Annotated in this window: 43 protein-coding genes and 1 riboswitch (2 of these 44 running past the window's edge); of the genes, 20 read left to right on the plus strand and 23 right to left on the minus strand. The window is 63.4% G+C overall.

The features are described from left to right. The 6 genes from rplC to creB form a co-directional block, all read right to left on the minus strand. Positions 1–94, minus strand: the start of a protein-coding gene (gene rplC / locus O0880_RS16965; RefSeq protein WP_010394393.1) for a 50S ribosomal protein L3. It extends 563 nt beyond the left edge of the window; only the first 94 of its 657 coding nucleotides appear in the window; its start codon is at positions 92–94; the stop codon falls past the left edge of the window. Between the two features lie 365 nt (positions 95–459). Further along, entirely contained in the window at positions 460–648 is a 189-nt protein-coding gene (locus tag O0880_RS16970) for a hypothetical protein (protein WP_289887686.1), read from the minus strand. 85 nt (positions 649–733) lie between these two features. Beyond that, a complete protein-coding gene (locus O0880_RS16975) occupies positions 734–922 on the minus strand; it encodes a hypothetical protein (RefSeq protein ID WP_289887687.1) in 189 nt (62 codons plus the stop codon). A gap of 275 nt (positions 923–1,197) precedes the next feature. After that, a complete protein-coding gene (gene creD, locus O0880_RS16980; protein WP_289887688.1) occupies positions 1,198–2,595 on the minus strand; it encodes a cell envelope integrity protein CreD in 1,398 nt (465 codons plus the stop codon). Between the two features lie 91 nt (positions 2,596–2,686). Then, positions 2,687–4,108, minus strand: a complete 1,422-nt coding sequence (creC, locus tag O0880_RS16985; RefSeq protein ID WP_289887690.1) for a two-component system sensor histidine kinase CreC — start codon at positions 4,106–4,108, stop codon at positions 2,687–2,689. Continuing rightward, the gene (creB, locus tag O0880_RS16990; protein ID WP_289887691.1) at positions 4,105–4,842 is read right to left on the minus strand and encodes a two-component system response regulator CreB; all 738 of its coding nucleotides are present in this window, start codon (positions 4,840–4,842) and stop codon (positions 4,105–4,107) included. The genes creC and creB overlap by 4 nt, the downstream gene beginning before the upstream one ends. 174 nt (positions 4,843–5,016) lie before the next feature. On the opposite strand from creB, the gene O0880_RS16995 reads away from it, so the two are divergent. Next, positions 5,017–5,565: a tetratricopeptide repeat protein gene (locus O0880_RS16995; RefSeq protein WP_071325668.1), complete on the plus strand. Its 549-nt coding sequence runs from the start codon at positions 5,017–5,019 to the stop codon at positions 5,563–5,565. A gap of 132 nt (positions 5,566–5,697) precedes the next feature. Here the strand turns inward: O0880_RS16995 and O0880_RS17000 are convergent, their stop codons facing one another. From O0880_RS17000 to rpsL, 7 genes are all read right to left on the minus strand, one after another. Further along, complete coding sequence (locus O0880_RS17000) at positions 5,698–6,543, minus strand: DUF817 domain-containing protein (RefSeq protein ID WP_071325669.1); 846 nt, start codon at positions 6,541–6,543, stop codon at positions 5,698–5,700. Between the two features lie 145 nt (positions 6,544–6,688). Then, positions 6,689–9,424 (minus strand): TonB-dependent receptor, encoded by a 2,736-nt coding sequence (locus O0880_RS17005; RefSeq protein WP_289887694.1) that lies wholly within the window; start codon positions 9,422–9,424, stop codon positions 6,689–6,691. A 516-nt stretch (positions 9,425–9,940) separates the two neighbouring features. Further along, on the minus strand, positions 9,941–10,258 hold the full coding sequence (gene rpsJ, locus O0880_RS17010; protein ID WP_010394389.1) for a 30S ribosomal protein S10: 318 nt from the start codon (positions 10,256–10,258) through the stop codon (positions 9,941–9,943). Between the two features lie 179 nt (positions 10,259–10,437). Beyond that, positions 10,438–11,628 (minus strand): elongation factor Tu, encoded by a 1,191-nt coding sequence (tuf, locus tag O0880_RS17015; RefSeq protein ID WP_034753125.1) that lies wholly within the window; start codon positions 11,626–11,628, stop codon positions 10,438–10,440. Between the two features lie 72 nt (positions 11,629–11,700). Then, positions 11,701–13,806: an elongation factor G gene (gene fusA / locus O0880_RS17020; RefSeq protein ID WP_071325671.1), complete on the minus strand. Its 2,106-nt coding sequence runs from the start codon at positions 13,804–13,806 to the stop codon at positions 11,701–11,703. Positions 13,807–13,914: 108 nt separating this feature from the next. Continuing rightward, complete coding sequence (gene rpsG, locus O0880_RS17025; protein ID WP_010394377.1) at positions 13,915–14,385, minus strand: 30S ribosomal protein S7; 471 nt, start codon at positions 14,383–14,385, stop codon at positions 13,915–13,917. A gap of 152 nt (positions 14,386–14,537) precedes the next feature. Then, the gene (gene rpsL, locus O0880_RS17030) at positions 14,538–14,921 is read right to left on the minus strand and encodes a 30S ribosomal protein S12 (RefSeq protein ID WP_010394376.1); all 384 of its coding nucleotides are present in this window, start codon (positions 14,919–14,921) and stop codon (positions 14,538–14,540) included. Between the two features lie 425 nt (positions 14,922–15,346). Here rpsL and O0880_RS17035 point away from each other — a divergent pair, with 425 nt between their 5' ends. The 9 genes from O0880_RS17035 (at position 15,347) to O0880_RS17075 (ending at position 26,425) form a co-directional block, all read left to right on the plus strand. Beyond that, a complete protein-coding gene (locus O0880_RS17035; protein ID WP_289887702.1) occupies positions 15,347–17,272 on the plus strand; it encodes a phosphoethanolamine transferase in 1,926 nt (641 codons plus the stop codon). Positions 17,273–17,467: 195 nt separating this feature from the next. Then, a complete protein-coding gene (locus tag O0880_RS17040; RefSeq protein WP_289887703.1) occupies positions 17,468–18,733 on the plus strand; it encodes an efflux RND transporter periplasmic adaptor subunit in 1,266 nt (421 codons plus the stop codon). A 27-nt stretch (positions 18,734–18,760) separates the two neighbouring features. After that, positions 18,761–19,474, plus strand: coding sequence for an ABC transporter ATP-binding protein (locus tag O0880_RS17045; protein WP_071325673.1), 714 nt, complete (start codon positions 18,761–18,763; stop codon positions 19,472–19,474). A gap of 8 nt (positions 19,475–19,482) precedes the next feature. Continuing rightward, on the plus strand, positions 19,483–20,805 hold the full coding sequence (locus O0880_RS17050; protein ID WP_289887705.1) for an ABC transporter permease: 1,323 nt from the start codon (positions 19,483–19,485) through the stop codon (positions 20,803–20,805). 28 nt (positions 20,806–20,833) lie between these two features. Further along, positions 20,834–22,072 carry an FtsX-like permease family protein gene (locus O0880_RS17055; protein ID WP_289887706.1) on the plus strand — a complete coding sequence of 413 codons (1,239 nt, stop codon included), beginning with the start codon at positions 20,834–20,836 and terminating at the stop codon, positions 22,070–22,072. Positions 22,073–22,118: 46 nt separating this feature from the next. After that, on the plus strand, positions 22,119–23,471 hold the full coding sequence (locus tag O0880_RS17060) for a sigma-54 dependent transcriptional regulator (RefSeq protein WP_289887707.1): 1,353 nt from the start codon (positions 22,119–22,121) through the stop codon (positions 23,469–23,471). Then, positions 23,471–24,826 (plus strand): PAS domain-containing sensor histidine kinase, encoded by a 1,356-nt coding sequence (locus tag O0880_RS17065; RefSeq protein WP_289887708.1) that lies wholly within the window; start codon positions 23,471–23,473, stop codon positions 24,824–24,826. Before O0880_RS17060 ends, O0880_RS17065 begins: the two co-directional genes overlap by 1 nt. Positions 24,827–25,062: 236 nt before the next feature. After that, positions 25,063–25,587, plus strand: a complete 525-nt coding sequence (locus O0880_RS17070; protein WP_289887709.1) for an FxDxF family PEP-CTERM protein — start codon at positions 25,063–25,065, stop codon at positions 25,585–25,587. A gap of 58 nt (positions 25,588–25,645) precedes the next feature. After that, a complete protein-coding gene (locus tag O0880_RS17075) occupies positions 25,646–26,425 on the plus strand; it encodes a spermidine synthase (protein ID WP_289887710.1) in 780 nt (259 codons plus the stop codon). 13 nt (positions 26,426–26,438) lie between these two features. Here O0880_RS17075 and O0880_RS17080 read toward each other — a convergent pair whose 3' ends face one another. After that, the gene (locus tag O0880_RS17080) at positions 26,439–27,911 is read right to left on the minus strand and encodes a PLP-dependent aminotransferase family protein (RefSeq protein ID WP_289887712.1); all 1,473 of its coding nucleotides are present in this window, start codon (positions 27,909–27,911) and stop codon (positions 26,439–26,441) included. Between the two features lie 114 nt (positions 27,912–28,025). Between O0880_RS17080 and O0880_RS17085 the strand changes: the two genes are divergently transcribed. Together O0880_RS17085 and O0880_RS17090 are read left to right on the plus strand one after the other, a co-directional pair. After that, positions 28,026–28,685, plus strand: a complete 660-nt coding sequence (locus O0880_RS17085) for a pyridoxamine 5'-phosphate oxidase family protein (protein ID WP_289887714.1) — start codon at positions 28,026–28,028, stop codon at positions 28,683–28,685. A gap of 88 nt (positions 28,686–28,773) precedes the next feature. Next, positions 28,774–29,601, plus strand: a complete 828-nt coding sequence (locus O0880_RS17090; protein ID WP_289888140.1) for a methyltransferase — start codon at positions 28,774–28,776, stop codon at positions 29,599–29,601. Between the two features lie 69 nt (positions 29,602–29,670). On the opposite strand, the gene O0880_RS17095 is transcribed toward O0880_RS17090, so the two are convergent. From O0880_RS17095 to O0880_RS17115, 5 genes are all read right to left on the minus strand, one after another. Beyond that, entirely contained in the window at positions 29,671–29,910 is a 240-nt protein-coding gene (locus tag O0880_RS17095) for a hypothetical protein (protein WP_289887717.1), read from the minus strand. A gap of 62 nt (positions 29,911–29,972) precedes the next feature. Then, on the minus strand, positions 29,973–30,167 hold the full coding sequence (locus O0880_RS17100; RefSeq protein ID WP_071325682.1) for a hypothetical protein: 195 nt from the start codon (positions 30,165–30,167) through the stop codon (positions 29,973–29,975). 269 nt (positions 30,168–30,436) lie between these two features. Further along, positions 30,437–32,080, minus strand: coding sequence for a serine hydrolase (locus O0880_RS17105; RefSeq protein ID WP_289887719.1), 1,644 nt, complete (start codon positions 32,078–32,080; stop codon positions 30,437–30,439). 47 nt (positions 32,081–32,127) lie between these two features. Continuing rightward, positions 32,128–33,987 carry a M1 family metallopeptidase gene (locus O0880_RS17110; protein WP_289887720.1) on the minus strand — a complete coding sequence of 620 codons (1,860 nt, stop codon included), beginning with the start codon at positions 33,985–33,987 and terminating at the stop codon, positions 32,128–32,130. A gap of 117 nt (positions 33,988–34,104) precedes the next feature. Next, positions 34,105–36,516: a M1 family metallopeptidase gene (locus O0880_RS17115; RefSeq protein ID WP_289887721.1), complete on the minus strand. Its 2,412-nt coding sequence runs from the start codon at positions 36,514–36,516 to the stop codon at positions 34,105–34,107. A gap of 146 nt (positions 36,517–36,662) precedes the next feature. Beyond that, a riboswitch (yybP-ykoY riboswitch) is annotated at positions 36,663–36,844 on the plus strand. A gap of 9 nt (positions 36,845–36,853) precedes the next feature. Here O0880_RS17115 and O0880_RS17120 point away from each other — a divergent pair. Continuing rightward, positions 36,854–37,429, plus strand: coding sequence for a TMEM165/GDT1 family protein (locus O0880_RS17120; protein ID WP_071325686.1), 576 nt, complete (start codon positions 36,854–36,856; stop codon positions 37,427–37,429). A 111-nt stretch (positions 37,430–37,540) separates the two neighbouring features. Beyond that, positions 37,541–37,777 (plus strand): hypothetical protein, encoded by a 237-nt coding sequence (locus O0880_RS17125; protein WP_289887723.1) that lies wholly within the window; start codon positions 37,541–37,543, stop codon positions 37,775–37,777. Here the strand turns inward: O0880_RS17125 and O0880_RS17130 are convergent. Together O0880_RS17130 and O0880_RS17135 are read right to left on the minus strand one after the other, a co-directional pair. Then, on the minus strand, positions 37,763–46,462 hold the full coding sequence (locus tag O0880_RS17130; RefSeq protein WP_354669894.1) for a glucoamylase family protein: 8,700 nt from the start codon (positions 46,460–46,462) through the stop codon (positions 37,763–37,765). The genes O0880_RS17125 and O0880_RS17130 overlap by 15 nt on opposite strands. A gap of 331 nt (positions 46,463–46,793) precedes the next feature. Next, entirely contained in the window at positions 46,794–48,821 is a 2,028-nt protein-coding gene (locus tag O0880_RS17135) for an aminotransferase class V-fold PLP-dependent enzyme (protein WP_289887724.1), read from the minus strand. A gap of 154 nt (positions 48,822–48,975) precedes the next feature. Here O0880_RS17135 and O0880_RS17140 point away from each other — a divergent pair, with 154 nt between their 5' ends. Further along, the gene (locus O0880_RS17140) at positions 48,976–49,473 is read left to right on the plus strand and encodes an Lrp/AsnC family transcriptional regulator (RefSeq protein ID WP_071325689.1); all 498 of its coding nucleotides are present in this window, start codon (positions 48,976–48,978) and stop codon (positions 49,471–49,473) included. A 188-nt stretch (positions 49,474–49,661) separates the two neighbouring features. Then, positions 49,662–51,668 (plus strand): methyl-accepting chemotaxis protein, encoded by a 2,007-nt coding sequence (locus O0880_RS17145; protein ID WP_289887727.1) that lies wholly within the window; start codon positions 49,662–49,664, stop codon positions 51,666–51,668. 5 nt (positions 51,669–51,673) lie between these two features. Here the strand turns inward: O0880_RS17145 and O0880_RS17150 are convergent, their stop codons facing one another. Continuing rightward, complete coding sequence (locus tag O0880_RS17150; protein WP_289887729.1) at positions 51,674–52,177, minus strand: thioredoxin family protein; 504 nt, start codon at positions 52,175–52,177, stop codon at positions 51,674–51,676. Between the two features lie 150 nt (positions 52,178–52,327). On the opposite strand from O0880_RS17150, the gene O0880_RS17155 reads away from it, so the two are divergent. The 4 genes from O0880_RS17155 to O0880_RS17170 all read left to right on the plus strand — a co-directional run bounded on the left by O0880_RS17155 (position 52,328) and on the right by O0880_RS17170 (position 56,955). After that, entirely contained in the window at positions 52,328–52,627 is a 300-nt protein-coding gene (locus tag O0880_RS17155) for a DUF3349 domain-containing protein (RefSeq protein WP_289887730.1), read from the plus strand. Between the two features lie 79 nt (positions 52,628–52,706). After that, entirely contained in the window at positions 52,707–53,873 is a 1,167-nt protein-coding gene (locus O0880_RS17160; RefSeq protein ID WP_071325692.1) for an HPP family protein, read from the plus strand. Further along, a complete protein-coding gene (locus O0880_RS17165; protein WP_289887732.1) occupies positions 53,870–54,973 on the plus strand; it encodes a M48 family metallopeptidase in 1,104 nt (367 codons plus the stop codon). Before O0880_RS17160 ends, O0880_RS17165 begins: the two co-directional genes overlap by 4 nt. Positions 54,974–55,134: 161 nt before the next feature. Beyond that, complete coding sequence (locus O0880_RS17170) at positions 55,135–56,955, plus strand: DUF885 domain-containing protein (protein ID WP_289887733.1); 1,821 nt, start codon at positions 55,135–55,137, stop codon at positions 56,953–56,955. 71 nt (positions 56,956–57,026) lie between these two features. Here the strand turns inward: O0880_RS17170 and O0880_RS17175 are convergent, their stop codons facing one another. Beyond that, positions 57,027–57,671, minus strand: partial view of an HDOD domain-containing protein gene (locus tag O0880_RS17175; protein WP_071325695.1) — the 3' portion only. 195 nt of this gene lie beyond the right edge of the window; 645 of the gene's 840 nt are visible here — the last part of the coding sequence; the start codon falls outside the window, past its right edge — the gene reads right to left on this strand; its stop codon occupies positions 57,027–57,029.

Below are 57,671 nucleotides of genomic sequence, written 5' to 3' on the forward strand. Positions count from 1 at the left end.
TCGATACGTCCAACACGGTGACCGGGATCGAATCCCCTTCATCCGTGAAAATGCGCATCATACCAACCTTGCGACCGAGAAGGCCTAGGCTCATTTTTTCTCCATTCCCACCTGCGATTGGGCGGGGCTTGTTTAACTACAAAGTAACGTAGGACTCAAAAAAGACGAATCCATACCGAAGCCGGCTAGTATATAGCACAAAAACCCTTGACGCAACAAGTTAACACGAGGTATGTCAAAGTGTTGCGCGACGCCCCTGCGGGAGTTGTCGGCGCGCCTGAAAAACGCTGCTGCAAGGCAAGCTAACCGGCGCAAAGCACGGCGGCATGCGGCCTGGGACGCCGGGCGCCGTCAGCAGCATGCACTGGCGACCGTAGAAACAACGAGGGCGCGTACACCGCGTACGCGCCCTCTTGTCCTCATCAATCAGGATTGACGCCCCCTTGGGCGTAGCTCAGTTCAGACCTTGCATTGCTCGATGCAATGCTTGTAGATCATCTCGCAGATGGGACTCGAGGCCGAGCCAGGCATGCCGCCCGAACACGCATTGGCCCGGATGGCACACTCCAGCGTGCAATCATTGCCGGCCATCGCATACGAGGCGCTGCAACCGATGGCAAACAGGAATACCGCGATTTTCTTGTACATACATGTCTCCAATTGTGTTTTCAGGAATGAAAGCTCATCGGCGCCACCCCGCGCGCAGCAAAGCAGGTCGCCAGGAGCATGGGGCTTACTTTTGGCAATTGACCAGACAATGCTCGTACAGGTCTTCGCAGATGGGGCTGCCACCGAGGTGCGCCCGGCAATTGGCCACTTTTTGCCCGCACTCGCTATAGCACTGCGCTACGTCGCCGGCGGCAAACGCATAGGATGCGCTCAGGCCGAGCGCAAACAGGAAGGCTGAGGTTTTCTTGATCATGGTATGTCTCCGCTTGGTTGATATACGACTACGATGAAAGAACCACTGGGGCCGCAGCGCCATCACCGCCTCGCCCCCGGCAGGCCGTGCGAGACCCTCCATTACCAAAAAAGTAACACCAATAGAATACCGTAAACAATACCAACCAAACACCAATTTATTGAAGAATCAGATAAGTTTATGCGTTCCGCATTTTTGCGTCAGAACTGCCGCCGGCCGGTCCGGGAAGATGCCGGAACCGGCCATCGGCCTGGCAATCATTTGCGCACAAGCACCTATTCTGGCGCCGTCCCTTTGCCAATCTGATACCAGTTCACCTTGCGCGTCGCCACCATGATGGCCGCCAGCACGGCGAACAACAGGATGCTGCCCATCACCAGCGCATTGTTTTCCGAACTCAGCAACCCGTACAAAGCGCCATACAGCACGGTCAGTGCGACGCCGAAACCGATGCCGCGCCACACGTTGTGCAGCACGTGCACCAGATAAAAGCTGGTCAGCGCGATGCAGGCGGCGCTGGCGGTCAGATAGGCGGCGAGGAAAGCGATATGCTCGGCCAGGCCTACCAGCAGCAGGAAGAAGATCACCAGCGACAGCCCCACCAGCAAGTACTGCACCGGGTGGATCGGCAGGTTTTTCAGGATTTCAAAGATGAAAAAGGCGGCAAAGGTCAGCGCCACGAACAGCAGGCCATACTTGGTGGCGCGATCCGATTGCGAATACACGTTCACCGGCTCGATGAAGCCGACGCTGAAGCGGTCCACCTGGCCCAGCGGCGCACTGTCGGGCACCTTGAATTCGCCCTCGATGGTGCTCAGCTGCGTTTGCGCATTCGTGGCCAGGGACGAAATGTTCCAGCCCACGCTGAAGCCCTGGGCGTCGATCTGGCGGTTTTTCGGCGACGGCAGGAAGCGGCCGCCAAACTGCGGATGCGGCCAGTTCGATTTGATGTGGATCTGGCTGTTCTTCGCCACCGGCACGAAATGCTGGCGTTCGATGCCATCGAGGCCCAGGTCAAAGCTGAAACGCACCTGCCGCGGCGCCGCCAGCGGCAAGCTGCCCAGCGGCGCGTGCAGGCCGCTGCGGAAGGCAAACAGGTCGGTCCCCTGCTCGAATTCGATCTGCTGGCCGCCCCAGTCGATCTTCGGGATATTGCGGATGCCGCGCACGTCTTCGATCGACAGGGCGACGAAGGGCTCGCCCACGGTCACGCGCGAGTCGGGCGACTTGCGCGGCAGCTGGGCGCTGCCCGGCACGGTAAAGTCGCCCTTGAACGCATGCTGGCCGCTGTAGACCAGCACCTGGTGGATGCCCCGGTAGCGGCGGTCCGTCTCGATGCTGCCATTGATCTGCAACTCGTTCGGATACACGAGCAGGCGGCGCTGCACCGTACGGCGCAGCAGCTCCGTGCGCACCGGCAATTTCACTTCCTGCGTCTTGTCATCGCCCTTGGCCACCTCCACGCGCTCTTCGTATTGCTCCGTGTAGGGAATCACCAGGATGGGGCCGATGATGGTTTGTTCGCGCACCGAATCGGCGGCGATGCTGTTGACGGCTTCCTGGCGGAACTCCATCCGCTCCTTGATCGTTTCCTGAATCATCAGCAGCGGCAGGCCGATCAGCAGCATCAGGCCGAAGACGATCAATGCCTTGATTAATAGCGTTTTTTGCATGGCGCATCCTTAAAGTAAGGGTGCCAGTGTAAAAAAGCCATGTGCGCTGACGATGCGCTGCGTGTGAAGTGCGGAAATAAATTCCGGCCAACTACACCAGGGGCAGACACAGGCGCGCGCAAGCGCCGCCATCCGGATGGTTGGCCACCTCCACCCTGCCGCCATGCAGCAAGGCCACCTCGCGCACGAAGGGCAAGCCCAGGCCCGTGCTCTTGCCGGCCTCAGGGCGCGGCAGCGAATAGAAGCGTTCGAAGACGCGCTCCTGCGCATACGCGGGGATGCCCGCGCCGCGGTCGCGCACGCTGATTTCCACTTGCGTCGCCTGGCGCTGCGCCGTCAGGTCGATGCGGCTGCCAGGCGGCGCGAAGCCGGCGGCATTGTCGAGCAGGTTGCCCAGCGCCTGGCGCAGCAACAGGGCGTCGCCAGCCACGCTCAGCTCGTCGCACTGTATCTGCAGGCGCACGCCGCGCACGGCCAGCGTGGCAGCCGCGTCCTGCGCCACTTGCGCCAGCAGGGGCGCCAGCGCGATGCGCTCCGGATGGTCGAGGCGCTGCTGCTTTTCCACGCGCACCAGGGCCAGCAGCTTGTCGATCAGCTGCCGCTGGCGCGCGTTCTGCTCCAGGATGCTGGCCAGGAACTGGCGGCGCTCGGCCGGCGGCATGTCTTCCTGCAGCAGCTCGGCCGACGCCTGGATGGCGGCGATCGGGCTTTTCAATTCATGCGCCAGCGTATGCATCAATTGCTCCACATACTCCTTGCCTTCCAGCCGGGTGCGCATCGCCTCCAGCGCCCGCCCCAGGGTGCCGATCTCGTTCCTGCCCAGCGCCGGCAGGGCCACCTTGCGCCCCGCCTCCACGTCGCCGATATAGCGCATCAGCTTGCCCAACGCATGGTGCAACCACCAGGCGAACGCCAGGCCAATCAGCAGCGACAACAGCAGCAGCACGGCGCCGCGCTGCAGGATCTTGCGCTGGCTGCGTTCGACAAACGCCTGCACGCTGGCATTCGGCTTGGCCACCGTCAGCACGCCGATGACCTCGTTGCCGTCGCGAATCGGCGCGGCCACGTGCATCACCGTCGACATCTCGTCATCGGGCTGGCTGCGCGTGCTGCGCGCGCCATACTTGCCCTGCAGGGTGAGGTAGACATCGTTCCAGCGCGAGTAATCGCGCCCCACGTCGCGCCCGCTGGAATCGAACAGCACGATGCCGCGCCGGTCCGTGACATAGATGCGGTAGTCGAGGCTTTGCTTGCGCACGCCATTGATGTTGACGTCCACGCCGTGCTGCGCGTAATTCTGCATGCGCGCCGCCACCGGCGAGTTCGCCAGGCTGCCCGCCTTCAGATCGGGCGCCACCAGGCTGGCCAGCAGTTGCGAGGTATCGACCAGCGTATCTTCCAGGGTCGAACGCACGCCCGGCTTGACCTGCTCCATGAAGACATTCAGCAGGAACCACGCCGCCAGCCCCACGATCAGGAAGTAGCCCAGCAGGATGCGCAGGCCGATTCTCATGCGCCAGCCAGGCTGTAGCCGAGGCCACGGTGGGTCTGGATGGGTTCCTGCTGCGCGTCGATGGCGCGCAGCTTGGCACGCAGGGATTTCACGTGCGCATCGACGGTGCGCTCGAGCGTGTCGGGCGCGCCGCTCCACACGCGCTCCATCAGCTGCGCGCGCGACAGCACGTGGCCCGGATGCTCAAGCAGGGTCTTCAGCAACAGGTATTCGTAGCGGGTCAGGTCCAGCGGCTGGCCATGGAACAGCACCCTCGCCTCGAGCGCGCGCAATTCGAAACGCGCCGGCGCCACGCTGGCCATCCTGGCGGTGGCGGCTATCGTCATGCCAGCCTCGCGCGGCACCTGTGTGGCGCCCGCGCGACGCAGGATGACGCGGATGCGCGCCACCAGTTCGCGCGGCGAAAACGGTTTCGTGACGTAATCGTCGGCGCCGATTTCCAGGCCGACGATGCGGTCGATTTCGTCGCTGCGCGCCGTCAGGAAGATCACCGGCACCTCGGAAAACTGGCGCAGGCGGCGGCAGACTTCGAGCCCGCTCATGTCGGGCAGTCCCACGTCGAGCACCACGAGAACGGGCATTTCCGCGGCTTCGCCGGCAGCCGGGCGCAAGGCGGCCAGCGCCTGCGCGCCCAGCATCACATGGCGCGGCGCGAAACCGTCCGTGCGCAAGGCATAGGCGATGCCGTCGGCGATCGCCTGTTCATCTTCCACGATCAGGATAGTCTTGGACATGGCGGCGGCGCGCAGTGAAGGAGAGACCCGGAGTATCCCTGAAGCGGGCAAGCGGCGTCAATCGCGCGCGTCCGCACGTGCCGGCAAAAAGCCGCCCACGATGAAAAACTGATGGTATATTCATCACAGCTTGACTCCACCGATATGCAGTGCCCCAACCTGTACGAGGAGACCATGAAGAAACATACCATCAGCCTGCTATGCAGCGTCAGCCTGCTGGCCGCCTGCGCGACGCCGGCCACGCTCACCACTTCCAACGCACAACACGACGCTTGCAACGCGGCCGAGATCAAAGGCCAGCTTGGCGAAGCGGAACTGGCTTGCGTGCAGGCGCTGCGCAGCGCCGAGCAAGCCGGGGCGAGCGCGGAAATCCTGTCGCAACGCCAGTACAACCTGGGCCGCATCAAGCGCCTGCAAGGCAAGAATGCGGAAGCGGAAGCGCTGTACCGGCAAGCGCTGGCCACGGAAGAAACGGCACAGCCGCGCAGCGACGCACGCGTCGGCCGGCGCCTGGTGGAGCTGGCGTCGGCACTGTCGGCGCAAGGCAAGTGGCAGGAGGGCACGGCCTACCTGGAACGCGTGCTGCCCCTGCTGCCGAAACTGTCGTCCGCTTCGCGCACATATACAGCGGAAGTGCTGCGCCAGTACGCCAGGCAGCTGCAGGGCGGACCGCAGGCGGCGCTCGGCAACCGCTTCGATGCGGTGGCGGCCAGCCTGCAGTAAGGGGGGCGCCCCATCGGCCACGACGGGCTTCTGGCGCTCCGCGGCAGGCGACGGTCCCCAGGCCCGCATCCCCGGTGCGCCGCCGGCACTGCCTGTGCCGGCGGCGGCATGGAAGCCCCACCGGGGCCGGGCTTAATGCTGGGCGACGTGGATGCTGGCCTTGATGTGCTTGAGGTGGGCCACGATGGTGAAGGTCATCACCACCAGCAGCGACCATGAGCTCCATTTGCTCACATGCACGACCGACCAGGCGCCAAGCTGGTTCGGATAGCGCCACACGCCCCAGAAGGTGCTGATGTTTTCAGCCAGCCAGATAAAGAAGCCGACCAGCACGAAACCCAGCAGCAAGGGCATGCTGCGGTCGCGGTCGAGCGGGCGGAACACCACGGTAGTGCGCGCGTACAAGCCCAGCGCGCAGGCCGCCAGATACCAGCGATAGTCGCCGATGTAGTGATGGGTGAAGAAGTTGGCGTAGATCAGCAGCGCGATCAGCACCGCCATCCAGTACGGCGGATGGTGGCGGATCCGCATATCGAGCAGGCGCCAGGTCTGGATGATGTAGCTGCCGACGGCCGCATACATGAAGCCGGAGAACAGGGGGACGCCGAACACCTTGGTATAGGCGAAGTCGGGATAGCTCCACGACTGGATCGCCCCCGACACCTTGAACACCTCCAGCGCGAAGCCGACCAGATGAAACAGGCAGATGGCCTTCAACTCATCCCACGTTTCCAGTCCGCTCCAGACCATCGCGCCCTGGATCGCCAGCGCCACCAGCAGCAGCACGTCATAGCGCGGCAAGCCGAACAGGCCGGCGCGCGGCACCAGGAACACGGCGGCAAAAAACAGACCGACGAACAGGCATGACCTCGCCTCCTTGATGCCGAAATACAGGAATTCGGTCAGGAAGCGCGGCCAGCCGCGCAAGCGGCTACGGGGCGCGGCATTTAACAGGTGAGCATCGAGAGCATTAAGCATGCGGCAACTTTATCTTCCAGCCGTGGCACTGTAAAGCGATATCCCCCCGCGCATCGATGGCAGGGCAAAAAAAAACCAGGCGCAAGGCCTGGTTTTTGCTACGTCCGGCATCGCTGCCGGACGGTAGTGTGTCAACTGACGACGATCAGAGGAAGGTGTAGCTGGCCGATACGCCGATACGACGGAACTGGAACGATTCAGCGTAGCCTCTGCGCCACTGCACCGGTGCAGCCTTGTCGAACAGATTGTCGATATACAGGCTCAGACGGGTATTTTTGATACCGCTGTACGACAGGTTGTAGTCGACCGTGGTGTTGCTGCCTACGCGCGAGCAAGCATCCATGTTCGCAGCCGAAACCTTGTTGGTAACGCAGTAGGTCGACGAAGTCTGGTTGTTGTTGCTAAAGCCGCTGGCGTAGTTCAACGTCATGCCGTGGTCGAACGAGCCGGCCTTCAGGCTGGCGCGCAGCTTGGTTTTCAGACGCGAACCCAGGTCATAGTTACCTGCCAGATTGGTGGCATAGGCATTGTCGGTCACGCTGAACTCCTGGTATTTCCACAGGTAGCTACCTTCCAGTTTCAAGCGAACCTGGCCGATACTGGTGTTGAAACGGCCACCCGCATCAAAGTCGAAGCCCGAAGCACGGGTCTTGCCGCTGTTGACGTATGGGTTGTACAGCAGGCCGATCGCGCCAACGCCACCGAAGTTGACGGTATTTCCTGGAGCGTATTTCTTGACCAGTGCCAGGAACTGCGCGTCCGACGCCGAGTTATCGACACGCACCAGCTGTCCGGCTGGCAGGCCAGCTTCGCCGCGCAGGATGTCGGCCACGTCACGGGTACCGATTTCGTCCTTGCGTTCGATATGGTAGTAGTCCAGTGCCACGGTCCAGTTCTTGACCGGTTCGAAAACGAAGCCAGCGGTAATCGAACGCGAGGTTTCCGGTTTCAGGTCCTTGTTCGCCGACACGAAGCTAGGCACGCCGCCTTTGCAATCGCTGTTCTGGAAGGTGTTGCCCTGAGCCTTGTCGACGCTGGTGGCTGCTGGATTATTCTGCACCAGGTTGTTCAGGGTGCTGGCAGTGGCGCAGCGACGTGGGTCGCTGACATCGGTGGCAAACGAGCTGCGGCCCAGGCCGTTACCTGTTTCAACGATGTTCGGCGCGCGGAAGCCGCCAGCGGCCGTAGCGCGCAGCAACAGGGTGTCGGTGGCGTTGACGCGCAAGCCCAGCTTCGGCGAGAAGTGCACGTCGCTGTTGGTGGACTTGTCGGCACGTACCGCGGCGCTCACTTCGACACGCTTGACCACCGGAATGGTCGCTTCGGCGAACAGCGCGTAGTGATCCATGGTGTCTTTGACTTGCAGCCCGGCAATACCGACCAGGTCGCCACGCAGCACGTTGTCCGAGCTGGCCATTTCATACTTTTCGCGACGGATGTCGGTACCGAACGCCACATTCAACGGGCCGGCCGGCAATTTCGCCACTTCACCGGACACGGTTGCGTCGATGAAGGTGATCTTCGACTCGCCCTTGGTGGTACGTACAGGGAACATCGACTCCAGCAGCGCGGTATCGTTTTGCTGGCCGAACTTGTAGGTGCCGTTGACGATGGCATTGGTGTAGCCGGTGGCGCTCACGGCACGGGTGGCCTTGTTGGCTTTCGAGTTCATGTAGCCGACCGCGGATTTCCAGTCGAAATTGCCGATGTCGCCGTTCAGGCTCAGCATGACACGCGTCTGGTCGGATTCGGTGCGGTTGAAGTTGAAGCCGTTGCCGGTGTCCATCATGCGGGCGCGGTATTCCACCGGCGTCGCATACGGGTTCATCGCGTGGCCAACTGGCAGCTTAGGATAGAAGAACGGGCCGACCATCTTGCCGTTGATCGCATCGTACCAGGTGCTCGACGACGTGGTGGCGCTACCGTTGCTGACGTTGAATGGGGCGACGATGTAGTCGTTGCTGGCGCCGGCATTGGTGATCTCGAAGTTGGCGTCGATATCCTTGCCAATCTTGAAATGCGTGTTACTGGCCAGTGCATAGCGCTTGGCATTGGTGGTCAGGCCGGTGTACGGCAGGATATCCATCTTGCACAGCTTGTCCTTGGCATCGATCTTGTCGGCCGGGCAGCCTGGCGCGGCGACAATGTTCGTGCTGTTCAGGAAGTAGTTGCCGGTTGGCGAGAACGAGCTCAGGGCGTCCCAGGTCGAACGGCCCGGGGTCTGGCGGTGCCATTCAGGGTAGTGGCCGCGCAGGTCGCCAGCGGTGTAACCGTCGTTCTTGTAAGCTTCGTACGTCAGGTAGGTGTTGAAACCATCCTTGTCGATATCGCCGTAACCGACAATGCCGGAAACGTTGCGGCTGCGCTGGTCTTTGAAACGGTCCGTTTCCTTGTAGTTGCCGGTGATCTTGGCGCCTTCGAAGTTCTTCAGCAGGATGATGTTGATCACGCCAGCGATGGCATCGGAACCATAGATTGCCGATGCGCCATCTTTCAGGATCTCGATGCGCTCGATGGCAGCAGCCGGGATCGCGTCCAGGTTGGTAAAGTTTTGTTGCGCGCCATCGGCCAGGCCGTATTGTGCAATGCGACGGCCATTGACCAGCACCAGGGTCGCCACCTTGCCCAGGCCGCGCATGCCTACGCCCGAGGAGCCCGTGGCGAAGCTGCCGGAGCTGCTGCTCGACGAGTCGATCGAAGTACTGATCGCAGCGGAGGAATTCAGGATGCCCAGCGCCGTGGTCTGGCCGGTACGCTCGATATCGTCGCGTGTCAGCACCTGGAGCGAACCGGCTGTTTCAGCTTCGGTACGCTTGATGCTACTACCGGTGACTTCGACGCGTTGCAGTTTTTCTGCTGGTGCGACAGCTTCTTGTGCCACAGCATATTGGGAGAAGGCCAGTGTCAATGCTATTGCAAGAGTGCTTTTCTTCAAACCTGGTGTATTGCTCATCACTATACTTTTCAAGACTACTCCTCAGATATTATTCTCGTTTTATAAATCGATACGTTGTACTGATCATTTTTGTAAAACAATCACACATTCTCACGTATGTTACAAATTTCTCACATTTAGCGTCCGCAGGAAAGAGAGGAATTAACAATTGTTGTTTTAACCCCACTTTATAAGCCAGGTTATTACTTTATGGGATAGCCATGGCGCGCATGAAACTGCTTGGCAGCCTCGCTGAGAAGAGGCGAAAAGAAGAATGAGGGATGGATGGAACGAAGGACGAGAGGCGGCCGCAGCAAAAGGCACGGCGCCAAAGCAATGGGGCCGGGCGCATTCACGATTGTGAACAGGCCCGGCCCCATCATCAGGCAGCGGGACACCCCGCCAGCCTGGAACAGCTGACAACACCTGGTGCTACGGTGTTGTCAGCCGCCCTTGAAACTCTTATTGCAGTTTGATTTCAACATCAACACCAGCTGGCAGGTCCAGCTTCATCAGCGCGTCAACGGTTTTGTCCGTTGGGTCAACGATGTCCATCAGGCGTTGGTGCGTACGGATCTCGAACTGATCGCGCGAAGTTTTGTTGACGTGCGGGGAACGCAGCACATCGAAACGCTGAATACGGGTAGGCAGTGGTACTGGGCCTTTGACGACAGCGCCGGTGCGCTTCGCGGTTTCAACGATTTCCAGAGCGGACTGGTCGATCAGTTTGTAATCGAAAGCCTTCAGGCGGATACGGATTTTTTGGTTTGGTGCCGACATGATATTTCCTTAAAAGAACGAACCGCGCGGTCTGCACGGCAATGAGGTCATACGGGAATTTCTGACGCAACAACCGTCAGGGTCGACATGATAGCACCAAAATGCTTGCCAACCCCGGCAGTTGAATAAAAAGAGGGGCGCCGGGCGACGACGCTTCCTCTTTTTTGCAGGCTTAAGAATTAAGCCAGGATTTTTGCAACCACGCCGGCGCCGACGGTACGACCGCCTTCACGGATAGCGAAGCGCAGACCTTCTTCCATCGCGATCGGGTTGATCAGCTTGACGGTGATCGACACGTTATCGCCTGGCATAACCATTTCTTTGTCTGCTGGCAACTCGATCGAACCAGTTACGTCCGTCGTGCGGAAGTAGAACTGTGGACGGTAGTTGTTGAAGAATGGCGTATGACGGCCGCCTTCGTCTTTCGACAGAACATAGATCTCGCCGGTGAAGTGAGCATGCGGCTTGATCGAGCCTGGCTTGGCCAGAACTTGACCACGTTGCACGTCTTCACGCTTGGTGCCGCGCAGCAGCAGACCAACGTTGTCGCCTGCTTGACCTTGGTCCAGCAGTTTGCGGAACATTTCCACGCCGGTGCAAGTCGTTTTGACGGTATCGGTGATACCAACGATTTCGATCTCTTCGCCGACTTTAACAATGCCGCGCTCGATACGACCGGTAACCACGGTACCGCGACCCGAGATCGAGAACACGTCTTCCACTGGCATCAGGAACGCACCGTCAACAGCGCGCTCTGGCGTTGGGATGTAAGCATCCAGCGCATCGGCCAGACGCAGCACTGCGTCAACGCCCATTTCGCCTTCTTTGCCTTCCAGCGCCATACGTGCCGAACCTTTGATGATTGGCAGGTCGTCGCCTGGGAATTCGTACTTCGACAACAGCTCGCGCACTTCCATTTCAACCAGTTCCAGCAGCTCTGCGTCGTCGACCAGGTCGCACTTGTTCAGGAACACGATGATGTATGGAACGCCAACTTGGCGGGCCAGCAGGATGTGTTCGCGGGTCTGTGGCATTGGGCCGTCAGCTGCGGAGCACACCAGGATCGCGCCGTCCATCTGCGCGGCACCGGTAATCATGTTTTTGATGTAGTCGGCGTGGCCTGGGCAGTCAACGTGCGCGTAGTGACGCGTTTCCGTTTCGTACTCGACGTGGGCGGTGTTAATCGTGATACCGCGCGCTTTTTCTTCTGGAGCCGCATCGATCTGGTCGTATGCTTTAGCTTCGCCGCCGAATTTCTTCGACAGAACCGTTGCGATTGCAGCGGTCAGCGTGGTTTTACCGTGGTCGACGTGGCCGATGGTGCCGACGTTGACGTGCGGCTTGGTCCGTTCGAATTTACCTTTTGCCATTTTATTCTTCCTTAGAACAATGATTTAAATGTAGGGACCGGCATTCTCGTGAAAGCCGGCCCGGAACTTCTATTACTTAGCTTTCGAGCTTACGATTGCTTCAGTCACATGCTTAGGTGCTTCAGCATAGTGCTTGAATTCCATCGTGTAAGTCGCACGACCTTGGGTCGACGAACGCAACGACGTAGCGTAACCGAACATTTCCGACAGAGGTACTTCGGCCTTGATGATCTTGCCGCCACCGCCAGCAATTTCATCCATACCTTGCACCATGCCGCGACGCGACGACAGATCGCCCATCACGGTACCGGCGTAGTCTTCCGGCGTTTCCACTTCCACGGCCATCATCGGCTCCAGGATGACTGGCGATGCTTTGCGGCAGCCATCTTTGAATGCCATCGAAGCGGCCATGCGGAATGCATTTTCGTTCGAGTCAACATCATGGTACGAACCGAAGAACAGCGTGACTTTAACGTCAACGACCGGGTAGCCAGCCATCACGCCCGAAGTCAGCGTGTCGCGCACACCTTTTTCAACTGCAGGGATGTATTCGCGAGGAACGGTACCGCCCTTGATCGCGTCAACGAATTCGAAGCCCTTGCCCGGTTCTTGCGGTTCGATCTTCAGAACCACGTGACCGTATTGACCACGACCACCCGATTGCTTGACGAATTTGCCTTCCGACTCTTCGCACACTTTACGGATCGTTTCGCGGTAAGCCACTTGTGGCTTGCCGACGGTCGCTTCAACGTTGAATTCACGCTTCATACGATCGACGATGATGTCCAGATGCAACTCGCCCATACCGGCGATGATGGTCTGACCCGATTCTTCGTCGGTACGCACGCGGAACGATGGATCTTCTGCAGCCAGACGGTTCAGCGCCAGGCCCATTTTTTCCTGGTCGGCCTTGGTTTTTGGCTCGACTGCCTGCGAAATCACCGGCTCAGGGAAGACCATGCGCTCCAGAACGACGCTTGCCTTTTCGTCGCAAAGCGTATCGCCAGTGGTGGTGTCTTTCAGACCCACGACCGCAGCGATGTCGCCAGCGCGCATTTCCTTGATTTCTTCGCGTTCGTTCGCTTGCATCTGCACGATACGGCCGATACGCTCTTTCTTCTGCTTCACGGAGTTCAACACCGAGTCGCCCGAATTCAGGGTACCCGAGTAGCAACGGATGAAGCACAACTGACCCACGAACGGATCGGTTGCGATCTTGAACGCCAATGCCGAGAACTTCTCATTGTCGTCAGCTGCGCGCTCGACTGGCTGCTCGTCCTCGTCCAGACCTGGGACAGGTGGAATGTCGATTGGCGATGGCAGGTACTCAATGACCGCGTCCAACATTGCCTGTACGCCCTTGTTTTTAAAGGCGGTACCGCACAACATTGGAACGATTTCGCTGGCGATGGTACGCTGACGCAGGGCAGCCTTGATCTCGTCTTCCGACAGGTCGCCTTCTTCCAGGTACTTGTTCATCAGTTCTTCGGACGCTTCAGCAGCGGCCTCGACCATATTTTCGCGCCACTTGGCAGCTTCAGCCGCCAGGTTCGCTGGAATGTCGCCGTATTCAAACTTCATGCCTTGCGAAGCGTCGTCCCAGATGACCGCTTTCATCTTGACCAGATCGATAACACCGGTGAAGACGTCTTCAGCGCCGATAGGCATCTGAATAGGTACTGGGTTGGCTTTCAGACGCGAACGCATCTGATCGTAGACCTTGAAGAAGTTGGCGCCGGTACGGTCCATCTTGTTCACGAAGGCCAGACGTGGCACTTTGTATTTGTTAGCCTGACGCCATACCGTTTCCGATTGTGGCTGCACGCCGCCGACTGCACAGTAAACCATGCAAGCGCCATCCAACACGCGCATCGAACGCTCAACTTCAATGGTGAAGTCAACGTGGCCTGGGGTGTCGATGATGTTGATGTGGTGAGCTGGGAAGTTGTTTGCCATGCCTTTCCAGAAGCACGTAACAGCAGCCGAGGTAATCGTGATGCCGCGCTCTTGCTCCTGCGCCATCCAGTCGGTGGTAGCTGCGCCATCATGGACTTCGCCCAGCTTGTGGTTCACGCCGGTGTAGAACAGGACGCGCTCGGTAGTGGTCGTCTTACCTGCATCGATGTGAGCGGAGATACCGATATTACGATAGCGCTCAATGGGGGTCTTGCGGGCCATAATTAATCCTAAATGAATGGACAAAACCGAGCAGCATTTTTTTGCAAAAATGAGCCCGGCCTCGAACAACAGATGCTTGACAGCCGCCTTGCGGTAGCTGGCTTTATATTAGAAGCGGAAATGCGAGAACGCTTTGTTCGCTTCAGCCATACGATGGACTTCGTCGCGTTTTTTCATCGCGCCGCCGCGGCTTTCAGCCGCTTCCATCAGCTCACCGCCGAGGCGTTGTGGCATCGATTTTTCGCTGCGCTTGTTAGCAGCTTCACGCAACCAACGCATGGACAGAGCCATACGACGGACTGGGCGAACTTCGACCGGCACCTGGTAGTTTGCACCACCGACGCGACGGGATTTCACCTCAACCAATGGCTTGGCGTTGTTGATTGCGGTAGCAAAAACTTCGAGCGGATCTTTGCCCGATTTTGCTGCGATGTGCTCGAAAGCACCGTAGATGATGTTTTCTGCAACCGATTTTTTACCGGACAGCATCAGCACGTTTACAAATTTAGCGACATCAGTGTTGCCGAATTTTGGATCTGGCAAAATTTCGCGCTTGGGTACTTCACGACGACGTGGCATATCAATTCCTTTCAATCTTCAGTTGAGCGCGCGTTCTTCGCACACTCGCGGACGACCATCATAGTCCTCCACTTACTCGACCAGATGCGGTCGACTACATTCACTTAGCTAGTTGCCACTGAGCGAAACTTGGGTTTGCTGCGTACAACTTATTACTTCTTGCCTGCTTTAGCGCGCTTGGTACCGTACTTCGAACGCGATTGCTTACGGTCTTTAACGCCTTGGGTATCCAGGGCACCGCGAACCATGTGGTAACGCACACCCGGCAAATCCTTAACGCGACCGCCGCGCAGCAGCACAACACTATGCTCTTGCAGGTTATGGCCTTCACCGCCAATGTACGAAATGACTTCGAAACCATTGGTCAGACGAACTTTAGCGACTTTACGCAGAGCCGAGTTAGGCTTCTTTGGAGTCGTGGTGTAAACACGTGTGCAGACGCCACGCTTTTGCGGGCTGTTTTCCAGCGCCGGCGATTTGCTCTTCACGGTCAAAGCGACGCGTGGATTGCGAATCAATTGATTGATGGTTGGCATCGTTATAAATCCAACAAAAAAATACGATTAATAACCCGGGCAAGATGCCCGGCGACTAAAACCTCGTCCCGCTTCTATCTGCTGCGCACCGGAGGCACCCGCAGCCACTCGATAAGGAGCGGCCAAGAAATACCAAGTAACACGTAAACGATGTGCAGAATAAAATCGAGAACTCGCTAGTTTAGACCTTGTGTTACAGGGGGTCAATCAGTTTACGGCTTTTTGCTATAAAAAAAGGCAAAAAACGGCGCCGTTCGTGGCATTTTGGCTAATGATTTCCGTATTCTGCCGCATATCCCCGGCACGAAGAGATTGACTATTCGGCATTCTTTCCCTGCACCCAAGCATCTGACGAGGCCGCTCTTGTATGACCGCAAGATGACAAAAGGATTGATAATAGCGGACATTTTTTGCTGCCTTCCCTTATGCGCCCCTTGCTTCGCCCCGCCAACCTGTTCCTGCTCCTGAGCTATGCCTTGCTGACGGCCGTGCCCTTCATCCCGGTGCTGCTGGGCCGCCCGCTCGAGCATCCGTGGCAGATGCTCACGTTCGAGCTGCTCGCCTGGCTGGCCGTGTGGGGCGTGTTCAAGCGTCCCGCGTATTTCCACTGGCTGCTGCTGCCCGCCTTTCTCGCCCTGCCGACGGAAATCTACCTGTTCATCTTCTATGGCCAGGGCATTTCCACGCATCACCTGGGTATCATCGTCGAGACCAGTCCCAAGGAAGCGATGGAATTCCTCGGGCAAAAAGTGTGGCTGATGGGCGCCGTCATGCTGGGCGTGATCGCCTGGTGCGCCTTGAGCTGGTACGCGGCCACGCGCACGCGCGACCTCGACTGGCGCGGCAAGACGCGCCCGGTCGCCTGCCTGCTGCTGCTCGCGCTGGCCGCCTTCTGGGCCTATGGCCATGAATTCGGCTTCGACGCCAAGGTCCTGCACAGCGCCGCCGCGTCCGCCAAGGCCAGCCAGCCGGCGGCCAGCGGCAAGGCGGGCGCGTCCGGCTTCGGCGACGCCAGCGCCACGGACGACGAGACGGCCGAGGAAGACGAGGAAAGCAGCAAGCCCGAGAACGCCAGCATCGCCGGCGCCGACGAGACGGGACTGGGCTGGCCCAGCCTGCCCCACTGGGCACGCCTGCCCTACACCTTCGACACCATCAGCAATTCCTGGCCCTTCGGCCTGATGGCGCGCGGCCTCGATTTTTACAAGGAACGCAAATACCTGGCCGAACTGGGGCAGAAAAGCAGCAGCTTCCGCTTCGGCGCGCACCAGCAAAACCCCGATCCCCATCCGGAAGTGGTGGTGATGGTGATCGGCGAATCGTCGCGCTATGACCGCTGGAGCCTGAACGGCTACGAACGCGACACCAATCCCCTGCTGAAACAGGAAAGCAACCTGGTGCCGCTGGCCGACGTCATCACGGCCGTTTCCGCCACGCGCCTGTCCGTGCCCGTCATCATCTCGCGCAAGCCGGCCACGCAGAGCCTCAAGGACGGGTTTTCGGAAAAATCCTTCCTGACAGCCTACAAAGAAGCCGGCTTCAAGACCTACTGGCTGTCGAACCAGATCTCGTTCGGCCAGTTCGACACGCCCGTCTCCGTCTTTGCCAAGGAAGCGGACGTGGTGCAGTTCCTGAACCTGGGCGGCTTTACCAACAGCTCGAACTTCGACCAGATCCTGTTCGACCCGTTCAAAAATGCGCTGGCCGACCCAGCGCCGAAAAAGCTCATCGTGCTGCACACCCTGGGCAGCCACTGGAACTACAGCCAGCGCTATCCCAAGCAATTCGACAAATGGCAACCCTCGCTGTTCGGCGTCGACAAGCCCGTCTACACGGATACGGCCATCAAGCCACAGCTGAACAACAGCTACGACAGCTCCATCCTGTACACGGACTGGTTCCTGTCCAGCGTGATCGGCATGCTGAAGGACGATGGCCAGCGCACCGCCCTGCGCAGCTCCCTCGTCTACGTGGCCGACCATGGCCAGACCCTGTACGACGGCACTTGCCGCCTGGCCTTCCACGGGCATAACACGCAGTTCGAATTCCACGTGCCCGCCTTCGTCTGGTACTCGCCGCAATTCCAGCAGCATTATCCGGACAAGGTGACGCAGCTGCGGCGCCATCAAAAGGCGCGGCTGTCGACGGAAAACATGTTCCACACCCTGCTCGACCTCGGCGACATCCGCTTTGCCGGCGAACAGCCCGAATGGAGCATCGCCAGCCCCCGCTTCAAGCAGCACAAGCGCTATGTCGACAGCTACGGCTGGACCAATTACGACAACGCCATCATCCGCGGCGACTGCCGCGAAGTGATCGACAAGAGCACGCCGGAAAAGCAGGACAAGTAGAGCGCCCCCGGCACGCCGGCGCCGGCTGGGACTCGGCGCCGCATCAACGCCTGCCGACGGCTGCAGGCGGACAGGCCTGGACAGCGCGGACACGGCGGACAGCCGGACAGCGGGAATTTTTCCCTTGCAAATCAATAGCTTGAATCTGGCATGGAACGTGCATACAGGATGTGCATTGTCCACGAAACGTCCGCCATGATCCGCGATACCTCCTCCCAAGACGCCGTGCTGTCCGCCCCGCCTGGCCAGCGCCACAAGCAACGCGCCCTGCTGCTGGGCGGCGCCGTCCTCGTCATCGGCGCCGCCATCGCCGCCTTTTCCGGCTGGCGCGCCAGCGAGCATTCCGTCAATGCCAGCCGCCTGCGCATCGCCGACGTCACGCGCGGCACCCTGATCCGCGACGCCGCCGTCAGCGGCCGCGTCGTCGCCGCCATCAGCCCGACCCTGTACTCGACCACCGTGGCCACCGTCACCCTGAAGGCCAAGGCCGGCGACACGGTCAAAAAAGGCGACATCCTCGCCGTGCTGGAATCTCCGGACCTGTCGGACGCCCTGAAACGCGAGCAATCGAGCGTGCAGCAGCTGGAAGCGGAAGTGGCGCGCCAGCAGATCCTGGCCAAGAAACAGAAACTGCTGGCGCGGCGCGAAGCCGATACGGCCGAGATCGAACGCCTGTCCGCGCAGCGCACGCTGGAGCGCTATGAAAGCGTGGCGCAGGTGGGCATCATCGCCAAGATCGATTACCAGAAGGCCAAGGATGCGCTCAACTCGGCCGAGATCCGCAGCAAGCACGCCTCGCAGGCGGCCGGACTGGAAAGCGAGGACGTGACCCTGGCCCTGAAAACCAAGGCCAATGAACTGGAGCGCCAGCGCCTGAGCCGTGACAACGCCCAGCGCCGCGTCGATGAACTGACCGTGCGCGCGCCCGTCAACGGTTTCATCGGCACCCTGTCAGTGGCGAACCGCAGCGTGGTGCAGGCCAATACGGCACTGATGACCCTGGTCGACCTGTCGCAGCTGGAAGTCGAGCTGGAAGTACCGGAAACGTATGTGGCCGATATCGGCCTGGGCATGAGCGCGGAAATCGAGACGGGCGCCATCCGCGCCACCGGCAAGCTGTCGGCCCTGTCGCCCGAAGTGGTGAAGAACCAGGTGCTGGCGCGCGTGCGCTTCAATGGCGCCCAGCCGGCCGGCCTGCGCCAGAACCAGCGCGTTTCGGCACGCCTGCTGATCGACGAGCGGCCCAATGTGCTGATGCTGGCGCGCGGCTCCTTTGTCGAAGCCGAAGGCGGACGCTTTGCCTATGTCGTGCGCGACGGCGTCGCCATCCGCACACCGATCAAGCTGGGCGCCACCAGCGTCGCTTCCGTCGAAATTCTCGATGGCCTGAAGCTGGGCGACAAGGTGGTCGTCGCCGGCACGGAAAACTTCGCGAACGCGGCCCGCGTCTCGCTCAACTAACGCCATTCATCCAACCAGGAGCCCTCCATGCTGCGCATGCAAAACCTGAGCAAAGTCTACCGCACCCACATGATCGAAACGCACGCGCTGCGCGGCTTCGAAATCCACGTCCGCCAGGGCGAATTCGTCACCGTCACGGGGCCGTCCGGTTCCGGCAAGACGAGTTTCCTGAACATCGCCGGCCTGCTGGAAGAATTCACCGATGGCGAATACATCCTCGACGGCGTCAACGTGAAAGGCATGGACGACAATGCCCGTTCGCGCCTGCGCAATGAAAAGCTGGGCTTCATCTTCCAGGGCTTCAATCTGATCCCCGACCTGTCGCTGTTCGACAATGTCGACGTGCCGCTGCGCTACCGGGGCTTCAACAGCGCCGAACGCCGCGAACGCATCGAGGATGCGCTGGCCAAGGTGGGCCTGGCCTCGCGCATGAAGCATTATCCGGCCGAGCTGTCGGGCGGACAGCAGCAGCGCGTGGCCATCGCGCGCGCGCTGGCCGGTTCGCCGAAACTGCTGCTGGCCGATGAACCAACGGGCAACCTCGATACGCAGATGGCGCGCGGCGTGATGGAACTGCTCGAGGACATCAACGCGCAGGGCACCACCATCCTGATGGTGACGCACGATCCCGAACTGGCGCTGCGTTCGCAACGCAACGTGCACATCATCGACGGCCAGGTGTCGGACCTGGTGCAGCATGGCGCCACGCTGTCGGCCAAGCCGCAGCACGCGACCGCCTAGGAGCCGCCATGTTCCAATACTATTTCAAGCTGGGCCTGCGCAACCTGCGCCGCAATCCCGCCCTGACGGCGCTGATGGTGCTGACCCTGGCCGTCGGCGTGGCCGCCAGCGTGGCCACCGTCACCATCCTGCATGCGATGTCGGGCGATCCGCTGCCGCACAAGAGCGACCGCCTGTTCGTACCGATGATCGATGTGGTTCCCTTGAAAGGCTATACGCCGGGCACCAAACCCAGCTTCGGCCAGTCACAGCTCGCCTATACCGATGCGAAGAACTTCATGGCCAGCAAGATAGGCATCCGCCGCAGCGTCATGTACGGCGTGGCCGGTCCCGTGGAACCGGCACGCAGGGACCTCGGCGCCTTCCGGGCACAGGGCCTGGCCCCCACGCGCGACTTCTTTGCCATGTTTGAAGTGCCCTTCCTGTATGGCCAGCCATGGAGCGAGGCCGACGACGCCAGCGGCGCCGACGTCATCGTCCTGAGCCGCGCCCTGGCGGAAAAGCTGCTGGGCGCGGTCAATCCCGTGGGCCAGCGCGTGACGGTGCTGGGACGTCCCTATCTGGTCAGCGGCGTGCTCGCTCAGTGGGATCCCGTGCCGCGCGTGCACCGCATCATCGGCAGCAAGGGCGCCTTCGGCACGGAGGATGAATTCTTCATTCCCTTCGCCAGCGCCATCCGCCACGAAACGGGGCATGACGGCGGCATGGCCTGCAGCGGCGTCGAGCGCAGCCCCGGTTACCAGGGCATCCTGGCATCGGACTGCACCTGGCTGCAATTCTGGTTCGAGATGGACAGTGCCAGCGAGCGGGGCGACCTGCAAGCCTATCTCGACAGCTATGCGGCCGAGCAGCGCAAGCTGGGCCGCATGCCGCGCCACGCGCCCAACATGCTGTACGACGTCAGGCAGTGGCTCGATTTCCTCAACGTGGTCGACAACGACAACAAGCTGGCGGCCTGGCTGGCCTTCGGCTTCCTGCTGCTCTGCCTGGTCAACACCATCGGCCTGCTGCTGGCGAAGTTCTCCGTGCGGGCGGCGGAAGTCGGCATCCGCCGCGCACTGGGCGCCACGCGGCGCGACATCTTCCGCCAGTTCCTGATCGAGACGGGCGTCATCGGCCTGGCCGGCGGGGTACTGGGCCTGTTGCTGGCGTCTGCCGCCCTGGCCGTGGTGAGTTCGCAGTCGAAAGAGCTGGGCACCGTGGCGCACATGGATGTCCCGATGCTGCTGCTGACGTTTGCCGTTTCCGTACTGGCGGCCTTGCTCGCAGGGCTGTTGCCCACCTGGCGCGCCTGCCAGGTCACGCCGGCCATGCAGCTCAAATCCCAATGACACCCACCTTTTCACAATGAGGCCCCACATGGAAATCCGCCCCATCCTGTCGGCGCTGATGCGCAACAAGACCGGCGCCGTGCTCGTCGCGGTGCAAGTCGCCATCAGCCTGGCCATCCTGGCCAACGCCTTGTACATCGTCAACCTGCGCCAGGCCATCGCTGCCCGTCCCACCGGCGTGGCGGCCGAAAATGACATCTTCTATGTCAAAGTCCAGAGCATGGACAAAGGCAGCCCGCAGCGCCAGATAGCCGAGCAGAAGCGCCAGGCCGCGATACTGCGCGCCCTGCCGGGCGTGGCCTCCGTGGCGCAAACCACGCAGGCGGTGCTGTCGCGTTCCGGCAGCAGCACCAACGTCGCGGCCAAACGCGGACAAGCCGAGGCCAGCGCCAGCACCTCGATGTACGTCACGCCCGATTCGCTCGTCAAGACATATGGATTGAAGCTGGTGGAAGGGCGCGATTTCCATGCCGACGAGGTCCCGGAAATCAATGAAGACGTCGATCAAAGCTTCCCCAAGGTGGTGATCGTGACGCGCGCCGCGGCGCAGAAGATCTGGCCCGGCGAAACCAGCTTTGTCGGCAAACCCCTGTTCAACGGCACCGGCGACGGCGACGACGAAATGCGCGTGGTCGGTGTGGTGGAACGGCTGCAGACGCAGGTCGGCCAGGTCACCGCCCAGGGCGAATTTTCGATCATCCTGCCGGCCCGCCTGACGGGCGGACGCGATGCGGTGCTGTACGCCGTGCGCGCCGAGCCAGGCCAGCGCGACCGCCTGATGAAGGAGGCGGAACAAGCGATCCGCACGTCCAGCAGCGAGCGCCTGCTGGTGCGCACGGATACGCTGGAACAGCACCGCAAATCACGTTATCTGGCCGACCGGGGTTTGTCCTGGATGCTGATCGCCGTCAGCACCCTGCTGCTGCTGGTGACGGCCAGCGGCATCGTCGGCATCGCCAGCCTGTGGGTCACGCAGCGGCGCAAGCAGATCGGCGTGCGCCGCGCACTGGGGGCGCGCCGCATCGACATCCTGCGCTACTTCCTGACGGAGAACTTCATGATCACCAGCATCGGCGTGGCGGCCGGCGTGGTGCTGGCCCTGGCGCTGAATCACCTGCTGGTCAGCCAGCTGGAAATGGCGCGCCTGCCGCTGCCCTACCTGCTGGCCGGCGCCAGCGTGTTCTGGCTGCTGGGCCTGGGCGCCGTGTATGGCCCGGCCTGGCGCGCGGCCAGCATTTCCCCGGCCACGGCCACGCGCAGTACATGATGATTTGTCCCTGCCCTGGCCGTCATGACAATGTTATGCTGCACGCATGCCTACCGTACTGATTATTGACGACAATGCCGCCGTGGCCATCGCGCTCGACGTGCTGTTCTCGCTGCACGAGATCGATGCCCTGCGCGCCGCCTCGCCCGAAGAGGGCCTGGAGATGCTGGCGCGGCACCCCATCGACCTGGTGGTGCAGGACATGAACTTCACGGCCGACACCACCTCGGGCGAGGAAGGCTGCGCGCTGTTCCACGCCATCCGCGCGCGCCACCCCGACCTGCCCGTGATCCTGCTGACGGCCTGGACGCAGCTCGATGCGGCCGTCGACCTGATCAAGTCCGGCGCGGCCGACTACCTGGCCAAGCCGTGGGACGACCGGCGCCTGATCGCCAGCGTGCAAAACCTGCTGGAGCTGGGGCAGGCGAACCGCGCGCTGCGCCTGCGCGTGCTGCGGGAACAGCGCCAGCGCCACGAGCTGGAAAGCGGTTTCGATTTGCGCGGCATGGTCTGGCAAGACGCGGCCACGGAGCGGGTCGTGCACCTGGCGTGCCAGGTGGCGCGCGCCGACGTGCCCGTGCTCATTTCCGGCCCCAACGGCAGCGGCAAGGAGCGCATCGCCGCCATCGTGCAAGCCAATTCGCACGTGGCCGACGGCCCCTTCGTCGTGCTCAATTGCGGCGCCGTGCCGGTGGACCTGATCGAGGCCGAGCTGTTCGGCGCCGAGGCGGGCGCCTATACGGGCGCCACCCGCGCGCGCGACGGCAAGTTCGATGCGGCCGACGGCGGCACCCTGTTTCTCGACGAGATAGGCAACTTGCCGCTGGCCGGGCAAATGAAGCTGCTGCGCGTGCTGGAAACGGGCCGCTTCGAGCGGCTCGGTTCGAACCGCGAACGCCAGGTCAAGGTGCGGGTCATCAGCGCCAGCAATGCCGACCTGCCGGCCATGATACGCGCCGGCACCTTCCGCGAAGACCTGTTCTATCGCCTCAACGTGATCGAGCTGCGCCTGCCGCCGCTGGCCCAGCGCCCGGCCGACATCCTGGTCCTGGCGCGGCATTTCCTGGGCCCCGACAAGAGCCTCGATGCGCAGGCCCAGGCCACCCTGCTGGCGCACGGCTGGCCCGGCAATGTCCGCGAACTGAAGAATGTCATGCAGCGCGCCAGCCTGCTGACGGCCGGCCCCCTGATCCAGGCGCAGGAACTGGGCCTGCCGCCGGCCTCCTTGCCATCGCTGCGCGCCGCGCAGGATACGGCCGCCACGGAACCGGACCGCGACAGCGTCGTCGCTGCGCTGGCCCGCGCGCAGGGCGTGGTGGCGCAGGCGGCGCAGGAGCTGGGCCTGTCGCGCCAGGCGCTGTACCGGCGCATGGAACGCCTGGGCATCGCGCGCGCCTGATGCCGCCATCCCAGCCCATGCCGAAGCGTCCGGCCACGCTGCGCCTTTCGCTGCTGACGCGCTGGACGGCGCTGATCGGCACCCTGCTGACGGTGGGCGTCGGCCTCGCCCTGCTGCTCGCGCATTTTTTCCCGCAGCAGCCGTGGCTGGTGCTGGGACTGTCCCTGTCATGCGTGCTGCCGCTCGCCGTGATCACCATCCGCGCGCAGCTGCAGGCGATGCTGTCGCTGTTCCGCGCCTTGAGCGGCACGGTCGCCAGCTACCAGGACGGCGACTTCGCCTTCAGCCTGCGCTGGCCGCAAAACGATGAACTGGCCGACCTGGTGGCGGCCCACAATGCCCTGGGCGACGTGCTGCGCAAGCAGCGCCTGGACCTGGTGCAGCGCGAACTGCTGCTCGACACCATGGTGCAAAACACGCCGGTGGCCATGCTGCTGGTGGCCGAGGGCAGCGCCATCGTCTACGCCAACCTGGCCGCGCGCCAGCTGCTGCACCAGGGCCGCCGGCTGGAAGGCCAGCATTTGGCCGACATCGTGCGGCAGGCGGCGCCGGCCCTGGCCGAGGCGCTGGCGCGCGCCAGCGATGGCCTGTTTACCAGCGGCGAGGGAGAACAGGAAGAGGTGTTCCACCTGGCGCGGCGCAGCTTCAGCTTGAACGGGCGCAAGCACGAACTGCTGCTGCTGCGCCAGCTCACCCTGGAACTGCGCCGCCAGGAAGTGCAGACCTGGAAGAAAGTCATCCGCGTCATCAGCCATGAATTGAACAACTCGCTGGCGCCACTGGCCTCGCTGGCCCATTCCGGTGCCGAGCTGGTACGCCGCGGGCAGACCGAGCGCCTGCCGCAAATCCTCGCCACGATCGAGGAGCGCACGCGCCACCTGGAAACCTTCATACTCGGCTACGCGCGCTTCGCCAAGCTGCCCACGCCGCGCCTTGCCCGTTGCGAATGGCAGCCGTTTCTCGACAGCCTGGCGTCGCAGATCGCCTTCACGCTCGACTGTCCGCCGCCCGCGCAGGCAGCCGTCTTCGATGCGGCGCAAATGCAGCAAGCACTGCTGAACCTGCTCAAGAATGCGCTCGAGTCGGGTTCCAGGGCGCAGCACATCGGCTTGCACGTGAGCCAGGCGCAAGGACAATTGCGCATCGAGGTGCGCGACCGCGGGCCCGGCATGAGCGGCGCCGTGCTGGAAAACGCGCTGGTGCCGTTTTACTCCACCAAGCGCAGCGGCACGGGACTCGGCCTGGCGCTGGCGCGAGAAATTGCCGAAGCGCATGGTGGTCGCATCGCCCTCGCCAACCGCGAAGGCGGCGGCCTCGCCGTCACCATGACACTGCCATTGCTTGAGGCAAATTAAATTCCAATGCAACAATTTATTGGCCACAAAAAATACATGTCTTTTCTGTGTAATATCAACAATTAGTGTTTTAAATTTTACAATTGAAAACGGTTTACGCCCGTGCAGTAGCAATTAGCTATTTAAGCAGGCTCGGTCATAAAAAAATAGCTCATTGACAATGAAAAGTGTTGGCGATAATTTATCAACGCGGTACGGTTTTTTGAAACATTAATCGTTTTTTCGCGGGGATAAATATGAAACTGAAATCACTCATCGCAGCAGCGGTCCTGGGCGCTGCCACCATCGGCAGCGCATATGCCGCGTCGTACACCGTCAACCTGACCAACACCACGGGCAACCTGTGGACGGGCGGCTTCAACGCCACCCCCAGTCCGCTAGGCGCCTTTACCGATACGTTCACCTTTACCCCGGATGCGACCTTCGGTTCGACCGCGCAAGCCTTCCTGGCCAACCTGTCGGTCACGGGCAGCGATGCTTCCTCCATCAACTTCACCAGCGCCAACCTGAACGGCATCGCGCTGACCGGCTTTGGCGGTCCCACGGTGTTCGGCTATGCACAGGGTCAAGTGCTGGCACCTACCAGCCTGCTCTTCACCGGCCCGATGACGCTGACCGTGATGGGCAGCACCAATGGCGGCAGCTACGGCGGCACCTTCAACCTGAACCTGGCGCCTGTCCCGGAACCGGAAACCTATGGCATGCTGCTGGCCGGCCTGGGCATACTGGGATTCCTGGCGCGACGCCGCAAGCAATCTTGAACGCACCACCAAAAAGACGCTACGGCGTCTTTTTTCATGCGGCTGCTACACTGGCGCCATGACGACCGATTTTATCTCCACCAGCAACACCGCCTTCAGCCATCCTGGCCATCCGCCGGCCACCATCACCGAACACCGCGGCATCCGCTATCTGCACCTGGGCACCAAGTGGGTGCAGGGCGCCATGCGCCTGGACAAACCCGACGCCATCGAACTCGAATACGTGCAGATGATGATGATGTGGATGCTCTTCAAGGCGCAGCCGAAACGCCTCGTGCAACTGGGACTGGGCAGCGCCGCGCTGACCAAGTTCAGCTACCGCCGCTTCCCCGATGCCACGGTCACGGCCATCGAGCTCAATCCGAATGTGATCGCCATCTGCGGCGCCCAGTTCGCCCTGCCGCCGAACGATGCTCGGCTCGACGTGCGCGAAATGAATGCGCTCGATTTCGTGCTCGATGCGGCCAACCACGGCAGCGTCGACGTGCTGCAGGTCGACCTGTACGACGAGGAGGCGCGCGGCCCCGTGCTCGACACGCCCGAGTTCTACCAGGCCTGCTTCGACTGCCTGACGGACGACGGCATCATGTGCACGAATGTCTTCGGCGACTTCCCCAACTACGACAAGAACCTGCAGGCGATGGAACTGGTCTTCGACGCCGTCGTCTGGGTGCCGGAACTGGAAGATGAAAACATCGTCGTGCTCGCCTTCAAGAAATCGCCGTCGCTCGATTTCAGCGAACTGTATGAACGCGCCGGCGCCATCAAGAAACAATTCAACCTGCCCGCCAAGAACTGGGTCAATGGCTTGAAGCAGTGGATGCTGGACCAGCAGTAAGGCAGCAGCCGCATCATGCCGGCAGCAGCGCCCCAAGACGGCGCGCCAGGCCATCCATGTTCTCGGCCGGCACCTGCGCATAACCGAGCAGGAAGCCGTTCCAGCCGGCCTGCTCGCCCGTGGCATGGGCGGAGAGCGCCAGCGCCACGATGCCATCCTGCGCGGCGCGCCGGCTCAGCGCCAGGTCATCCCAGGCGCCATCGTGAAAACGCAGCGCCAGATGCATGCCGGCCGAGCCGCCGTGGATGGCGGCGCCGGCGCAGGCATGGCGCTGCAATGCCTCGCTCAAGGCATCGCGGCGCTGGCGGTACAAACGGCGCATGCGCCGCACGTGGCGCGCAAACAGGCCGCTGCGCAGGAATTCGGCCAGCGCCAGCTGCTCGGCCACCCGCCCCCGCACGGCGCCCTGCGCCTGCATCTGCGCGAATGCCGCGGCCAGCGCGGCAGGCACCACGATAAAGGCGATGCGCAACGCCGGAAACATGGTCTTGCTGAACGTGCCCAGATACACGACGGGCGCTTCGGCCACCAATCCCTGCATGGCCGCCAGTGGCGGACCGCCATGCCGGAATTCGCTATCGTAGTCGTCCTCGATGATCAGGCTTCCCGCCGCGCGGGCGCGCTCGAGCAGCGCCATGCGGCGCGCGGGACTGAGCACGCTGCCGGTCGGATACTGGTGCGACGGCGTCGTGTAGATCAGGCGCGGCGGCGTATCGCGCCAATCGGCGTCGGTCGGCGCGATGCCATCCATATCGACCGGAATGCCCGCCACCTGCAGGCCGGCGGCGCGCCCCGCCGCCAGCGCGCCGCCATAGCCTGGATGCTCGAGCCACAGGGTGTCGCCCTGGTCGGCAAAGGCGCGCAGGCACACATCGAGGCTGCTCTGCGTGCCATCCGTGATGAACACCTGGCCCGCATCGCAAACGACGCCGCGCGCCGCGCGCAAATGGTCGGCAATGGCCATGCGCAGCTGCGGCTCGCCGGCGGGGTCACCGTAATTGAGCTGGCGCGGCGACAGCGCGCGCCAGGCGCGATCGAGCATGCGCCGCCATTGCGCCAGCGGGAATTCGTCGAGCGCCGGCACGCCAGGCGCGAACGCGCCCATCGCATCGGCCGGAAACACCAGCGCCGCATTGACGTCCTGTCCCGACACGCCGCGCAAATGCCGGGCGCGGCGCGACAGGCCATCCCGGCCATCGACGGGCAGCGACGCCAGCTGCGCGCCGGCACTGCCGGCGACCAGGGTGCCGCGCCGGTCCGGCAGCACGAAGCCTTCGCTGGCCAGCTGCTCGTAGGCGTACAGCACCGTATTGCGCGCCACGCCCAGTTCCTGGGCCAGCACGCGCGTGGCGGCCAGCCGCGTGCCGGGCGCCAGCTGGCCGCCGCGTATCGCCGCGCGCAGGCATTCATGCAGCAGGCGCTGGCGCGGCCAGCCCCGCTCACCGTGCGCGCGCTCGAATGCCGCCAGCAGCAAAGCGTAATCCATGCGATTCCCTCCCCTTCTCGTGGCTCTAATTTATTTATGCTTGCTGGATCTTTTTTCAGGGCCAGGCAACGATTATAGTGCGCCCTCCCCTCACCGTTCCACAGGATGATTGCCATGACCGTTGCCGCCCTCCCTCCCAGCGCCCGTACCCGCGTGCGCCGCGTCGCCGAACTGGCCAGCTACGAGCAGGCCGCCCTGCACGCCATCGTCGATGCCGCCTACCTGTGCCACATTGCCTTCCGCGATGCGCACGGCAGCCACTGCATCCCCACCGCCTGCTGGCGCATCGACGATCACCTGTACATCCATGGCTCGAATGGCAGCCGCATGCTCAAGCAGCTGCTGGCCGATACCGGGGCTTGCGTGACGATTACCCATCTCGACGCTCTCGTGCTGGCACGCTCGGCCTTCAACCACACGATGAACTACCGCTCGGCGATGATCTATGGGCAGTTTGAAAAAGTGGCCGACACCGGCCAGCAGCATGCGGCCATGGAGGCGCTGATGGACAAGCTGGCGCCAGGACGCCAGACCAAGGTGCGCGGCGGCAGCGCCAAGGAATACGCGGCCACCACCGTGCTGCGCATCGCGCTCGATGAAAGCGCCGTCAAGCAGCGCGCAGGCGGCCCCCTCGACGATGCGGGCGACATGGCGCACGTCGTCTGGACGGGCGAACTGCCATTTACGCACGGCCGTGGCGCGGCCATCGCCGATGCGCTCAACACCTGCGAATTGCCACCGTATGCCGCCGCCTGGAGCACGGAATCCGCTTGACCGGCCCGCGTGCTTGACCGATGATCGGCGTTGATGGCGATCGCCACCAATTCACCAACCGATCCAATCACGTACGGAGCATATGATGATGAAGCGAGTATCTTCGGCTGCCATCCTGGCAGCCATCCTGGCCTGTGGCAGCAGCGGCGCGGCACTGGCCGCCGACGCGGGCGACGCGGCCCTGAAGGCGGCCATCGCCGGCAGTGCGCGCACGCCGGCCAACGCACTGCGCGACGGCGCGCGCCACCCGTATGAAACGCTGACCTTCTTCGGCATCAAGCCGAACATGACGGTGGTGGAACTGGCGCCCGGCGGCGGCTGGTACACGGAGATCCTGGCGCCCTACCTGCGCGAGCACGGCAAGCTGATCGCCGCTGGCAACGACCCGCAGTCGGCCAGCGAAGGCGCGCGGCGCGGCGCGGCCCGCTTCCAGCAAAAACTCGATGCCAATCCGGCCGCCTTCGGCAAGGTGGAAATCGGCGCCTTCGCCCCGCCCACCACCTACCGCATCGCCCCCAAGGGCACGGCCGACATGGTGCTCACCTTCCGCAATATCCACAACTGGATACCCATCGGCGACGACGGCATGAAAACCCTGTTCAAGGAAGTGTATGACAGCCTGAAACCGGGCGGCGTCTTCGGCGTCGTCGAACACCGCCTGCCGGCCAGCAAGGCGCAGGACGCCACGGCCAGCAGCGGCTACATGCACGAAGCGTATGTGATCAAGCTGGCCGAGGGCGCCGGCTTCAAACTGGCGGCCAAGTCGGACATCAACGCCAATCCGAAGGACAACGCCGAGCACCAGGGCGGCGTCTGGGCGCTGCCGCCCACCTATGCCAACAAGGAAGTCGACCGCGCCAAGTACACGGCCATCGGCGAGAGCGACCGCATGACCTTGAAGTTCGTCAAGCCCTGAGTCACTTGAAAAGCCAATGGCGGCGGGCCGATACGGCGCGCCGCCATTGCCTTGTGCGCGCAGCGCGCCTTACAGGTAAATGCCGTACACGCCGCAGGAGCGCGAGACAACCGTGCATTGGCTCATGATGCCTTCGTTACAATCAAACAAGGCTTGCATGCAGGCCTGGCGCGTGGGCTGCGCATAAGCGGTGCCCAGGGCGCCGGCCAGGCCGACAGCTGTAAAAAAGAGAAAGACCACTTTTTTACGTTGATCATTTTTATGCGATTCCCAAAAAGTTGAGTCGTTATAAAAAGCCATCGGAGACAAGACGCTGGCCGCCCGAAGTCGCCTGTCGGCCGACGCGTGTCATGGCATGCAGGGCAGTGGCCTTACACGTGAATGCCATACACGCCGCACAGGCGGCGCACCAGCGCGCAATCGTTTTCATTGCCGTCGGCGAGACAGGAATCACGGGCTTCTTCGCACGTTTCCCGCGACGGCAGCGCATACGCGCTCGAACTGATGGCACCGGCGAAACCGACGGCGGCACAGAAGACAAATACGGCTTTCTTGAAATTGATCATTTTTATCCCGTTAGCAAACAAAGTTCATCGTTATAAAAAACCAGGGCAAAACGCCAGCCGCCAATTTTCATCTATCGATAGACGTATGGCGCATAAAAATAGTAGCACTAAAGAAAGTTATTAAATACGCAAACAAGAAAACCAGATAACGTTTTCTTTTCACGTCGTTCCATGGAATAAAAACCGGCCTGCCGCCGGTCTGCAGCGCACTTGCATGGAAAGGGACGAAAAAAAACCGCAGGCCAGGCTGCGGTTTTTGTATCGACAGTTTATTTCTTCGCTTCCTTGGGCTTCACCGGCACCAGGCTCAAATCCTGGAAGTCGTAGCTGAAGTCCGTCTCGGCCGACACGGGCGCCATCTTCACGCGGTCGATGCTGCCGTCCGGATTGAGCGAGAACGTCACATACGCGTCGGCGTTGAAGTTGCGCTCCTTCCAGCGCACGATGAAGGTATCGTGCTGCCAGTGCTCGAGCTCCCCCGTCAGGTCCGGTGTGCGCGTGAAGCTGAGAATGTGCTTCTTGCCCTCGGGGCGGATAGTCACCTTGCCATACCAGGCATCCTCGTACTCGCCGTCATACGATGCCAGCGGCAGCGACGGCTGCGATTTGGCGGCGCGGGCGTTCGATGCCTTGCCCTGCTTTTTCACTTCTTCCGCGTGCTGGTCCTGCTCCACCTTGGCCACCAGCGCGAGCCAGTCCGACGGTGCCGCCTGCAGGTAATGGTCGAGAATGCGCCATTGCAGCGCCGTCATCGAGCCGCCATTTTCCGCGTTGGTGAGAATGGCCACGCCCAGTTTCGCCTCCGGCACCATCACCACGCGCGAATAAAAGCCCTGCAGCGCGCCGCCGTGCATGGCCACTTTCATGCCCTTGTAGTCGCGCAGCTGGAAACCCAGGCCATACGCGCTGAAGTTCGGTTTGGTGGCGGCCAGCGCCGGTTTCGGCTCGGGGATCTTGATCGGCGTCTGCGCCGTCCACATCTCGCGCCCCTGCTTTTCGCTGAACAGGCGCGCTTCCTTGCCGTCCTTGTCCTTGACGCCGGCGATCTTGCCGCCATCGAGCAGCACCATCATCCACTTGGCGATATCTTCCGCATTGGTGTTGATGCCGACGGCGCCCACGGCGTTCGGCACGGGCATGGATTTGACGGCGGCGATCTTGCCGTCGATCTTGCTGTGCGCGCTGGCGACGTCGGGATTGCCCGCGTTCTCAAGCAGGCTGGTGGTGGTGCCCGTCATGCCCAGCGGCGCCAGGATGCGCTCGTGCATGGCCGCGCCCCAGCTCTTGCCGGCCTTGTCGGCGATGATCTTGCCGGCCACGATATACAGCAGGTTATCGTAGGCATAGCTGTTGCGGAAACTCGTGGCCGGGCGGATATAGCGCAGCTTCTCGATGATCTCGTCGGTGGTGAAGGTGGTGGTCGGCCACCACAGCAAGTCGCCGGCGCCCAGACCCAGGCCGCTGCGGTGCGTCAGCAGGTCGCGGATGGTCATGGCGCCCGTCACGTAGGAATCGTGCATCTGGAAGCCAGGCAGGTGCTTGGTGACGGGATCGTCCCAGGCCAGCTTGCCCTCGTCGACCAGCATGGCCAGCGCGGCGGCCGTGAAGCCCTTCGAATTGGAGGCCACTTCGAACAGGGTCTGCGCGTCGACGCCAGCCGGTTCGCCCAGCTTGCGCACGCCAAAGCCCTTGGCGGTAATGACCTTGCCATCCTTGACGATGGCGATCGCCATGCCGGGCACGTCGAACATTTTCAGGGCGCTGGCGACATCGCGGTCCAGGTCGAAGGCCGGTGCGGCCACGCTGGCGGCCACCGGCGCCGCGGTGGCATCGGCGGCAGCAGCCATCGCTGGCAGGGTAACGCTGGAAAACGCCAGCACGATGGCGGCGGCAAGGCGGTTCATCACATGCATGTTCTACACTCCAAAAGTTCAGTCAGCAGGGTTGATATCGTGGTGTCTCAGCGCGCCTGGGCAGCCATCAGCTTGTCGACGCTTTCCTGCGTCACCGGGTGATAGCGTTCGCGCGCCTTCGCGTACACGTCCTTGGCCCAGGCATGGCCTTGCGGCGTCTTCATCAGGGCGGCATACAGCGGCACGACGAACTTCTGGCGGCCCACGCTCATGAGGAATGCCCGCAGTGGCTGCTGCACGTCGTAGCCGGCGTTCACGGAAGCGAGGTAAAAGCGGTAAGCGACTTCATTGTTGCCGCTCTTGCCCACGCCGTAGACCTGGTCCAGTTCACGCAATTGGGCGGCGCTGGCCTTGCCATTGATGTCGTTCAGGAAGTGCATCGACTCGATGGCGATCCACTTGTCCATGCCCAGGTCCCTGGTCGCCAGCTCGCCCTTCAGCCAGGCGTCGCGGTGCTGGTCCAGCAGTGCCAGGCGCGGCGAGACGACGCGCTTGGCGCTGGCCGGCACGCCGGTGCCATACAGCCATTCGTTCAGTTCCGCTTCCGGCATCACGTCCGGATGCTGCGCCAGCAGATTCTTGCGCAGGTAGTCGATGAACTGCGCCGTCGTCACGCTCTGGAACGCATGCTGGTCGAACCAGCCGCGCAGGAAGGGATCGAACACGGCGCGGCCCGCGCGCTGCTCCATGGTCGCCAGGAACCAGGCGCCCTTCGGATAAATGATGCCGTCGTCGGTATACGTTTCCGCCGGATTGGCATCCGCATCGCGCGTGATCAGCGCCGTTTTCGCGGCCGGCAATTCGCGGATCGAGGCGGCCAGTTCTTCCTGGTCGACCTGCACGCCCATCTGCGCCACTTCGCTGCCGTACAGCTGCTCGACGATGCGCGTGGTGACGTAGGTGGTGAAACCTTCGTTGAGCCACATGTGCTTCCACGAGGCGTTGGTGACCAGGTTGCCCGACCACGAGTGGGCCAGTTCATGCGCGATCAGGTCGACCAGGCTGCGGTCGCCCGCGATCATGGTCGGCGTGAGGAAGGTCAGGCGCGGGTTTTCCATGCCGCCGTAGGGGAACGATGGCGGCAGCACGATCATGTCGTAACGGCCCCAGCCATACGGGCCATACAGCGTTTCTGCCGCCTGGATCATCTTTTCCGTATCGGCCAGCTCGTACTCGGCCGCCTTGATGCGCGGCGGTTCGGCATACACGGCCGAACGGGGGCCGAGTTTGCGCACTTCCAGTTCGCCGATGGCAATGGCCAGCAGGTACGATGGAATCGGCTGCGGCATCTTGAATTTCCAGCCGCCCTTGCCCGTGGCTTTTTCGTCATTCTCGGCGCTCATCACGACGCGCATGCCGGCCGGCGCATCGATGCGCGCGCTGTAGGTGAAACGCACGGCCGGCGTATCCTGCGACGGCACCCAGGAGCGGGCGTTGATGCTTTGCGACTGGCTGAACATGAAGGGCAGCTTGCCCGACATGGTTTGCTGCGGCGTGAGCCACTGCAGCGCGATGGCGCCCGGCGCCGTGTGATAGTAAACGCGTACTTTTTCAGGCTGTCCGGTGGTCGTGATACGCAGCGCCTGGCCCTTTTCCGGGTCGGCCTTGTCCAGCTGGTATGGCGCCATCTGCCATGCGCCGCGCTTGTCCTGTACCTGCACCTTGGCGATCGCCAGGTCGCGCGTGTCGAGCACCAGGGTGCGCGCGGCCGGATCGATCCAGTTCAGCGACAGCTCGGCATAGCCGGACAGGGTCTTTTGCTTGAAGTCGGCTTTCAGGTCCAGCTGCAGGTCGCGCGTGCGCACCTGGTCGTAACGCGCGTAGCTGAGGGGGTCGGCGTGCGCGGCCAGGGTCACCTGGCAGAGTAGCGCACAGCCCAGCGCGCGCAGATAGGTCATAGTTTGCATGGTCGTCTTTTGAATGATTTGCGAAAGCACCGGCAAGTGTGCGCCGGGCGTCGCGCAGAATAGCACTTCCGGCGCCCGCCTGGCAGAAAAAGCGCCGGACTGTCCGGCGCCGTTTCCCTATTTCGCCGCAGGCGCGCCCCCGGTCCCGGCCTGCGGCTTTGCCTCCGGCGCCTTCAGCGGCGTATTGAAATCCTTCATCAGGTTGTTCTTGTCGCGGTCCTGCTTGAACAGTTCCAGGCGCGACGGCGTGATCCTGCGCGGCCAGGCGTTGTTGCTGGTGTCGATATCGGCCGTCTCCCAGTATGGGTCCTGCACCAGGCCGACCATCGGTTCATCCGTGACGATCACCTTGCTGACCTTGTGCGGCGAGTAGCGCCATACTTCGGCCGGCACGCGCTCGATGACCTTCTTGCCGCTTTTCAGTTCGATCTCGAGGACCAGCGGCATCACCAGCCCGCCGATATTCGAAAAATCGACCAGGTACAGATGCTTGCCCTGCGCGCGCTGTTCCAGCATGGCTCTCTCCCATGGTTCCAGCGCTTCCTGCTCTTCCGCATAGCTGTTGCGGTCCTTGTTGGTGACCGTGAATTCATCGTGCTGGTTGTAGAAATCCTTCAGCGCGGGATCCATGTCCACCTTCTTCGGCAGCGCCTTGTTGCGCTGGTCCGAGATCGAGATCGGCTGCGTCGCCTTCTGCGCCTTTTTCCACGCCTTTTCCGTTTCCGGATTCTTCGTGTTCACGCCATATTCGCTGATGCCGTCGATGCTGATGTCGACGGCGTCGGTGGTGTAGAACCAGCCGCGCCAGAACCAGTCCAGGTCCGTGCCGGAAGCGTCTTCCATGGTGCGGAAAAAGTCGGCCGGCGTGGGGCGCTTGAACTTCCAGCGCTGCGCATACTGCTTGAAGGCGAAGTCGAACAGTTCGCGTCCGAGTATCGTCTCGCGCAGGATGTTGAGGGCGGTGGCAGGCTTGTCGTAGGCATTCGCCGTGAACTGCAGCAAGGATTCGGAATTGGTCATGATGGGCACCTGGTCCTGGCTGCGCATGTAGTCGACGATCTTGCGCGGCTCGCCATTCCAGGACGGAAAATGCTCTTCCCATGCCTGCTCGGCCAGGTACTGCAAAAAGGAATTCAAGCCTTCGTCCATCCACGTCCACTGGCGCTCGTCCGAGTTGACGATCATGGGGAAATAATTGTGTCCCACTTCATGGATGATCACGCTGATCAGGTCGTACTTGGTCTTCTTCGAATACGTGATGTCGCCCGTCTTCTTGTCCTTCACGGGCCGCCCGCCATTGAACGAGATCATCGGATACTCCATGCCGCCCACGGCGCCATTGACGGAAATCGCATTCGGATACGGGTAATCGAAACTGTACTTGTTGTACTGCTCAATCGCATGCACGACGGCGCGCGTGCTGTACTGCTGCCACAGCGGATTGCCTTCTTTCGGGTAGTAGGACATGGCCATCACGCGCTTGCCGCCGCTATCCAAGCCCTGCGCATCCCAGATGAACTTGCGGCTCGACGCCCACGCCACGTCGCGCACATTGGCCGCCTTGAAGTGCCAGGTCTTCGTCGCCGTCGTCTGCCCTTTTTCCGCCGCCAGCGCTTCCCCGGGGGTGATGATCAGCAGTGGCGTGTTGCTGTTCCGTGCCCTGGCCAGGCGCTCGCGCTGCGCCGCGCTCAGGACGGCGGAAGGATTCTGCAGCTCGCCCGTGGCGGCCACCACGTGGTCGGACGGCACCGTCAGGTACAACTCGTAGTCGCCAAACTCCAGCGTGAATTCGCCGGAGCCGAGAAACTGCTTGTGCTGCCAGCCGACGGCATCGTAATAGGCGGCCATGCGCGGGAACCACTGCGCCACCTGGAAGATCGTGTTCCTGTCATCCTCGAAATACTCATAGCCTGAGCGCTCGACCAGCACCTTCTGGTCATTGATCTTGTATGACCAGTCGATGTTAAAACTGATGCTCTGGCCGGGCGCCAGCGCCTGCGGCAAATCGATGCGCAACATGGTCTGGTTGACCGTATGCGGCAGCGGCTTGCCGCTGGCCGATGTCACGGCCGTCAGCTTGAAGCCGCCATCGAATTCGCGGCCTGCATGGATGGCGCGCAAGTCCTCGAATTTCAGCGCCTCTTCCTCATTGCCGCTGAGCCAGGCCTGGCGCGAGGGCGCGCTCAGCACGCGGCGCTGGTCGGCATCCTTGCGCAAGCCATTCTGGTCCAGTTGCAGCCACAGATACGCGAGGCTGTCGGGCGAACGGTTGTGATAGGTGATCTGCTCGCTGGCAGTGATTTCGCGGCGCGCTTCGTCTAACCGGGCGCGTATCACATAGTCGGCGCGCTGCTGCCAGTAGGCGTGGCCAGGCGCGCCCGATGCGGTGCGGTAGGCATTCGGCGTGGGCAGCAGCTCCTCGAGCTGGCGGAATTTGTCGTCGAATGGCGCGGCCGCGGCGGCGGATGCACCGGGCCAGGAGGCAGACAGCATCAAACACAGGGCAAGCAAGCGGACAAGAACCGGCATGGCGCATTCCATCTGGGAGTCGTGGACAGAACTGCATTCTAAGTCGAGTCTGTTTGCAGATTGCTCATTGTTGTCGGCGCCCCACACACAACGCGCCCGCCCTCCCCACCGGCACTGGCGCGGCCGCCGGCATTGGCGTATGATGCGCCTCGAACATTGGGGAGTAGTCGTCCCGCGGCCATGCCGCAGGAACCTGTATCAACATGATTGGCCCGCAGGCCATGGTGCAGGTGGTTGCAGAACTTGACGAGACCATTGATCCAGGGCGGCCGCATGGGCCGGAGTCGCCCGTGGATCATTGGTTAATTCGTCCGGCCCACGTACCTCTCGCAATCTCATGGAAGCATTCCTCATCTCCACCGGCATCGTCGGTCTCGCTGAAATCGGCGACAAAACCCAACTCCTGGCTTTCCTCCTGGCCGCCAAATTCCGCAAGCCTTTGCCCATCGTGCTGGCGATCTTCGTCGCCACCATCGCCAACCATGCGTTTGCCGCCGCCGTCGGCGCCTGGATCACCAGCATGCTGGGACCGGACGTGCTGCGCTGGGTGCTGGGCGTGTCGTTCCTGGCGATGGCCGCCTGGACCCTGATCCCCGACAAGCTCGATGAAGACGAGACCAAGCTGGCCAAGTACGGCGTCTTCCTGACCACCCTGATCGCCTTCTTCATGGCGGAAATGGGCGATAAGACACAGGTGGCCACGGTGGCGCTGGCGGCGCGCTATCACGACATTTATTCCGTCGTGCTGGGCACCACCTTCGGCATGATGCTGGCCAACGTGCCGGCCGTATACCTGGGCGACAGGATCGCCAACCGCGTCTCGCTGCGCCTGGTGCACGGCATCGCCGCGCTGGTGTTTGCCGTGCTGGGCGTGGCGACCCTGCTGGGTGCGGGCGCCGCCCTGGGTTTCTGAGGTCCGGAAAAAATTTCCTATTTACAATGTTCATGTCGATATTTACAATGCCGTCGACATGAACACTGGCGCGCTGATGCCGTACGGCCGGCGCGCTTTTTTAAGGAATGTATGCAGTTAAATGGAAGAATCGCGGCCCTGTGCCTGGCCGCTTGCGCCAGCCAGGCATCCGCCGCCACGGCGACACCCACCTCCCCTCAGGCGGTGCCTGCCGCGCGCGACGCCGCGTCCGAAGTGCGTACGCGCGACCTGCTGCTGTTCGGTGCCGGCCTGATCCTGCTGGCCGGCCGGCGCCGCCCCGAACACGAGACATGGCAAGGCACGACGACAAAACTACAGCAGCAGTAGCACCGCATACTCGCGCCCCTCGTCGCGCAAGGCGATGCTGTCGCCGTCCTGCGTCACGCCATCGAGCGACAGCCCTGCCGGCCTGCCGGCCGCCTTTTCCACCGTGATCGCATAGCTGCTGGCGCCAAAACGGTAATGCAACTTGAAGCTGCTCCACTCGGCCGGCATGGTCGGCGCCAGGCGCAGCACCTTCGCTTCGCGCGTCAATCCCAGCAGGGATTCGACGATCAGCCGGTACAGCCAGCCCGACGACCCCGTGTACCAGCTCCAGCCGCCGCGCCCCACGTGCGGCGAGACGGCATACACGTCGGCCGTCACCACATACGGTTCCACCTTGTAGCGCGCCACGGCTTGCGCGTCGACGCCATGGCGCACGGGATTGATCATGCGCAGCAGCTCCCACGCCTTCTCGCCGTCGCCCAGGCGGGCAAAGGCCATGGCCGTCCAGATGGCCGCGTGCGTGTACTGGCCGCCATTTTCACGCACGCCCGGCACATAGCCGCGGATGTAGCCGGGATTGAGATTCGACTTGTCGAACGGCGGATCGAGCAGCTGGATCACGCCGGACTCGCGTCGCACCAGGCGCGCATCGACCTGGCGCATGGCGCCCGCGACCCGCTCCTTGTCGGCCGCGCCGGACAGCACGCCCCAGCTTTGCGAAATCGAATCGATCTGGCATTCCTCGTTGGTGTGCGAGCCGAGCGGCGTGCCGTCGTCGAAATACGCGCGCCGGTACCACTCGCCATCCCAGGCATGTTCCTCCACGTTGGCCGACAACTTGACGGCCTCGTCGCGGCAGAACTGGGCAAACGTCGCATCGCCGCGCAGCACGGCCACCTCGGCAAAACGCTGCAGCACTTCGTACAGGAAGAAGGCCAGCCACACGCTCTCGCCCTTGCCATGCTCGCCCACCTTGTCCATGCCGTCGTTCCAGTCGCAGGAGCCCATCAGCGGCAAGCCATGCACGCCCAGGCGCAAGCCGTGGCGGATGGCGCGCGCGCAGTGTTCATACAGGTCGGCCGATTCGCCCGAGCGCACGGGCAGGTCGTAATAGGAATCTTCTTCCGGCTTGACGGTACGCCCCTCGATGAAGGGCGCCACCTCCGACAGCACATTCACGTCGCCGGTGGCGATCACGTAACGGCAAGTGGCCAGCGGCAGCCACAGGTAATCATCGGAACAGTGCGTGCGCACGCCGCGGTCCGATGGCGGATGCCACCAGTGCTGCACATCGCCCTCGACAAACTGGTGCGCCGCACATAGCAGCAAATGGCCGCGCAGCAGCTGCGGCGCCGTATGGATCATGGCCATCGCGTCCTGCAGCTGGTCGCGGAAACCGTAAGCGCCGCCCGACTGGTAATAGCCGCTGCGCGCCCACAGGCGGCAGGCGATGGTCTGGTACATCAGCCAGCCGTTGGCGATCACGTCCAGCGATGGATCGGGCGTCTCGATGCGCACGGCGCCGAGCGTGGTTTCCCAGTAGGCGCGCACCTTGTCCAGAGTAGCGCGGGCCGCCTCCTTGCCCGCGTGGCGCTGCACCATGGTGCTGGCGTCGGCATTGCGGCGCCCGCCCACGCCGAGAATGAAGACGATCTCGCGCTCCTGCCCCGGCTGCAGCTCGAACGGCACCTGGATCGCCGCGCATGGATCGAGGCCCGTGCCGGCCTTGCCGGACAGACGCACCCTGCGCAATGCCGCCGGCTGCGCCAGGCTGCCGTTGCGGCCGATGAATTCATTGCGGTCGCAGGTGATCGAGCGGATGCTGGCGTCGGTATTGAAGAAGCCGACGCGGCCCGAAAACTCCGTGTTGTAGTTATTGCGCGCAAACAGCGCGCCGCTGATCGTGTCGACTTCGGTCGCCACGTGCATGCCGGACTTGGCGCGCAGGTCGGCCAGCACCCATTCCACGTAACCGGTGACGGACAGGCGGCGCGGCACGCCGCTGTCATTGCGCACCTTGATCACCGAGTACTTGACGGCCGCATCGAGCGCCACATAAGTGCACAGTTCCGTGGCGATGCCGCCTTCGCTGTGCTCGAACACGCTGTAGCCGAAGCCGTGGCGCGTCACATAGTCGCCGCTGCCGCGCGCCGGCAGGGCCGACGGCGACCAGAACTGGCCACTCTGCTCGTCGCGCACGTAGAATGCCTCGCCGGACAGGTCGGAAACAGGGTCGTTCTGCCATGGCGTGAGGCGGAACTCATGCGCATTCTCGTTCCACGTATAGGCCTGGCCGGACTCCGATACCACCGTGCCGAATTGGGCGTTGGCCAGCACGTTCGACCAGGGCGCCGGCGTCCGCCCCAACTCGCCGGTGGTGATCACATATTCGCGGCCGTCCGGCGTAAAGCCGCCCAGGCCATTTTCCAGAATCAGCTCGCGCGGCGCGGCGCGGTGCGGCACGCTGACCGGCTCGCGGCCCGAATCCTGCAACAGCGGCGGCATGCGCAGCACGGGACTGGGGGGACGCTTGACCTGCTCGGCCAAAGTGCCGCGCAAATCGCTGATGATGGCGCGCGCCACCGATTGCAGCAGGATGCGGTCCTCATTGGCGATCTGCTCGGCCAGGCGCACGAAGATGCCGCCCGGACGGTCGATCGCCTGCGCATCGATGCCCGAGGCGATCAGGCCCATGATCTGGTCGTGCAGCAGCTGGCGGTAGCCCGACTGCTCCTCGTACCAGATCACCAGGTCCACCACCAGCCCCTTCAGGCGCCAGTAGGCGTGCGCCTGCACCATCTGGCGCGCCAGTTCGATATTGGCCGCATCGCGTATCTGCAGCAGCACGATGGGCAGGTCGCCCGAGATCGCATACGCCCACAGGCCGGACTGGCCGCGCTGGTTCTTGATCAGGATGCTGGCCTCGGCGCGCAGCGACGCATTCGGATAGATCACGGCATTGGCCAGGCGCGCGTACAGCTGCGCATCGGCTTCGCTGGCATTGAGCTGGCGCAGCACCACCTGGCTGTGCGTCCAGGCCAGCTCGAACACGCGGTCGGCCAGGTGGCGGTCCTGGTACTTGTCGATCAGGTGCAGGGCCGCGTCGCGCTGCTCGGCCATGCCGGTGACGCTGTCGACCGTGATCGCCTGGTCCGGCGCCAGGGTAATGACGTAGCGGATGGCCACGACGGGGTCGAGCACGGAGCCCTGGCCGCCGCTCAAGGGACCGCTGTCCTGCAGCGCCTGCGGCAGCTGCGCCGTGTTGCCGCGGCCGATGAAGCGCGCGCGGTCCGTCTCGAACGAGACCTCGTAGCGTTCCACGTCGTGCACCGTCATCACGTGCAGCAGCCATGGCATCTGCTCGTCTTTCGAGCGGGGCCGGCGCGTGCACAAAATCGCATTCTCGTGCGGCAGGATTTCCGTCTGCACGAACAGCTTGCTGAACGCGGGATGGGCGGCATCGGCCGCCGCCGGCGCCATCACCACCTCGGCATAGCTGGTGATCTCGATGCGCCGCTGGCGGTTCGAATTATTGCTGATGCGCGTGCGGCGGATTTCGATGTCGTCCTCGGGCGAGACGACGATCTCCGTGTACAGATCGAGGCCGTGGTCGGCGCGGCGGAATTCCGCGCGCCCCTCGGAAAAAATCACCTCGTATTTTTTCGGCTCGACCAGCGTCGGCTGATACATGGCGGACCAGACCTGGCCATCGTCGAGGTCGCGCAGGTAGCAGAAATTGCCCCAGTTGTCGCGCGTGCTGTCTTCGCGCCAGCGCGTCACGGAAAGGTCTTTCCAGCGGCTGTAGCTGCCGCCCGCGTTGCTCACCATGACGTGGTAGCGGCCATTCGACAGCAGCTGCGTTTCCGGCACGGCGCTGTTGGCCTGCGTGAGGATACGCATCGGCATGGCCTGCTCCGGCGCGCCGCTGCGCAGCACCGCCAGTTCGGCCGTGTTCGAGTAAAAAGCGCCCGCCTGCGGCGTGCGTTCCTGCAGCACCAGCAAGGCCGACTGCAGCAGCGGATCGGACTCGAAACGGCGCTGCATGGGTCGGTCGTGCAGCAGGTAACTGAGGGAGAGGAAACCCATGCCCTGATGGTGCACCATGAACGAGCGGATGACGGCGCTGCCCTGGCCGCGCGGCAGGCGCGCCGTCGTGAAATCGATGGCTTCGAAGAAGCCGTAACGGCCCATGTAGCCGGCCGCCTGCATGCGCTGCAGGTTCTGGCACGACGCTTCCGGCTGCACCATCAAACCCATCATGCTGGCATACGGCGCCACCACCAGGTCGTCGGCCAGGCCCCGCTTCAAGCCCAGCCCAGGCACGCCAAAGGCGCGGTACTGGTAATTCAGGCTGGCGTCGACCGTGTTGTAGCCGGACTCGGAAATCCCCCAAGGCACGTCGCGCTGGCGGCCATAATCGATCTGCGCCTCGATCACGGAGCGGTAGGTCTGGTCGAGCAAGGTGTTCGGGTAGTTCGGCATCACCAGGAGCGGCATCAGGTATTCGAACATCGAGCCGCTCCACGACAGCAGCACGGGCTGGCCGGCCACCATGCACAGCTGGCGGCCCAGCGCGAACCAGTGTTCCTGCGGCAGCTGGCCCTGGGCGATGGCGATGAAGCTGGCCAGGCGCACTTCGGAGGCCAGCAAATCGTAATAGCTGGGATCCAGGCGCCGCTCGCTGACGTTGTAGCCGATGGCCAGCAGCTTGGTCGACGGGTTGTACAGGAACGCATATTCGACCTGCGCGAAGTCGCGCGCCTGGCCCGCCGCATGGGCGATGTCGCGCATGAAGCGGCCCGCCTGTTCGCGGCCTTGCGCCAGCAGCACGGCCAGCTCGGACGGCGTGCCGTCCGCCGTTTCCAGGTTCGCCAGTTCGCGCAGCGTCGGCACGCGCGCCAGCGCCGCGTCCAATCCGGCGAGCCCCGCGTGCGCCGCCCATGGCGCCAGTTGCAGCAATTCGGCCAGCGCCGCGCGGCACTGGCGCGCCAGCGCCCCCGTCCACATGGGCAGTTCGCCATCCTCGCTTTGCAAGGTCAGCGACAGCAGGGCATCGGCGGCGCCATTCGCCGCGTGCAGGTAGGCGTGCCATTCCGGCAGGCTGGCCGGCGCGGCCGGCATCTGCAGCAGCGCCAGCGCTTCGCGCACGCCCTTGCCTTCGCCTTCGGCGGCGATGCATTCCTGCAGCACCTGCGCCGTCGTGCGGATGCCCTGCACCACCTGTAGGCCGACGATGGGCGCGTCGTACAGTTCCACCAAACCTGGCTGCAAGGTCAGCAGATGGCCGGCCAGGTTGCCGCTGTCGACCGTCGAGATATACATCGGCTGCAGCGCCTTCATGGTCTGCGTGTCGTACCAGTTATAGAAATGCCCCTGGAAGCGTTCCAGTTCGCCCATGCTGTGCAAGGTGGCGCGGCTGCGTTCGATCAGCTGGCCCATGGTGAGGTAGCCGAAATCGTAGGCCGTCAGGTTGGCCAGCAGCGCCAGGCCGATATTCGTCGGCGAGGTGCGGTGCGCCACCACGAGGTTGGGATGCTCCTGCATGTTATCGGGCGGCAGCCAGTGATCGTCAGGGCCGACGAAGGTATCGAAATAGGCCCAGGTCTTGCGCGCCACGCCATGCAGGAAGCGTCCCTGCTCGGCCGACAGGCGCGCCACGGCACGCTCGATGGGACGGCTGATCCACCAGGCGATGACGGGGGCGGCCAGCCACAGCAACAGCACCACGGCCGCTGCCGGCAAGGAGTCGGCACGCCAGTAAAACAGGGCGCCCGCGGTGGCCAGCGCCAGCACGGGCGAGCACCACATGGCGCGCCAGCTGTCCGCCTGCGAGCCGGACGAGGTGTGCAGGTTCGAGGCGCGCCAGTCGAGCAAATGCCGGTGCGATACGCCCAGGCGCCACAGGGTGCGCGCGATGGCGTCGAGGCTGATGTAGGCCTCGTACGGCAGGAAGACGAGCGTCAGCATGGCATGCGAAAACTGCACGCCGCAGCGCCGCTCGAACGCGGCCAGGTGCTGGCGCCACAGCGTGTCGCGGGGTTTGCGCAGCAGGTCGTACAGCGCCGAAAACACGGGCGGCAGGAAGATGATGGCCAGCACCGCCGCGCTCCAGAAAGCCACGTGGGGCAGGAAGCCCCACACGAGCAGCAGGGACAGGGTCGTGGCCGGCGCCACCGCGCTGCGGCGCAGGTTGTCGAACAGCTTCCAGCGCGACAGCATCGACAATGGATTGCGTTCGCGCTTGCCGGCGCGGCCCGGCACGCGGCCCAGCAGCCAGCCGACCAGCTGCCAGTCGCCGCGTATCCAGCGCTGGCGCCGGCTGACGTCGGCATCATAGCGGGCCGGATATTCCTCATACAGCTGCGAGTCGCTGAGCAGGCCCGCGCGCAGATAGCAGCCTTCCAGCAGGTCGTGGCTGAGGATTTTATTGTCGGGCAGGCGCTGGCCCAGCACGCGCTCGAACATGTCGAGGTCGTAGATGCCCTTGCCGATGAACGAGCCTTCATAAAACACGTCCTGGTACAGGTCCGAGACGGTACGCGTATAGGGGTCGATGCCCGGCTCGCCGCCGCACAGCAGCTCGTAGCGCGAGGCGTTCGCGCTGGGCAGCGCGACGGCCACGCGCGGCTGCAAAATGCCGTAGCCGGCCACCACGCGCGTGCCGGCCGCGTCCAGCACGGGGCGGTTCAGCGGGTGCATCATGGTGGCGATGAATTCGCGCGCCGCATCGCGCGGCAGCTGCGTATCGGTGTCGAGCGTGATCACGTACTTGATCGTGCGCAGGCCGCGCAGCTCGCCTTCCACCAGCGAGAATTTGTCGCGCGCGCCGCCGCGCAGGAAGGCGTGCAGGTCGGATAATTTGCCGCGCTTGCGCTCCTGTCCCATCCACGCATTCTGCTGCGAATTCCACAGGCGCGGACGGTGCAGCAGCAGGAAGGGTCCCACATGGCCGAGGTCCGCGGCGTCGGCCGGGTCGCCGTTCTCCTGGAACTCGACGCCCTCCACGCGATATTTATCGTTCAGGCCGCGGATGATGTCCTGCGCCTGGCGCAGCAAGGCGTCGTCGCCGGGCAAGGTTTGCGCGTCCGCGTCGACAAAGTCGGTCAGCAGGCAGAAACGCAGGTTCGGATCGCGGTTGGCCAGGTAGCGCACTTCCAGCGCCTCGCACAGGGCGGCCACGTTTTCCTTGCTGTAAATCAAGGTCGGCACCACGACGATGCCGCGCGCGTCAGACGGAATGCCGGCCTGGTAATCCATGCGCGGCAGCGGGTGCGGCGACGTCATCAGGGTCGCCAGCCAGTTCACCACGGCCACGGCCAGCTGGCTGCTGCCCAGCAGCGCCAGCACGCCCAGCGCCGCCAGCAGCCAGCCCTGCACGCCATGGCGCACGGCCCGCTCGAGCAGCAGCGCGCTCGTGGCCAGGGTCAGGAACGAGATGGCGCCCAGGTAGACGGCCAGCGGCGCGGCGCGCGCCGTATGCTGCAGCGCCTCGATGAAGGGCAGCTTCGCGCCGGCCTGCTTTTCCAGCACCAGCACGCCGCGCCCGACCAGGTAAAAGCCGATATGGCCGCGGCGCGCATCGCTGCCGCCGCCATGCGTGTGCGCCAGCTGCACCACCATCTCGGCCACTTCCATTTCGCTGCGCGCGCTGCGCTTGGCGATGCGTTCGATGGCGTGGCGGTAGCTGTCGCGCGTGGCAAAATCCATCAAGCCATACGTGCCGGCCGGATCCAGGCGCAGGGTCTGTTCGACCACGCTCATGGTCTCGACGAATTCCTGCCAATCCATGGTGCCGAGAAAACGCAGGCTGCCGATGCTGTTGGCGATCGACACCTGGTCCGCCGCCTGCTGCCCGATCTCGGACTGGATCTGCTGCTCGATCGTGAGACCCGACTCGGCCAGCTTGTGCGTGAGCCACGACAGGGCCAGGGTGAGCGACGGGCTTTGCCCCTGCAGGCGGCGCGACAGCTCGGCCACGAAGGCGCTGGTAATCGGCGGATTCGAGCGCGCCATGTCGGCCACCAGCAGGATCAGGCCGCTGGGATTGCGTTCGGCGATGTCCGTCATCTGGTCGGCCCAGGTATTGGCCAGGTCGCGCTGCATGCGGTCGTCGGCCACGCGCACGGCCACGCGGCGCAGGTTTTCGATCAGGGCCAGGCGCAGCATGATGGGCACGGCCCACAGTTCACCGAGGGTCAGGGTGGCGACATCCTGGTACGCCTCGACGAAGTGGCACAGGTTTTCCAGGTCGACCCGGCCATCGCCATGCGAGATGATTTCCAGCGCGATCTTGTACACGCGCGGACAGCCGGCATCGAAGCCCGTGGTCAGACGTGGCAGCTCCTTGCTGTAATTTTTCGGCAGGTGGCGCCGCGTGGTGCGGATCTGCTCTTCGATCAGGTAGAAATTATCGAGCAGCCATTCCGAGGCGGGCGTGACCTGGCGTCCGCTTTTGACGGTGGCCGTCAATTCGTTGACGGTGGCCGTGATCAGGGCCGCATTGTCGGCCAGCCGGGCCAGCAGGCGGTCGCGGCCATGATGCTTGCCCACGGCGTGGCCGGCAGCCACGTGCTTGCCGTGGGCGGCCATCTGCATGGCGCTGAATAATTCTGAACGCAGGGGCAAGGCATCGTCGCGCGCGGCGTCGAACATGTCCGTGGCGAGGGGATGGTCGCGGAAGATTTCCTTGAATCGGGAAAGCTGTTGCCTGATCTGCTCCGTGACTACTGCTGTGTACTCTTTCAACTTGGGCCTCGCTAGGTGCGCGCATGCAGCCAGCGGCCTCCGCTACCTCGGCCCAGTCAGGAAAAACAAGAACGGACACTGGCGAAGACGGAAAGCGAAGCGCCGGAGCGTTGCGACGAATCTCAGGGTATAGGGAGATTTTCTGAACTTCATCGTAGGTGCGCGGCGCGCGCAAGACCGTGCGCTAGCGTACATAGCTGGCGCTTTGGCGGCGTGCGGGCAGAGAAAACAGCGAGGCAGGCGGAAGAAAAATGCCTACAAGAAATGAATTACAGGCACCGCGCCAGTGATGACGCGGTGCAAGATTGTAAAAAGAAAATGTTGCGTTGGTTCAAGCCGCGATGGCCAGCGGGTGGCGCGTCGCTTCCGCCAGCGCCATGCCGCCGTTCAACTGCCATGCGGCGCCATGGCCCAGGCGGCGCAGGCAGGCGGCCGCACGCGCGCTGCGGTTGCCGCTGCGGCAGAAAAACACGAGCGGACGCCGCGGCTCTTGCAGCCACGCTCCCACCTGGCCCGCCAGGCGGCTCAGCGGCACGCTGCGCACTTCACAGCCCTCGAACACCTGGCCGGCGCAAGCCGCGTGTTCATACGCTTCGCGCACATCGACGAGGATGGCGTCCGGATGCTGGCGCAGGAAGGCCGGCAAGCCCGCCGCATCGAGCTGCAGTTCGGCGGCCGGCACGATGCCGTCCTGCGCTGCGCGCACGGTGTTGCAGATGCTGCCATCGTTGCCCGCCGCACACAGCACGGTGTCGGGCGTCACCAGGCCGGCAGCGAGCAAGGGTGCGATGGCTTGCGGCGCCAGGGAGCCGGTGAAGGCGTAGCGCTGCCCCAGCAGGTACACATGGGTCGCGCCGCACTCGATGCGGCGCAATCGCTGCTGGCCGAATGCCAGCTCGCCATCGATATCGACGCGGCCCACCTGTTCGATCTCGAGTTCCTGCAGCAGCGCCAGGCGCGCCGCGCCATGGTCGGTCGGCGCCGTCGTATGCACGATGGCGCGCAGTGCCAGGTGCTGGCAGCGGATGAAGGCGGCCAGGCGCGGCACCAGTGCGGCGGCGGGATCGAGGACGACGCAACTGGCGCTGGCGGCGTCGCTGAGCACCCAGGTGCACTGGCCGTCAACGCTCAGCTGGATCACGCCATCGTGCGGCGATGGCGCCAGCGCCGACGGCAGCAGGCAGCTGTGGCGCAGCGCCTCGCCACAGCGGGCGATGCGGGCACAGGCGGCGGCGATGGTCGCCTCATCGACCAGGGGGCCGAACGACAGGCGGATGGCCGAACTGGCCCGCCATTGCGGCACATGCATCGCTTCCAGCACATAGCTGGGCAAGGCCTTGGCGGCCGAACAGGCGCTGCCCGAGCTGACGCGCACGCGCGCCGCGTCGAACAGGTCCAGCAGTTCTTTCGAGGATAGGCCAGGCACGGAAAAATTGAGCGTGGTCGGCAGCGACAGCTCGAACGGCATGTTGAAGACGATGCCGGGGAATGCCTGCTCCAGGCTGGCCACCAGGCGCTCGCGGAATGTGGCCAGTTCGGCGTGGCTGCGGAAGGTCGAGCCGTCTTCCAGCGCGGCCAGGACGGCGCCGAGGGCGGCGATGCCTGCCATGTTTTCCGTGCCCGAGCGCAGCCCCGCTTCCTGGCCACCACCCATCATCAGCGGCGTAAACGGCGCGCCGGCGCGCACGTACAGCATGCCGATGCCCTTCGGCGCATACAGCTTGTGACCGGAAAACGGCGCGTAATCGATGCGCGTGGCGGCCAGATTGAGCTTCAGCTTGCCCAGCGCCTGCACGCAATCGACCATCCAGTACGCATCGGCGCCGCGCTCCTGCAGCAGCTGCGCGATGGCGGACAGGTCGCTGACGACGCCCGTTTCATTATTCGCCGCCATCGTGCACAGCATGGCCGTGTCGCCGACCAGGGCGCCCAGGGCTTGCAGATCGTGGCGCCCCTGCGCATCGACGGGCAGCTTGCGCAGTTCCAGGTTCAAGCCGAGCAGGCGGTTCCAGTGCGCCAGGCTTTCCGGCACGGCCTTGTGCTCGGTCGCGCCGTACAGCAGCAGGCTGCCGATGCGCTTGCCCGCATCGCGCCGTTCGCGCAGCGCGCACAGGGCCGACAGCACGGCCGTCTGGATGCCTTCCGTGGCGCCGCTGTTGAACATCAGACGGCCGTCGCCCGTTCCCAGCAGGCCGCTGGCGCGCCGGCGTACGCCATCCATCATGGCCTTGGCCTGCAACCCCGTGGCGTGGGTGCTGCTGGGATTGCCGTAGCCGTGCGCCATCGCCTGCGTGGCGGCGGCAACGGCGGCGGGCAGCACGCAGGTGGTGGCGTTACTGTCGAGGTAGATTTCTTTCATGATGGCAGTCCGGGCATTCTCTAAAAAAGGGCGCAGCGCAAGCGGCTGTAACGTATGGATAGTCTACCGGTGCGCCCCCGTGAAGATATGCCAAAAGACACTGCAACTACGGTAATATGCAGCATGTTCATGCTATAAAAATTGGAATAGTAAAATGAATTCACCAAATACGGCACTCGACAAGTTCGACTGCGCCATCCTGGCCGCCCTGCAGCAGGACGGCACCCTGTCGATCGCCGCCCTCAGCGAGAAGATCGGCCTGTCCAGTACGCCCTGCTGGAAACGGGTCAAGCGGCTCGAGGAAGACGGCTACATCGAGAGCCGCGTGGCCATCGTCAACCGGCAAAAAGTCGGCTTGCCCGTGACCGTGTTTGTCAGCGTGCGCACGGGCCAGCACGATGAAAAATGGCTGCGCCGCTTTGCCGCCGCCGTCATCGTGCTGCCCGAAGTGCAGGAGTTTCACCGCATGAGCGGCGACATCGACTACCTGCTGAAAGTCGTCACCACCGACATCAAGGGCTATGACACCTTCTATAAAAAGCTCATCAAGGCCGTGCAGCTGACGGGCGTGTCGTCGGCCTTTTCCATGGAACAAATCAAGTGCAGCACGGAATTGCCGCTGGAATTGATCGCCCACGGCTTGCCGGCCTGACGCGTTTCCGGGTGCCGCCACGATGCATGAAAAACAGACATGATTGCCTGTTTTTCACGTTGCTGCAATGCAACATACATTAACAAAGAGCAGCCATGGCGCGGCATGGCGCCAGGCCCGGCCGGTATACTGCCTGTTTGCCTGCCCGCCTTTCTGCCGATTACGCAGGCCATCCTCCAAGGTCTTCCATGTCTCTGCTCCGCCGCCTCTCCATCCAGAAAAAACTGCTGTTCAGCATGGGCTTGTGCCTGCTGCTGTTCATGGCGATTTCCTCGTTCCTCAGCGTGCGCATGAGCAGCGATTACGTGCGCGAGCGCGTCGTCAGCCAGGAACTGCCGGCACAGGTGGGCGAAATCCGCAACGACGTGCTGCGCCAGATCAGCCAGCCCCTGTCCGTCGTGCAGACGATGGCCAACGACGTCTACCTGCAAGACTGGGAAGACGCGGGCTTGCCCGACAGCGGCATCGCCACCTTCCAGCGCTATGCCACGGCCGTGAAAGAAAAGAACAAGGCGGCCTCGATCAACTGGGCCTCGGCCAGCACGGGCAAGTATTTCACCACGGATGGCTTGCTGCGCACCCTGGACAAGAACCAGGCCGCCGACCAGTGGTTCTATGGCTTGCTGGCCGGCGACAAGGCTTACACGCTCGATATCGACAAGGCGGAAAATTCGAACGACCTCATGCTGTATCTGAACGCCCGTGGCCAGACGGCGGGCGGCAAGCAGATCGCCGCCGGACTGGGGCTGTCCATCAATGCGCTGGCCGACACCATCCGCGGCTACAAGATCGGCCAGACCGGCTATGTCTACCTGGCGCGCGCCAACGGCGTGCTGCTGGTGCACCGCGACACGGCGCTGGCCGATGGCAAGCACCAGTTGAAAGACTTGCCCGGCTTTGACGACGCCTTGAGCAAGACGCTGCTGACCGGCAACAAATACGCCTACGCCACCTACGCTGCACCCGCCGGCCGCCAGTTCATCGCCGCCTCTTTCGTGCCGGAGCTGAATCTGTACGTGCTGGCCGAAGTGCCGGAAGCGGAAGTGCTGGGCAATGTCACGCGCTCGGCGCTGATCGCCGCGCTGGTCGCCGGCCTCGTGGGTGGCGGCATCGCCCTCGCCATCATCTATGCCATCAGCCGCGCCATTGCCGCGCCCGTCGCGCGGGCGGCCGACATGCTGGGTGAAATCGCCAGCGGCAATGGCGACCTGAGCCGCCGCATGCTGGTCGAATCGGAAGATGAAGTCGGTGCACTGGCTTCCGCCTTCAACCGCTTCGTCGCATCGCTGAACGTGACGATACGCGAAGTTCGCGACAGTACAGGGGCGATTGCCAGCGCATCGAGCCAGATCGCGTCGGGCAACCTGGACCTGTCGGCGCGTACGGAAGCCCAGGCCTCAAGCCTGGAAGAAACGGCGGCGGCCATGGAAGAATTGACGTCGACCGTGAAGCAGAACGCGGACAATGCGCGGCAGGCGAACCAGCTGGTGGTGTCGGCCTCGAGCCACGCCGTCAAGGGCGGCGAGGTGGTGGGACAAGTGGTGCAGACGATGGGCGCCATTACGGAAAGTTCGCGCAAGATCGCGGACATTATCGGCGTGATCGACGGTATTGCGTTCCAAACCAATATCCTGGCCCTGAACGCGGCCGTCGAGGCGGCCCGTGCCGGAGAGCAGGGCCGTGGCTTTGCCGTGGTGGCGACGGAAGTGCGCAACCTGGCGCAGCGCTCGGCCGCGGCGGCCCGGGAAATCAAGGACTTGATCGTCGACTCGGGCAGCAAGGTGGAAGCCGGTAGCAAGCTGGTCGATTCAGCCGGCGCCACCATGCAGGACATCGTCGTTTCCGTGCAGCGCGTGGCCGACCTGATGGGAGAGATCGCCTCGGCCAGCCAGGAGCAAAGCCAGGGCATCGCGCAAGTCAACGCCACCGTCACGCAGATGGATGATGCGACCCAGCAAAACGCCGCACTGGTGGAGGAAGCGGCCGCGGCGGCCCAGTCCCTGCAGGATCAGGCGGGCCGGCTGGCGCAGGTGGTCAGCGTCTTCAAACTGGAGGAATCGGGCCATGCGGCGGCGCATCCTGCGCTGACCAGCCAGCCCGCGCTGCCCAAGCCTGTTCGCCCAGCGATGGCCAGGGTACCGACAGCGGCCGCGCGCCCGAAAGCGCCGGCCAGCGATGCGTGGGAAGAGTTTTAAGCCGATTAAAGGGCCGGCGACTTCACGCTGGCCGCCTGCTTGAAGAAGTTATGGATGCCGCTTTCGCTCATGCGGCGTGCATTCGCCAGCTCGCCGCCCTTGGTGGCGTACAGCACCTGGTTGTTGTCGCTGGAAACCAGCACGGCGGCCGGGATGCCTTTCTTGAGCGGATTGCCATAGGCTTGCGCCACGTCCAGGTTATGGTCGAAATTGCCGACATCGACCTTGACGACCTTGAATTCCTGCTGCATCAGCTGTGCATTTTTCCCTTCCTTCAGGGCCTTGTCGAGCGCGCGGCAATCCTCGCACCAGTTGGCGCCAAAGATCAGCAGCACGGGCACATGGGCCGCCTTGGCCTCGGCCAGCGCGCGGGCCACGTCGGCCTTGGCGTCTGCCGCCGCGTTGTAGGGCAAATGCGGCGTGGCGGCAGGCGCGGCGGTAGGTGTCGGGGCGGCGGCAACGGCGGCGCCGGCGAACAGCAGGCTGGCGAAGAGGATGGAAAGACGCATGCGGGGCTCCTGAGAGAAGATCGTGAGGCCAGCTGAACAGGCGCCAGCAGGCGTGATTGCCTAGAATATGCCTGCTTGTCAGAAATATCCACCATTTAATTGCACTGTGCTTATGCGGAAAACGTATAAGCAATCCCGAGGAGACGTGACGTGCGCCTGCAAGATACCCTGCCCCCGCCCCTGTCGGGCGCCGCGCGCATGCTGCGCAGCGCCTATCCCGGCGGCATGCCCGACGCGGCGTATTTCCCCGTGCTGGCCCTGCTGTATGAACACTTTTCCGACCGTAACCTGGCCCAACTGGTGGCCGCCGTCACGGGCAAGGATGCGGCGCGGGTATCCAATGACATCCATGCCTGCGCCAGCAGCAAACCGGAACCGGCCGCCATCGCCGCCGTCAGGAGCCTGCTGGAACGGCACGGCTTGCAGGCCGTCTGTGCAGAGGATGAGTGAGCACAGGCAGCGAAACAGCACGCATGGGATAATATCGGGCTCACACTGAGCAACGCGGCCCGAACGCGCCCTCCCCACCATGACGACTTCTTTCCTGGCACGCTGGCTGCCGCAACCGAACAATGGCAGCCGCCGCGAACAATTGCGCGCCTGCGCGGGCGCCATCTGCGGTCTGCTGCTCACTGGTCTCATCTGCCATTTCCTGCTGGCCCCGAATAGCGCCAGCGTCTACCTGATCGCGCCCATGGGCGCTTCCGCCGTCCTGCTGTTCTGCCTGCCGGCCAGTCCGCTGGCGCAACCATGGTCGGTGGTGGGAGGCAATGTCGTCTCGGGCCTGGTGGGCGTGGCTTGCGTCAAATGGCTGGGACCCAGCGTGGGCGTGGCGGCACTGGCCGCCTGCCTGGCCATCGGCGCCATGTTCGCGCTGCGCTGCCTGCATCCGCCCGGCGGCGCCGTGGCGCTCACCACCGTCGTGGGCGGCGCCAGCGTGCATGCGGCCGGCTTTGAATTCGTCTTCATCACCGTGCTGTTCAATTCGGCCGTGCTGGTCGCCTGCGCCGTGCTGTACAACAACCTGACGGGACGCCGCTACCCGCACACCCAGCAGCTGGCAACGCCGCATCCGCACGCCACCAAGGATGACGTGCCCAGCAACCGCCTGGGCTTTTCGCCGGACGACCTCGACGCCGTGCTGCGCCAGCACAGCGAAGTGCTCGACATCAGCCGCGACGATTTGCAGGCCATCTTCCTGCAAACGGAGATGCGCGCCTACCAGCGCCGCTTCGGCGTCGTCACCTGCGCCGACATCATGTCGAAGGACGTGCTCAGCGTGGAATTCGGCACGCCGCTCGATGCCGCCTGGCGCACCATGCGCGAGCATCAGGTGGGCGCCCTGCCCGTGCTGAACCGGGCGCGCCGCGTCATCGGCATCATCACGCAGACGGATTTCCTGCGCCATGGCGGACTCGACGATTATCAGGGCATGCGCCAGCGCCTGCGCAGCCTGCTGCAGCGCAGCGGCCTCAGCCACAGCGACAAGCCGGAAGTGGTGGGGCAACTGATGACGCCGTCACCGCATACGGCCCGCCTGGGCACGCCCATCATCGACCTGGTGCCCCTGATGGCCGACGCCGGCTACCACCACATTCCCATCGTCGATGAGGAAGACCGCCTGGCCGGCATCATCAGCCAGTCCGACCTGATGGCGGCCCTGTACGAAAGCCGCTTTGCCGAGGCCGTGGCATGACGCCATTCCAGGCCCTGCTGACTGGCCCCGAGGGCGGGCCGGCCGGCACGCCCGTCAGCGCGCATTTCTTCGGCAACCAGCTGGTCATCGACGCGCCCGGTCACAGCGTCGATATCGCGCAACTGGTCGTCAGCGTCGGCGGCGTCGATGGGCCCGAACTGTTCCTGAACTGGCTCGACGGACAAGGCCGGCAAGCGTCGCTCAAGCCGCTGGGAGCAAGCGCCATCGCCACCGTCTTGCAGGAGGCGCCGGCCGCGCTGCAGCCGCAATTGCAGCGCCTGTGGGGCGAGCGCCAGCGCAACCGCCGGCAGGTGTCTGGCTGGCTGCTTGGCTTGACGGGCGCGGCCGTCGTCGCCACGGCATTGCTGTGGTGGCAGGGCGGCCATGCCATCGGCGTGCTGGCGGGATGGATTCCGCTGTCGACGGAAAAGCAGCTGGGCGAGCTGGCCCTGGCGCAGGTGCGCGCCCAGGGTGGCATCGTCGAGAGCGGTGCGGCGCAGCACACTGTGCAGGAAATCGGCCAGAAGCTGACGGCCGGCTCGCGCTACCAGTACCGCTGGCTGGTCAGGAACGATGACAGCGTCAATGCGTTCGCCATGCCCGGCGGCATCATCGTCGTGCATACAGGCTTGCTGCGCCAGGCGGCCGACCCCGGCGAACTGGCCGGCGTGCTCGCGCATGAAGTACAGCATGTGGAGCAACGCCATTCGCTGCGGCAAATGATCAGCAGCCTGGGCTGGGGCGCCCTGGTGGGCGTCACCATCGGCGACATCAGCGCCGTGGCCGCCATGCTGGCGCACCAGGCCGGCACCTTGTATTTCAGCCGCGACATGGAGGAAGAAGCAGACCGGCTGGGCCTGCACGCCTTGCAGCGCGCGCATATCCGCCCCGACGGCATGCTGACGTTTTTCCAGACACTCGGCGACAAGGAACAGGACAAGGCTGCCGCGCCGGGCTGGCTCTCGTCGCATCCGCAAACGGCCACGCGCGCGCAGCAGATCCGCGGCCTGATCGCCGCCACGCCCTGCGCCGCCTGCCTGCCCTTGCAAAGCGGCAGCTGGCAGCAGATGAAAGCGGCCTTGCCGGCCAGCGTCAAATAGCCGCGCCTGCGCGACACAGAAGTGGCAGCTTCTGCCCAAGATAAATTATCCAAACGAGCCGGGCAATGGCGTATGCTTACGCCCCGGCTGCTCCTCCGCGACCGGCCATCCCGACCTCGCTACGCCTCCGTTCATTCTCCTCCTTACAAAGGACATCGCGCATGAAGCATCGTTTTGCCGCCGGCACCCTCGGCACCCTGGCCGTCTCCCTGTTACTCGCCTACGCGCCCATCGCGCACGCAGCCCAAGCCGCTGCCAAGGCAACCGTCGCGCCGGCCGTCAGCGCGCCCAAGGCCAGGCAGCAGCTGCAAGTGCTGGCCGACCAGTACTACGATGCGCTGGCCCGTTTCGAGCCGATCAACGCCACCGAGAGCGGCGACAACCGTTTTGACGACCAGCTGGGTTCGGCCATCGTGCCTGCCGCGCGCGCCAAACAATTTGCCCTGTACCGCCAGTACCAGAAAACCCTGCGCGCCATCGCGCGCCAGCAACTGTCGCACCAGGACCAGATCAACTACGACATCCTCGACTATGAACTGGCCACGGCGCTGAGCTTCGAGCGCTTCCCCGAATATCTGCTGCCGCTGAACCAGATGGACAGCATGCCCGTCACCCTGGCCAATTATGCGGGCGGCGAGGCATCGCAGCCTTTGACCACGGTCAAGGAGTATGACGCTTACCTGAGCCGTATCGGCCAATTGCCGGGCTGGATAGACCAGGCCATCGCCAACATGCGCGTCGGCATGCAAAAAGGCATCGTGCTGCCGAAGGCGCTGACGGAATCGGCACTGCCGCAATTCAAGAAGCTCGTCAGCGCCACGCCGCAGGCCAGCGTCTATTACACACCGATCAAGAACTTGCCGGCCGGGTTTTCCGACGCCGACAAGGCGCGCCTGACGCAAACCTACACCGTCATCATCGAGGCCAAGCTGATGCCGGCCCTGCAGCGCCTGGCCACGTTCATGGAACAGGATTACCTGCCAGCCAGCCGCGACAGCAGCGGCTGGAGCGCCCTGCCCGATGGCGCAGCCTGGTACCAGGCGCGCGTGGCCAGCAGCACCACGACGGACCTGAAGCCGGAACAGATCCACGCCATCGGCCTGAAGGAAGTGGCGCGCATCCAGGAACAGTATGCGATCGTGGGTCCGAAGATGGGCTACAACGGCCCGGCCGCCGGCTTGCCCGTGTGGGTCTCGGAACAGGCGAAATACCGTCCGTTCAAGACGGACCAGGAAGTGCTCGACGTCTACCGCAAGATGAACGTATTGCTCGACAGCAAATTGCCGGCCCTGTTCACGCTGGTGCCGAAGGCGCCGCTGGACTTGCGCCTGGAGCCTGAGCTGAGCCGTGACACGGCGGCCGACCACTACACGGCGCCGGCCGCCGACGGTTCGCGGCCCGGCGTGTTCTGGTCCGTCGTCACCGATCCGAAACTGTATGGCGACACGGGCATGACGACGCTGTTCCTGCATGAAGGCAAGCCAGGCCACCATTTCCACCTGGCGCTGGTGCAAGAGATGGACTTGCCGAACTTCCGCCGCTTCGGTGGCAACAATGCCTTCACGGAAGGCTGGGCCCTGTACGCGGAAACCCTGGGCAAGGAAATGGGCCTGTTCGACGATCCGGCGCAATACTTCGGCCACTTGAACGACGAGATGCTGCGCGCCGTGCGCCTGGTGGTCGACACGGGGCTGCACACCAAGGGCTGGACGCGCGAGCAGACGATCAAGTACATGCGCGATACCCTCGGCTATGACGCCGTGGCGAAAAGCGAAACGGAACGCTACATGGCCTGGCCCGGCCAGGCGCTGGGCTACAAGATCGGCTCGCTGAAGATCGTCGAACTGCGCCAGCGCGCACAACAGGCGCTGGGTGACAAGTTCAGCCTGCCGAAGTTCCATGAAGTCGTGCTCAGCGACGGCACCCTGCCCCTGAAACTGCTGGAAGCCAAGGTCGACCTGTGGATCGCGCAGCAGAAATAAGACGCGGCGCCTGAAGGCAAAACGGCAGCTCCTTGACGGGGCTGCCGTTTTTTTCACCTGCGCGTTGAGGGTTACACCAGCAGCGCCGCGCTCATCGAGCGCACTTCCTCGGCCGATTCGGCCAGGATGCTTTGCAGGGTGTCATTGTCGATAATGAAGTCGATCACGGAATCGGATGGCGTGAGCATTTCCACAAACGTCACCTGCAGCGGCGAAGGCACGGGCGACAGTTGCTTGGCCAGCAATAAAGTATCGAGCAGGGAGTCGGGCGGGATCGACAGCAAGCCATCGCGCAAGCCTTCGATGGCCTCGCTGACGGCTTGCGGTATCAGCAGCTTCTTCATGACTTCGCGGGAAATGATTTCCTCGGCCGATTCCATCCAGTGATCGGCATCGTCGTCGAGCAAGCCAGGAAATTCATCGGCGCGCGACAGGAGATAGAAACCGCCCACCTCATGCACGATGCCGGCGAACAGGGCCGTATCGGGATCGACGTTGGTGACGCGGCGGGCGATCACGTGCGCCAGCGCCGCCACATGCGCCGTGTGCTCCCACAGCTGGGTCGCCTTCTGGCGCAGCACGGGATCGATGATCTTGCTGCCGAACTGGCGCACCACCATGGCTGCCACCAGCGCATACAGATTGCGGTAACCCATGCGCATGACGGCCGCGCGCACGCTGGTGACGGGCGGCGCATCGCCGCGGCTATACACGGC

Origin of the sequence: Janthinobacterium sp. SUN118 (genome assembly GCF_030397695.1) — a bacterium.
In the GTDB taxonomy this organism is placed as follows: domain Bacteria; phylum Pseudomonadota; class Gammaproteobacteria; order Burkholderiales; family Burkholderiaceae_D; genus Janthinobacterium.

Bases quoted from the DNA above. Each gene is read 5' to 3' on its own strand.
- O0880_RS16970 (WP_289887686.1), bottom strand. From the start codon at position 648: ATGTACAAGAAAATCGCGGTATTCCTGTTTGCCATCGGTTGCAGCGCC.
- O0880_RS16975 (WP_289887687.1), bottom strand. From the start codon at position 922: ATGATCAAGAAAACCTCAGCCTTCCTGTTTGCGCTCGGCCTGAGCGCA.
- creD (WP_289887688.1), bottom strand. From the start codon at position 2,595: ATGCAAAAAACGCTATTAATCAAGGCATTGATCGTCTTCGGCCTGATG.
- creC (WP_289887690.1), bottom strand. From the start codon at position 4,108: ATGAGAATCGGCCTGCGCATCCTGCTGGGCTACTTCCTGATCGTGGGG.
- creB (WP_289887691.1), bottom strand. From the start codon at position 4,842: ATGTCCAAGACTATCCTGATCGTGGAAGATGAACAGGCGATCGCCGAC.
- O0880_RS16995 (WP_071325668.1), top strand. From the start codon at position 5,017: ATGAAGAAACATACCATCAGCCTGCTATGCAGCGTCAGCCTGCTGGCC.
- O0880_RS17000 (WP_071325669.1), bottom strand. From the start codon at position 6,543: ATGCTTAATGCTCTCGATGCTCACCTGTTAAATGCCGCGCCCCGTAGC.
- rpsJ (WP_010394389.1), bottom strand. From the start codon at position 10,258: ATGTCGGCACCAAACCAAAAAATCCGTATCCGCCTGAAGGCTTTCGAT.
- tuf (WP_034753125.1), bottom strand. From the start codon at position 11,628: ATGGCAAAAGGTAAATTCGAACGGACCAAGCCGCACGTCAACGTCGGC.
- fusA (WP_071325671.1), bottom strand. From the start codon at position 13,806: ATGGCCCGCAAGACCCCCATTGAGCGCTATCGTAATATCGGTATCTCC.
- rpsG (WP_010394377.1), bottom strand. From the start codon at position 14,385: ATGCCACGTCGTCGTGAAGTACCCAAGCGCGAAATTTTGCCAGATCCA.
- rpsL (WP_010394376.1), bottom strand. From the start codon at position 14,921: ATGCCAACCATCAATCAATTGATTCGCAATCCACGCGTCGCTTTGACC.
- O0880_RS17035 (WP_289887702.1), top strand. From the start codon at position 15,347: ATGCGCCCCTTGCTTCGCCCCGCCAACCTGTTCCTGCTCCTGAGCTAT.
- O0880_RS17040 (WP_289887703.1), top strand. From the start codon at position 17,468: ATGATCCGCGATACCTCCTCCCAAGACGCCGTGCTGTCCGCCCCGCCT.
- O0880_RS17045 (WP_071325673.1), top strand. From the start codon at position 18,761: ATGCTGCGCATGCAAAACCTGAGCAAAGTCTACCGCACCCACATGATC.
- O0880_RS17050 (WP_289887705.1), top strand. From the start codon at position 19,483: ATGTTCCAATACTATTTCAAGCTGGGCCTGCGCAACCTGCGCCGCAAT.
- O0880_RS17055 (WP_289887706.1), top strand. From the start codon at position 20,834: ATGGAAATCCGCCCCATCCTGTCGGCGCTGATGCGCAACAAGACCGGC.
- O0880_RS17060 (WP_289887707.1), top strand. From the start codon at position 22,119: ATGCCTACCGTACTGATTATTGACGACAATGCCGCCGTGGCCATCGCG.
- O0880_RS17065 (WP_289887708.1), top strand. From the start codon at position 23,471: ATGCCGCCATCCCAGCCCATGCCGAAGCGTCCGGCCACGCTGCGCCTT.
- O0880_RS17070 (WP_289887709.1), top strand. From the start codon at position 25,063: ATGAAACTGAAATCACTCATCGCAGCAGCGGTCCTGGGCGCTGCCACC.
- O0880_RS17075 (WP_289887710.1), top strand. From the start codon at position 25,646: ATGACGACCGATTTTATCTCCACCAGCAACACCGCCTTCAGCCATCCT.
- O0880_RS17080 (WP_289887712.1), bottom strand. From the start codon at position 27,911: ATGGATTACGCTTTGCTGCTGGCGGCATTCGAGCGCGCGCACGGTGAG.
- O0880_RS17085 (WP_289887714.1), top strand. From the start codon at position 28,026: ATGACCGTTGCCGCCCTCCCTCCCAGCGCCCGTACCCGCGTGCGCCGC.
- O0880_RS17090 (WP_289888140.1), top strand. From the start codon at position 28,774: ATGAAGCGAGTATCTTCGGCTGCCATCCTGGCAGCCATCCTGGCCTGT.
- O0880_RS17100 (WP_071325682.1), bottom strand. From the start codon at position 30,167: ATGATCAATTTCAAGAAAGCCGTATTTGTCTTCTGTGCCGCCGTCGGT.
- O0880_RS17105 (WP_289887719.1), bottom strand. From the start codon at position 32,080: ATGCATGTGATGAACCGCCTTGCCGCCGCCATCGTGCTGGCGTTTTCC.
- O0880_RS17110 (WP_289887720.1), bottom strand. From the start codon at position 33,987: ATGCAAACTATGACCTATCTGCGCGCGCTGGGCTGTGCGCTACTCTGC.
- O0880_RS17115 (WP_289887721.1), bottom strand. From the start codon at position 36,516: ATGCCGGTTCTTGTCCGCTTGCTTGCCCTGTGTTTGATGCTGTCTGCC.
- O0880_RS17120 (WP_071325686.1), top strand. From the start codon at position 36,854: ATGGAAGCATTCCTCATCTCCACCGGCATCGTCGGTCTCGCTGAAATC.
- O0880_RS17125 (WP_289887723.1), top strand. From the start codon at position 37,541: ATGCAGTTAAATGGAAGAATCGCGGCCCTGTGCCTGGCCGCTTGCGCC.
- O0880_RS17135 (WP_289887724.1), bottom strand. From the start codon at position 48,821: ATGAAAGAAATCTACCTCGACAGTAACGCCACCACCTGCGTGCTGCCC.
- O0880_RS17140 (WP_071325689.1), top strand. From the start codon at position 48,976: ATGAATTCACCAAATACGGCACTCGACAAGTTCGACTGCGCCATCCTG.
- O0880_RS17145 (WP_289887727.1), top strand. From the start codon at position 49,662: ATGTCTCTGCTCCGCCGCCTCTCCATCCAGAAAAAACTGCTGTTCAGC.
- O0880_RS17150 (WP_289887729.1), bottom strand. From the start codon at position 52,177: ATGCGTCTTTCCATCCTCTTCGCCAGCCTGCTGTTCGCCGGCGCCGCC.
- O0880_RS17160 (WP_071325692.1), top strand. From the start codon at position 52,707: ATGACGACTTCTTTCCTGGCACGCTGGCTGCCGCAACCGAACAATGGC.
- O0880_RS17165 (WP_289887732.1), top strand. From the start codon at position 53,870: ATGACGCCATTCCAGGCCCTGCTGACTGGCCCCGAGGGCGGGCCGGCC.
- O0880_RS17170 (WP_289887733.1), top strand. From the start codon at position 55,135: ATGAAGCATCGTTTTGCCGCCGGCACCCTCGGCACCCTGGCCGTCTCC.